The 56,956-nt window shown below is 67.8% G+C and carries 50 protein-coding genes (1 of these 50 cut by a window edge); 32 read left to right on the top strand and 18 right to left on the bottom strand.

Going from position 1 to position 56,956, the window contains the following annotated elements; all coding sequences use genetic code 11:
• Window positions 1–601 precede the first annotated feature (601 nt).
• Window positions 602–2,638: a M23 family metallopeptidase gene (locus tag IEV99_RS20815; RefSeq protein ID WP_188519777.1), complete on the top strand. Its 2,037-nt coding sequence runs from the start codon at window positions 602–604 to the stop codon at window positions 2,636–2,638.
• A gap of 73 nt (window positions 2,639–2,711) precedes the next feature.
• Window positions 2,712–3,632 carry an AEC family transporter gene (locus tag IEV99_RS20820; RefSeq protein WP_188519778.1) on the top strand — a complete coding sequence of 307 codons (921 nt, stop codon included), beginning with the start codon at window positions 2,712–2,714 and terminating at the stop codon, window positions 3,630–3,632.
• Here the strand turns inward: IEV99_RS20820 and gluQRS are convergent.
• Window positions 3,616–4,509, bottom strand: a complete 894-nt coding sequence (gene gluQRS, locus IEV99_RS20825) for a tRNA glutamyl-Q(34) synthetase GluQRS (RefSeq protein ID WP_371875825.1) — start codon at window positions 4,507–4,509, stop codon at window positions 3,616–3,618. The two genes, IEV99_RS20820 and gluQRS, sit on opposite strands and share 17 nt — an antisense overlap.
• Before the next feature lie 68 nt (window positions 4,510–4,577).
• Between gluQRS and IEV99_RS20830 the strand changes: the two genes are divergently transcribed.
• The 4 genes from IEV99_RS20830 to IEV99_RS20845 all read left to right on the top strand — a co-directional run bounded on the left by IEV99_RS20830 (window position 4,578) and on the right by IEV99_RS20845 (window position 7,648).
• Window positions 4,578–5,240 carry a DNA-3-methyladenine glycosylase family protein gene (locus IEV99_RS20830; protein ID WP_188519779.1) on the top strand — a complete coding sequence of 221 codons (663 nt, stop codon included), beginning with the start codon at window positions 4,578–4,580 and terminating at the stop codon, window positions 5,238–5,240.
• Between the two features lie 51 nt (window positions 5,241–5,291).
• Window positions 5,292–5,960 carry an alpha/beta hydrolase gene (locus IEV99_RS20835; RefSeq protein ID WP_188519780.1) on the top strand — a complete coding sequence of 223 codons (669 nt, stop codon included), beginning with the start codon at window positions 5,292–5,294 and terminating at the stop codon, window positions 5,958–5,960.
• 66 nt (window positions 5,961–6,026) lie between these two features.
• The gene (locus IEV99_RS20840) at window positions 6,027–7,208 is read left to right on the top strand and encodes an iron-containing alcohol dehydrogenase (RefSeq protein ID WP_188519781.1); all 1,182 of its coding nucleotides are present in this window, start codon (window positions 6,027–6,029) and stop codon (window positions 7,206–7,208) included.
• Window positions 7,208–7,648 carry an acyl-CoA thioesterase gene (locus IEV99_RS20845; RefSeq protein WP_188519782.1) on the top strand — a complete coding sequence of 147 codons (441 nt, stop codon included), beginning with the start codon at window positions 7,208–7,210 and terminating at the stop codon, window positions 7,646–7,648. Before IEV99_RS20840 ends, IEV99_RS20845 begins: the two co-directional genes overlap by 1 nt.
• Window positions 7,649–7,851: 203 nt before the next feature.
• Here IEV99_RS20845 and IEV99_RS20850 read toward each other — a convergent pair whose 3' ends face one another.
• The 5 genes from IEV99_RS20850 to argH form a co-directional block, all read right to left on the bottom strand.
• The gene (locus IEV99_RS20850; protein WP_188519783.1) at window positions 7,852–8,748 is read right to left on the bottom strand and encodes a DMT family transporter; all 897 of its coding nucleotides are present in this window, start codon (window positions 8,746–8,748) and stop codon (window positions 7,852–7,854) included.
• Window position 8,749: 1 nt separating this feature from the next.
• Entirely contained in the window at window positions 8,750–9,154 is a 405-nt protein-coding gene (locus tag IEV99_RS20855) for a (deoxy)nucleoside triphosphate pyrophosphohydrolase (protein ID WP_188519784.1), read from the bottom strand.
• Between the two features lie 118 nt (window positions 9,155–9,272).
• Complete coding sequence (lysA, locus tag IEV99_RS20860) at window positions 9,273–10,541, bottom strand: diaminopimelate decarboxylase (RefSeq protein WP_188519785.1); 1,269 nt, start codon at window positions 10,539–10,541, stop codon at window positions 9,273–9,275.
• 44 nt (window positions 10,542–10,585) lie between these two features.
• The gene (gene lptM, locus IEV99_RS20865; protein ID WP_188519786.1) at window positions 10,586–10,867 is read right to left on the bottom strand and encodes an LPS translocon maturation chaperone LptM; all 282 of its coding nucleotides are present in this window, start codon (window positions 10,865–10,867) and stop codon (window positions 10,586–10,588) included.
• Window positions 10,868–10,950: 83 nt separating this feature from the next.
• Window positions 10,951–12,354, bottom strand: coding sequence for an argininosuccinate lyase (gene argH, locus IEV99_RS20870; RefSeq protein ID WP_188519787.1), 1,404 nt, complete (start codon window positions 12,352–12,354; stop codon window positions 10,951–10,953).
• 30 nt (window positions 12,355–12,384) lie between these two features.
• On the opposite strand from argH, the gene tlpA reads away from it, so the two are divergent.
• Window positions 12,385–13,038, top strand: a complete 654-nt coding sequence (gene tlpA, locus IEV99_RS20875; RefSeq protein ID WP_188519788.1) for a thiol:disulfide interchange protein TlpA — start codon at window positions 12,385–12,387, stop codon at window positions 13,036–13,038.
• A gap of 10 nt (window positions 13,039–13,048) precedes the next feature.
• On the opposite strand, the gene IEV99_RS20880 is transcribed toward tlpA, so the two are convergent.
• Window positions 13,049–14,479, bottom strand: a complete 1,431-nt coding sequence (locus IEV99_RS20880) for an amidase (RefSeq protein ID WP_188519789.1) — start codon at window positions 14,477–14,479, stop codon at window positions 13,049–13,051.
• 401 nt (window positions 14,480–14,880) lie between these two features.
• Between IEV99_RS20880 and IEV99_RS20885 the strand changes: the two genes are divergently transcribed.
• The 9 genes from IEV99_RS20885 (at window position 14,881) to IEV99_RS20925 (ending at window position 23,507) form a co-directional block, all read left to right on the top strand.
• Entirely contained in the window at window positions 14,881–17,670 is a 2,790-nt protein-coding gene (locus IEV99_RS20885; RefSeq protein ID WP_188519790.1) for a TIGR02302 family protein, read from the top strand.
• A gap of 250 nt (window positions 17,671–17,920) precedes the next feature.
• Window positions 17,921–18,109, top strand: coding sequence for a twin transmembrane helix small protein (locus tag IEV99_RS20890; protein WP_188519791.1), 189 nt, complete (start codon window positions 17,921–17,923; stop codon window positions 18,107–18,109).
• 331 nt (window positions 18,110–18,440) lie between these two features.
• Entirely contained in the window at window positions 18,441–18,839 is a 399-nt protein-coding gene (locus IEV99_RS20895) for an acyloxyacyl hydrolase (protein WP_244643999.1), read from the top strand.
• A gap of 45 nt (window positions 18,840–18,884) precedes the next feature.
• Window positions 18,885–19,466: a cob(I)yrinic acid a,c-diamide adenosyltransferase gene (locus IEV99_RS20900; RefSeq protein ID WP_188519793.1), complete on the top strand. Its 582-nt coding sequence runs from the start codon at window positions 18,885–18,887 to the stop codon at window positions 19,464–19,466.
• 230 nt (window positions 19,467–19,696) lie between these two features.
• Window positions 19,697–20,446 carry an electron transfer flavoprotein subunit beta/FixA family protein gene (locus IEV99_RS20905; protein WP_188519794.1) on the top strand — a complete coding sequence of 250 codons (750 nt, stop codon included), beginning with the start codon at window positions 19,697–19,699 and terminating at the stop codon, window positions 20,444–20,446.
• Window positions 20,446–21,381 (top strand): electron transfer flavoprotein subunit alpha/FixB family protein, encoded by a 936-nt coding sequence (locus IEV99_RS20910; protein ID WP_188519795.1) that lies wholly within the window; start codon window positions 20,446–20,448, stop codon window positions 21,379–21,381. Before IEV99_RS20905 ends, IEV99_RS20910 begins: the two co-directional genes overlap by 1 nt.
• 159 nt (window positions 21,382–21,540) lie before the next feature.
• A complete protein-coding gene (locus IEV99_RS20915) occupies window positions 21,541–22,422 on the top strand; it encodes a 3-hydroxybutyryl-CoA dehydrogenase (protein WP_188519796.1) in 882 nt (293 codons plus the stop codon).
• A gap of 182 nt (window positions 22,423–22,604) precedes the next feature.
• Window positions 22,605–22,808: a putative motility protein gene (locus IEV99_RS20920; RefSeq protein WP_244644000.1), complete on the top strand. Its 204-nt coding sequence runs from the start codon at window positions 22,605–22,607 to the stop codon at window positions 22,806–22,808.
• 141 nt (window positions 22,809–22,949) lie between these two features.
• Entirely contained in the window at window positions 22,950–23,507 is a 558-nt protein-coding gene (locus IEV99_RS20925) for an HNH endonuclease (RefSeq protein ID WP_188520281.1), read from the top strand.
• 132 nt (window positions 23,508–23,639) lie between these two features.
• On the opposite strand, the gene IEV99_RS20930 is transcribed toward IEV99_RS20925, so the two are convergent.
• Together IEV99_RS20930 and secA are read right to left on the bottom strand one after the other, a co-directional pair.
• On the bottom strand, window positions 23,640–24,563 hold the full coding sequence (locus IEV99_RS20930; RefSeq protein ID WP_188519797.1) for a manganese catalase family protein: 924 nt from the start codon (window positions 24,561–24,563) through the stop codon (window positions 23,640–23,642).
• 200 nt (window positions 24,564–24,763) lie between these two features.
• A complete protein-coding gene (gene secA, locus IEV99_RS20935) occupies window positions 24,764–27,571 on the bottom strand; it encodes a preprotein translocase subunit SecA (RefSeq protein WP_188519798.1) in 2,808 nt (935 codons plus the stop codon).
• 328 nt (window positions 27,572–27,899) lie between these two features.
• On the opposite strand from secA, the gene IEV99_RS20940 reads away from it, so the two are divergent.
• The 3 genes from IEV99_RS20940 (at window position 27,900) to IEV99_RS20950 (ending at window position 30,779) form a co-directional block, all read left to right on the top strand.
• Window positions 27,900–28,802 (top strand): peptidylprolyl isomerase, encoded by a 903-nt coding sequence (locus tag IEV99_RS20940; RefSeq protein WP_188519799.1) that lies wholly within the window; start codon window positions 27,900–27,902, stop codon window positions 28,800–28,802.
• 119 nt (window positions 28,803–28,921) lie between these two features.
• Window positions 28,922–30,163, top strand: coding sequence for a bifunctional glutamate N-acetyltransferase/amino-acid acetyltransferase ArgJ (argJ, locus tag IEV99_RS20945; protein ID WP_188519800.1), 1,242 nt, complete (start codon window positions 28,922–28,924; stop codon window positions 30,161–30,163).
• Between the two features lie 97 nt (window positions 30,164–30,260).
• On the top strand, window positions 30,261–30,779 hold the full coding sequence (locus IEV99_RS20950; RefSeq protein WP_188519801.1) for a carboxypeptidase regulatory-like domain-containing protein: 519 nt from the start codon (window positions 30,261–30,263) through the stop codon (window positions 30,777–30,779).
• A gap of 26 nt (window positions 30,780–30,805) precedes the next feature.
• On the opposite strand, the gene IEV99_RS20955 is transcribed toward IEV99_RS20950, so the two are convergent.
• Window positions 30,806–33,316 (bottom strand): methyl-accepting chemotaxis protein, encoded by a 2,511-nt coding sequence (locus IEV99_RS20955; protein ID WP_188519802.1) that lies wholly within the window; start codon window positions 33,314–33,316, stop codon window positions 30,806–30,808.
• Window positions 33,317–33,565: 249 nt separating this feature from the next.
• Between IEV99_RS20955 and zapE the strand changes: the two genes are divergently transcribed.
• Window positions 33,566–34,741: a cell division protein ZapE gene (gene zapE, locus IEV99_RS20960; RefSeq protein ID WP_244644001.1), complete on the top strand. Its 1,176-nt coding sequence runs from the start codon at window positions 33,566–33,568 to the stop codon at window positions 34,739–34,741.
• 24 nt (window positions 34,742–34,765) lie between these two features.
• Here the strand turns inward: zapE and IEV99_RS20965 are convergent, their stop codons facing one another.
• Window positions 34,766–36,055 carry an Nramp family divalent metal transporter gene (locus IEV99_RS20965; protein ID WP_188519803.1) on the bottom strand — a complete coding sequence of 430 codons (1,290 nt, stop codon included), beginning with the start codon at window positions 36,053–36,055 and terminating at the stop codon, window positions 34,766–34,768.
• A gap of 89 nt (window positions 36,056–36,144) precedes the next feature.
• On the opposite strand from IEV99_RS20965, the gene IEV99_RS20970 reads away from it, so the two are divergent.
• The 10 genes from IEV99_RS20970 to IEV99_RS21015 all read left to right on the top strand — a co-directional run bounded on the left by IEV99_RS20970 (window position 36,145) and on the right by IEV99_RS21015 (window position 47,496).
• Complete coding sequence (locus IEV99_RS20970; RefSeq protein WP_188519804.1) at window positions 36,145–36,759, top strand: TetR/AcrR family transcriptional regulator; 615 nt, start codon at window positions 36,145–36,147, stop codon at window positions 36,757–36,759.
• A 277-nt stretch (window positions 36,760–37,036) separates the two neighbouring features.
• Window positions 37,037–37,999 (top strand): malate dehydrogenase, encoded by a 963-nt coding sequence (gene mdh, locus IEV99_RS20975; protein ID WP_188519805.1) that lies wholly within the window; start codon window positions 37,037–37,039, stop codon window positions 37,997–37,999.
• 105 nt (window positions 38,000–38,104) lie between these two features.
• The gene (sucC, locus tag IEV99_RS20980) at window positions 38,105–39,298 is read left to right on the top strand and encodes an ADP-forming succinate--CoA ligase subunit beta (protein WP_188519806.1); all 1,194 of its coding nucleotides are present in this window, start codon (window positions 38,105–38,107) and stop codon (window positions 39,296–39,298) included.
• Window positions 39,299–39,309: 11 nt separating this feature from the next.
• A complete protein-coding gene (locus tag IEV99_RS20985) occupies window positions 39,310–39,507 on the top strand; it encodes a tautomerase family protein (RefSeq protein WP_210318691.1) in 198 nt (65 codons plus the stop codon).
• A complete protein-coding gene (gene sucD / locus IEV99_RS20990) occupies window positions 39,507–40,391 on the top strand; it encodes a succinate--CoA ligase subunit alpha (protein ID WP_188519808.1) in 885 nt (294 codons plus the stop codon). The genes IEV99_RS20985 and sucD overlap by 1 nt, the downstream gene beginning before the upstream one ends.
• 165 nt (window positions 40,392–40,556) lie before the next feature.
• A complete protein-coding gene (locus IEV99_RS20995) occupies window positions 40,557–43,529 on the top strand; it encodes a 2-oxoglutarate dehydrogenase E1 component (protein WP_188519809.1) in 2,973 nt (990 codons plus the stop codon).
• A gap of 69 nt (window positions 43,530–43,598) precedes the next feature.
• Window positions 43,599–44,864: a 2-oxoglutarate dehydrogenase complex dihydrolipoyllysine-residue succinyltransferase gene (gene odhB, locus IEV99_RS21000; protein ID WP_188519810.1), complete on the top strand. Its 1,266-nt coding sequence runs from the start codon at window positions 43,599–43,601 to the stop codon at window positions 44,862–44,864.
• Between the two features lie 101 nt (window positions 44,865–44,965).
• Complete coding sequence (gene lpdA, locus IEV99_RS21005) at window positions 44,966–46,363, top strand: dihydrolipoyl dehydrogenase (protein ID WP_188519811.1); 1,398 nt, start codon at window positions 44,966–44,968, stop codon at window positions 46,361–46,363.
• 78 nt (window positions 46,364–46,441) lie between these two features.
• Window positions 46,442–47,095 (top strand): hypothetical protein, encoded by a 654-nt coding sequence (locus tag IEV99_RS21010; protein WP_188519812.1) that lies wholly within the window; start codon window positions 46,442–46,444, stop codon window positions 47,093–47,095.
• Window positions 47,096–47,166: 71 nt separating this feature from the next.
• Complete coding sequence (locus IEV99_RS21015; RefSeq protein WP_188519813.1) at window positions 47,167–47,496, top strand: YciI family protein; 330 nt, start codon at window positions 47,167–47,169, stop codon at window positions 47,494–47,496.
• A 169-nt stretch (window positions 47,497–47,665) separates the two neighbouring features.
• On the opposite strand, the gene IEV99_RS21020 is transcribed toward IEV99_RS21015, so the two are convergent.
• Together IEV99_RS21020 and IEV99_RS21025 are read right to left on the bottom strand one after the other, a co-directional pair.
• On the bottom strand, window positions 47,666–48,232 hold the full coding sequence (locus tag IEV99_RS21020; RefSeq protein ID WP_188519814.1) for a DUF4337 domain-containing protein: 567 nt from the start codon (window positions 48,230–48,232) through the stop codon (window positions 47,666–47,668).
• 143 nt (window positions 48,233–48,375) lie between these two features.
• Window positions 48,376–49,371, bottom strand: coding sequence for a TerC family protein (locus IEV99_RS21025; protein WP_188520283.1), 996 nt, complete (start codon window positions 49,369–49,371; stop codon window positions 48,376–48,378).
• 271 nt (window positions 49,372–49,642) lie between these two features.
• Between IEV99_RS21025 and IEV99_RS21030 the strand changes: the two genes are divergently transcribed.
• Complete coding sequence (locus tag IEV99_RS21030) at window positions 49,643–50,674, top strand: ABC transporter substrate-binding protein (protein ID WP_244644002.1); 1,032 nt, start codon at window positions 49,643–49,645, stop codon at window positions 50,672–50,674.
• A 26-nt stretch (window positions 50,675–50,700) separates the two neighbouring features.
• Here the strand turns inward: IEV99_RS21030 and IEV99_RS21035 are convergent, their stop codons facing one another.
• The 4 genes from IEV99_RS21035 to IEV99_RS21050 all read right to left on the bottom strand — a co-directional run bounded on the left by IEV99_RS21035 (window position 50,701) and on the right by IEV99_RS21050 (window position 55,432).
• A complete protein-coding gene (locus tag IEV99_RS21035; protein WP_188519815.1) occupies window positions 50,701–51,732 on the bottom strand; it encodes an esterase-like activity of phytase family protein in 1,032 nt (343 codons plus the stop codon).
• Window positions 51,729–53,633 (bottom strand): cobaltochelatase subunit CobT, encoded by a 1,905-nt coding sequence (gene cobT / locus IEV99_RS21040; RefSeq protein WP_188519816.1) that lies wholly within the window; start codon window positions 53,631–53,633, stop codon window positions 51,729–51,731. The genes IEV99_RS21035 and cobT overlap by 4 nt, the downstream gene beginning before the upstream one ends.
• Before the next feature lie 13 nt (window positions 53,634–53,646).
• Complete coding sequence (gene cobS / locus IEV99_RS21045) at window positions 53,647–54,633, bottom strand: cobaltochelatase subunit CobS (RefSeq protein ID WP_188519817.1); 987 nt, start codon at window positions 54,631–54,633, stop codon at window positions 53,647–53,649.
• Window positions 54,634–54,799: 166 nt separating this feature from the next.
• Window positions 54,800–55,432 (bottom strand): J domain-containing protein, encoded by a 633-nt coding sequence (locus tag IEV99_RS21050; RefSeq protein WP_188519818.1) that lies wholly within the window; start codon window positions 55,430–55,432, stop codon window positions 54,800–54,802.
• A gap of 135 nt (window positions 55,433–55,567) precedes the next feature.
• On the opposite strand from IEV99_RS21050, the gene IEV99_RS21055 reads away from it, so the two are divergent.
• Window positions 55,568–55,834, top strand: coding sequence for a BolA family protein (locus tag IEV99_RS21055; protein ID WP_188519819.1), 267 nt, complete (start codon window positions 55,568–55,570; stop codon window positions 55,832–55,834).
• A 21-nt stretch (window positions 55,835–55,855) separates the two neighbouring features.
• On the opposite strand, the gene IEV99_RS21060 is transcribed toward IEV99_RS21055, so the two are convergent.
• Window positions 55,856–56,956 carry the 3' portion of an acetyl-CoA acetyltransferase gene (locus IEV99_RS21060; RefSeq protein WP_188519820.1) on the bottom strand. The gene runs 66 nt beyond the window's last position, so 1,101 of the gene's 1,167 nt are visible here — the last part of the coding sequence; its start codon lies beyond the right edge, outside the window; it ends in the stop codon at window positions 55,856–55,858.

A 56,956-nucleotide genomic window follows, 5' to 3' on the forward strand; every position in this document is an offset into this window, starting at 1 on the left:
ATCCATTTCGACCCCTACCAAAAACTCATCGCTGAGCCTCTTCGGGATCCGCAAGGACACGGCCGTCCGCGTTTCTCTTTCTTCCATCCTGATTGTCAAAGAGCGGCATCGAGATGATGCGAACGGCATTCCAACAAAAACGGCGTCTGCCCCGACCGAGGTCGGGCGGCTTAGGCCCGTGCTGCAGAGAAGTAGTTGCCGGTGCGCCGTCGTTGCCGGCGGCGTCGCCGTGTGTGAGGGGCTTATAGAGCCGCCCGTTCCCCCCTGTCAACGGCGTCTTGCAAAAAAATGCGACAGGCGGGTGACGGCAAATGCGCCAGCGTGGCGCTTTCCGGGGCGGGGCCTCGCGTTCGGCCGCGTCGTGCCGTCCGCGCCCGACTGCAGGGCGAAGCCGGCAGGCGGCTTCGCCCCATTGGCGCCACGGTGATGGCTCCTTAAGGCGTGCACAGGCGGCGTCGCCTGCGTCGATTGACGGTCCTGACCGGGATCGTCAATGTGCGCCGAGGCTTCGGGCCTGCGTCGCGTCGCCCGCTTCCCTGTGTACCCGACCCGGCGCCGAGAGCGCCGGTTCCGATCGCCGCCAAAGGTTTTCCGACAGCCCATGTCCGCAATCCCCATGACGCAGGGATCCCGCCTGACCCGATCGACGCGCCGCGTCCGGTTCACGGGCCCCGGCATGCCGCATGTCGAACTCGGGCATGAGCCCGCGCTTTCGCGCGACGGCGACCAGCCACGGCACGACCGGCGCGGCGTCAGCCTGCGCTGGCTCTCGGGCATCATCCTCACCGGGCTGTTCGGCGCGACCCTGATCGGCTCCGCTATCTATATTTCGCTCGACGGCGAGATGACGTTTGCGGAGCGCGGCGAACTCGCGGTCACGCCGGCCCAGCGGAGCGCGACCGCGGGCGATCGTTCGCCGCGGCGTGGCGACAAGCTGTTTGTCGCCAGCGACGTGGTGTCGGCCAAGCAAGCCTTCCGCACGCCCACGACCATCAAGGTGGGTGACCGCGAGGTCATCAAGATCAAGCCTTTCGTGCGGGTCGCCACCAACCTGGCGCTTGGCTCGCTCGGTTTCTCGGACGATGTGCCGCCCTTTAATCCGATGAAGCTCTATGGCGGCGCGGATATCGCGGCCGAAAAGGCCGCACCCGAGCTCGAGCTGACAGATGGCGACGCCGAGGTTTCGGTGCAGCGCCGGCCGCTCGCAGGCTATGACGGCCCCGCCGAGCCCGGCGCGGAACTGACGGCCGAGCAGGCCGCCGCGCAGGTGGCCGAGGAACAGAAGGCCGTGCGCGACGCCGGCCAGCGCGCGCCCCTGGCGCTCGCCTCCCAGCGCATGCTCACCATGGCGCTCACCGCCCCGCGGCTGCAGCCGGACCCGTCCACGGCGCCGGCGCCCGGCATCGCGTTCTCGACCATGCAGGTGACGTTCGTGCCCGAGAACGTGACCAACCGCCCGAAAACGCCCGCGGCCGCGCGCGAGGCCGCGCCGCCGCAGGACGAGCGCATGGTGACGGTGAAGCGCGGCGAAACCTTCGAGCAGGTGCTGAAGAACAACGGCGCTTCGGCGGCGGAGATCAAGTCCCTCGCATCCGCGCTGGCGGTGCGGCTCAAGGAAGCCCCGGTCCGCGAAGGCCAGCGCCTGAAGCTGCTGTTTGGCCCCGCCGCCAAGGGCGCGCCTCCGCTGCTGCTGCGCGCCATGATCTATGACGGCGAAACCATCACGGCCATCGGGGCGCTGTCCGACCGCAACGACTTCGTCTCGGTCGCGCCTCCGCAGGCCGACACGCCCGTGTCCAGCGAGGACGACGAGGAAGCTGACGACAAGCCAGGCGGCATCCGCCTCTACGACAGCATCTACGAAACCGGGTTCAAGCACGACATCCCGCGCCCTGTGCTCGACCAGCTGATCAAGATCAGCTTCTACGATTTCGACCTGCAGCGGCGCGTCTCAGGCGGCGACAGCTTCGAGGTGTTCTACTCGGAAGACGAGGAAAACGAGGGCCGGCCCGACGTGCTCTTCGCCTCGCTGTCGGTGGCTGGCCAGCAGAAGCGCTACTACCGCTTCCAGCTCGGCGACGAGAACGTGGTCGACTTCTTCGACGAGCTCGGCAAGTCCAACCGCAAGTTCCTGATCCGCAAGCCCATAGCGGAGGGCACGCTGCGCTCCACCTTCGGCATGCGCTACCACCCCATCCTGCGCTACTCGCGCATGCACAACGGCGTCGACTGGGCCAACAAGGTGGGCACGCCCATCATCGCGGCGGGCGACGGCCGGGTGCGGCTGGCGGGCTGGGAGTCGGGCTATGGGCGGCGAGTCGAGCTCGAGCATTCCTACGGGTTCGTGACCACCTACAACCACATGTCGGCCTTCGGGAAAGGCATCAAGGAAGGCTCCCGCGTCCGTCAGGGCCAGGTAATCGGCTATCTGGGCAGCTCGGGCCTCTCCACCGGGCCGCATCTGCACTACGAGGTCATGATCAACGAGAACCTCGTGGATCCGCTCACCATCAAGCTGCCGCGCAACCGTGAGCTGGACGCACAGCAGGTCAGCGCTTTTCAACGCGAACGCGACCGGATAGACGAACTCATGCGCAAGGCCCCGACCGCCACCCGGATGGCCGAGCGCGCCAAGTAGCCGGGCCGGAGCGGCCGGACCGGATCGCCGCCTCCCCTCCTTCGCCCCTGCGGGGCGGCAGAAGCGCCCCGCCATGCTGCATGTCCTCACCGTCGTCCTGCCCGTGTTCGGCCTGATGGGGCTGGGCTATGCGGCGCGCGCGGTCGGCTACGTGACGGACCGGACCGGAGAGGGCCTGTCGGATTTCGTGTTCGCGGTCGCGATCCCGGCGCTGATCTTCAAGACTCTGACGGCCGCCGACCTGCCCACATCCCAGCCCTGGGGCTACTGGTTCTCGTATTTCGGCGGCGTGCTGGTCACCTGGACGCTCGCCACTGTGGTGGCGCGCAAGTTTTTCGCCGTTTCGCACGTGGAAGGCGTGGTGGCGGGCTTTACGGCCGGGCAATCCAACACCGTGCTGGTCGGCATCCCGCTGATCCTCGAGGCTTTCGGGCCGGAAGGCGCGGTGCCGCTGTTTCTGCTGATCGCCATCCACCTGCCCATCACAATGACCACCGCGACCGTGCTGGCGGAAGGGCGCGGCGTGCCGGTCCGGCGCATCCTGCGGCAGCTGGTCACCAATCCGCTGCTGATCGCCATTGCGGTCGCGGTGCTGGCCCGCGAGGCGGCGCCGACCGGGCTGCCCGGAGCGGCGAAAACCATCGTCGACATGCTGGGCGCGGCCGCCAGCCCCTGCGCGCTGTTTGCGATGGGCATCGCGCTGCGCCGCTACGGCATGGGCGACCAGCCGGTCCTGGCCGTGATCCTGTCGAGCCTGAAGCTCGTCGTGCACCCGCTGATCGTGCTCATGCTGGCCCGCTACGTGTTCACGGTGCCGCCGACCTGGACGGGCGTGGCCGTGATGTTCGCCGCCATGCCGTGCGGCGTGAACGCCTACCTGTTCGCCGAGCGCTACCGGACCGGCGTCGCGATCTCGTCCGGCGCCATCGCGATCTCGACGGCGGTGTGCGTCGCCACCTCGGCGATCTGGCTCGCCATCATGGGCGTGCGCTGAACCCCAGCCTCGCGCGGACCTCCTCCGGCGAGACGCCCTCGGCGCGCAGAGTGCGCAACGCCGTGGAGCCCAGCGACTTGGAAAGCTTGCGCCCGTCCGGGTCCAGCACCAGGCCGTGGTGGTGGTAGACGGGCGTCGGAAGCCCGAACAGAGCCTGCAGCAGCACGTGGACGTGGGTCGCCTCGCGCAAGTCCTCGCCCCGCACCACGTGGGTGACGCCCTGCAAGGCGTCGTCGAGCACCACCGCGAGGTGGTAGCTCGCCCGCACGTCCTTGCGGCCGACCACGACGTCGCCCCAGCGGGCCGGATCGCCCAAAACGGGGGTCAGGACGCCCTCAGCCGCGTTCCAGGCGGTCCAGCCAAGCGGTGATTCGGCGATGGCCGCCAGGGCCGCCGCCATGTCGAGGCGCATCGCATGCGCCTCGCCGGCGGCGATGCGCGCCTCACGATCGCCGGCCGGCAGCGCCTTGCACCGGCAGGCCCCCAGAGGGGCGCCGTCGGGATCGCGCCGCAGCGGCGCGCCGGTCGCCTCGGCCTCGGCCACGCGCCGCGCCGTGAGCCCCCTCGTGCAGAAGCACGGATAACTCAGCCCGCGCCCGGCGAGCCGGTCCAGTGCGCCCGCATAGTCGGCGAGGTGCTCGGACTGGCGTCGCACCGGCCCGGCGAAGCGCAGCCCCAGCCAGGCGAGATCCTCCCGGATCGCCTGCTCGAACTCCGGCCGCGAGCGGCCGGGATCGATATCCTCGATACGCAACAGCAGGCGCCCGCCCAGCCGCGCCGCGATCTCGGCGTTCAGCAGCGCCGACGCCGCATGGCCGAGATGCAGCAGGCCGTTGGGGCTCGGGGCGAAGCGGAAAACGGGTTGCGCGGCGGCCAGTTCGGCCCTCCCATGCGGGGCATGATCGACCCGCCTGTTGTTCCCCATCGCGCCCGGTTGGCGCAACCATGATCCGCACCGAAGCCGACCTCTCCGCCGCCCTGTCGGCTCTCGTCGCGCTGGACCCGTCACTTGCGCCGCTGCGCGCCGCCGTCGGGACGGTCGCGCCCCGCCGCCGGCCGCCGGGCTTTCCGGGGCTTTGCGCCATCATGATCGGCCAGCAGGTCTCCACCGCCAGCGCGGCCGCGATCTGGACGCGCTTTTCCGCCCGGTTCGACCCGCCGACGCCGGCCGCCATTCTGGCCGCAACGGACGACGACCTGCGCGCCTGCGGGTTCTCGGCCAACAAGATCCGCGCCGCCAAGGCCATCGCGGACGCGATCGTGAGCGGGCACCTGCCGTTGGATGACCTCGGCGCCATGCCGGCCGACGACGCCCATGCGCGGCTTTGCGCCGTGAAGGGGATCGGACCCTGGACGGCGGACGTCTACCTGCTGTTCTGCCTCGGCCACCCGGACGCCTTTCCGGCCGGCGACCTCGCCTTGCAGGAAGCCGCGCGCCTGGGCTTCGGCCTCCCCGAGCGCCCCTCCCCCAAGGCGTTCACCGCCATGGCGGAGCGCTGGCGGCCATGGCGCGGCGCGGCCGCGACGCTGCTCTGGGCCTTTTACCGCGTAGCCAAGGGCCGTGACGTGGTTCCGCCCGGCGACCAGGACCGGCTCGGCGTCGGTTGATCCGGCGCGCGCGGCGGGCCACAACGGAGCCGCGAAACCCCGGAGAACACCATGGCGGCTCCCCTCGACGGACCCAGGCTCCCGCCCATCGCGGGCGTGGCGAAGCAGCTCGTCGTGTTTCTGCACGGCTACGGGGCCGACGGGCGCGACCTGATCGACATCGGCGAGGAATGGCGCGCGTGGCTGCCCGACGCCGCCTTCGTGGCCCCGCATGCGCCGGACCCGTGCGACGGCGCGCCCATGGGGCGGCAATGGTTTCCGCTCACCATGCGCGACCCGCATGAGCGCTGGACCGGCGTGGTGGGCGCGCGCCCGGCGCTGGACGCATTCCTGGACGCCGAACTCGCCCGCTGGGGCCTCGACGACAGCAAGCTCGCGCTGGTCGGCTTCAGCCAGGGAACCATGATGGCGCTGCACACGGGCCTGCGCCGGCCGCGCGCGCCCGGCGCCATCGTGGGCTTCTCGGGCATGCTGGTCAGCCCCGAGCACCTGGCCGCCGAGGCCACTGGCGCGCCGCCCGTGTTGCTGGTGCACGGCGACCAGGACCCGGTGATCCCCGTGCAGGCGCTGTTCATGGGCGCGGTCGGGCTCGCCAAGGCGCAGCTCTCCTGCCAGTGGCACCTCTCCTTCGGGGTGGAGCATGGCATCGACGGCGAGGGGCTGCGCCACGCCGGGCAGTTTGTCGTCCAGTCCCTCACCGGGCGCACGCCCGGGTTCTGATCTCGGCCTTTCCGCCCGCGCGCCGCCCCGCTACCGTGTGGTGAACCACCGGGGAAGCGCGCGCCCATGAGTCCGACACCGAGTTCCGCCACCAGCCCGTTCACGTTCAACACGGCGAAATCCATCGTCTTCGGGGCGGGCTCCATCGCGGGCCTGGGCGAGATCGCGCGCCCGATGGCCGGGACCCGCATTGCGCTTGTCACTGACCGGGGCGTGATCACGTCCGGCCTGGTGGAGCCCGCCCTCGCGTCGCTGCGAGCGGCCGGGATCGAGGTCGCGGTCTTCGACGCCGTTGTGGCGGACCCACCCGAGGCAGTGGTGATGGCGGCCGTGGAAGCCGCGACGGCGGCCGGCGCGCAGGGCGTGATCGGGCTCGGCGGCGGCTCCTCGATGGACGTCGCCAAGCTGGTCGCCCTGTTGGCGGCCGGGCGCGAGAGCCTCGCAGACATTTATGGCGTCGGCTTCGCCAGGGGCCCTCGCCTGCCGCTCATTCTCGTTCCAACCACCTCCGGCACCGGCTCCGAGGTGACGCCAATCTCCATCGTCACCACGGGCGAGAACGAGAAAAAGGGCGTTGTCTCGCCCGTGATCCTTCCCGACGTCGCGCTGCTGGATCCCGATCTCACGCTCGGCCTGCCCCCGCATGTCACGGCCGGCACCGGCATCGACGCCATGGTGCACGCCATCGAGGCCTATGCGTCGGCCTCGCCCAACAACAACCCGCTGTCGCGCATGCTCGCCCGCCAAGCCCTGCAACTGCTTGGCGGCGCGCTGCTGCGGGCCGTCCGGGACGGGAGCGACGCGGCGGCGCGCGGCGACATGCTGCTCGGCGCCATGCTGGCCGGACAGGCCTTCGGCAACTCGCCGGTCGCCGCCGTGCATGCCCTCGCCTACCCGATCGGCGGGCGCTACCACGTCCCGCACGGCCTCTCCAACGCCCTCGTGCTCCCGCACGTGATCCGCTTCAACGCACCGGCCGCGGCCGGCGTCTACGCCGAAATCGCCGCCGACCTCTTTCCGGATCTGGCCGAGGTCGGGACGCCCATGCGCGCCGACGCCTTCGCGGAAGCGCTCGCCGGCCTCGCGCCCGCGTGCCAGCTGGAAAGCCGCCTGCGCGACGTTGGGATTCCGCAGGAGGCCCTGCCCACCCTGGCGGCCGACGCCATGAAGCAGACGCGCCTCCTGGTGAACAATCCGCGCCCGCTCACCGAGGCGGACGCGCTCGAAATCTACAGGCAGGCCTGGTGATGAGCGACCGCGAGCCCCGCCGCACCCGCGCCGACTACCGCCGCTTCTCGCCCATCCAGACCCGCTGGGGCGACAACGACGCCTACGGCCACGTCAACAACACGGTCTACTACACGTGGTTCGACACGACAGTGAATGCCTGGCTGATCGAAGGCGGCTTCCTCGACATCGAGAAGGGCCAGTCCATCAACCTCGTGGTGGAAACCAACTGCCGCTACTTCGCCAGCCTGGCCTACCCGGAGCCGATCGAGATCGGCCTTGCGGTGGAGAAACTCGGCACGAGCTCGGTCACCTACGCGGTCGGGGTGTTCCGTCCCGGCGACAACGAAGCCGCCGCCCAGGGCCGCTTCGTCCACGTCGCGGTCGACCGCGCCACCCAGCGCCCCGTCCCTATCGCGCCCGCCATGCGACAAGCCCTGGAAGGGATCCTGCGCCGCTAGGGCCCGCGTTCGCGAGAAATGCCGCGGCGCCCGCCCTCCCCTTGAGGGGAGGGTCGCCGCGCAGCGGCGGGGTGGGGTGACGTTGGGCGTTAGCCTGTTCAGTAACGATGCGCCCGTCCCCGGCGTCACCGCACCCCGCCGGGTTTCGCCCGTCGACCCTCCCCCTCAAGGGGAGGGTGGGCTGCGGCGTCGCGACAAAGACCCTACCCAACCTCGGCCTTCGGCGCGGTGGAGACGATCCATACGCCGAGCAGGATGATCGCCGCGCCCGCGACGTCGCGCGGGCTCACGGTTTCGCCCAGCACGACCACGGCCATCAGTGTGGCCCAGACGGGCAAGAGGTAGCCGATCATCGCCGCCTTGGTGGGGCCGGCGGTCCGGATCAACGTCATGAAGATCGTGATCGGCACGGCCGTGGCCACCAGCCCCAGCGCGGCCAGAACCGGCAGGTTGGCGGCGATCTGCCCCGGGGCTTCGGCGCGCACGAACAGGAGCGTCAGCGTCACGGACGCCAGCGCCGAGATGCTTTGCTGGCCCAGGGCCATCCGGGCCGGCTCCACGTGCCGCACCGTCTTGGCGTAGATGTTGCCGACCGCGTAGCTGAACGACACCGCCACCATGGCGAGAACGCCCAGCGCCCCGCCGCTTACGTCCAGAAACGCCGCGGGCCCGACCAGCACCGCCATACCGACGAACCCGACCGCGACGCCCAGCACGCGCCGGCCGGTCAGCCGCTCGTCCACGAAGGCGAAATGAGCCAGCACGGCCACCATCAGCGGCCCGGACGCCTGGATCATCGCGCTCAGCCCGGCCGTGATCTGAGACAGCGCATAGGCCGTGAGCACATTGGGCAGCCAGCCGTTCAGCGTGCCAAGCAGGAGCCAGGGCGCGGCCTCGTCGCGGCGCGGCAGCGGGTTCTGCCCACGCAGCAGGAACCACGCCGCCAGCGCGACCGCCGCCACCGACGCCCGGCTCGCCGCCGTCACGAAGGGGTGCACGGTTCCGGCGAGCTTCATGAACAGGAAGCCCGACGCCCACAGCAGCGAGCAGATCAGCAGGCGGGCGATGACGACGCCGTTGGACGGCTGCGCGGCGATCACCTCAACCGCCGAGAAGGTCGATCAGCGGCGGGATCAGCGGCTCGTCGGCCGGCGGCATCGGGTAGTCGCGCAGCTTGTTTGGCCGCACCCATTTCAGCGCCTGATGCTCTTTCTGGATCACCAGCCCCTCCCAGCGCTTGCAGATCCACAGCGGCATCAGCAGCTGGAACGTCTCGTAGGTGTGGCTCGCGAAGCTGAGCGGCGCCAGGCAGTTCTCCTTCACGGTGATGCCGAGTTCCTCGTGCAACTCCCGGATCAGCGCGTCCTCGGGCCTCTCCCCGGCCTCCACCTTGCCGCCCGGAAACTCCCACAACCCGGCCAACTGCTTGCCCTCCGGCCGCTGCGCGATCAGCACACGGCGATCGGCGTCCACGAGGGCGCATGCGGCGACGAGAACGAGCTTCACGGGGCTACTCCGGCGGCGAGGGCCGGCTGCTTATAGCAAGCCTCGCAGCCGAATAAACAGGCGCCGGCCCTGTCGCGCACTCACGGCGCGCGGCGGAAGGATGAAGGCGGAGGCGGCCTCAGCCGGCTAGCCACGCCGGCAGGCGGTCGAGGCCGATCAGCTCTTCGTAGGTCTGGCGCGGGCGAACCACCGCGTAATCCGCGCCGGAGACCAGAACCTCCGGGATGAGGCGGCGGGAATTGTACGTGCCAGCCTGGGCCGCCCCATAGGCGCCGGCCGTCATCACGGCCAGGAGGTCGCCCGGGCGGGGCTCGGCCATCTCGCGGTCGAGCGCCAGGTAGTCGCCGCTTTCGCACACGGGCCCGACGACGTCGGCGGTGATGCGGGGCGCGTCCGGATCCGGGACCACCGGCTTGATGTCGTGGTGGGCCTCGTAGAGCGTCGGCCGGATCAGGTCGTTCATGGCCGCGTCCGCGATCACGAAGGTCTTTCCGTCGCCCTGCTTCACGTAGATCACAGACGTCACCAGGATGCCCGCGTTGCCGACGATCAGCCGGCCGGGCTCGAACACGAGCGTGCAATCGAGATCGCGCGTGTGGCGCTTCACGATGGCGGCGTAGTCCAGCGGCAAGGGCGGAGGATTGTTGTTCTCGCGATACGGAATGCCGAGGCCGCCGCCGAGGTCGACGTGGTCGATGGCGTGGCCGTCGGCGCGCAGCCCACGCACGAAGTCGGCCAGCAACGCGAAGGCGTCGTCGAAGGGCTGCATGTCGGTGATCTGTGACCCGATATGCATGTCGACGCCCGAGACCTTCAGGCCGGGCAGCTTCGCGGCGCGGGCATAGACCTCCCGGGCGCGCGAGATCGGAATGCCGAACTTGTCGCCCGACTTGCCGGTCGAGATCTTGTGGTGGGTCTTGGCGTCAACGTCCGGGTTCACGCGCAGGGCGATATGGGCGGTCTTGCCCAATTGCGTGGCGACCGCCGACAGGGCCTCGAGCTCGGGCTCGGACTCGACGTTGAAGCAGAGAATTTCCTGTTCGAGCCCATACGCCATCTCGCGCGGCGTCTTGCCGACCCCCGAGAAGGTGATGCGCGAGCCCGGCACGCCGGCAGCCCGGGCCCGGCGCAACTCGCCCTCGGACACCACGTCCATTCCCGCGCCAAGCCGCGCCAGCGTCTTCAGGACCGCCTGGTTGGAATTCGCCTTCATGGCGTAGCAGACGAGCGAGGGCGCATCCGCGAAGGCCTCGGCGAACACCCTGTAGTGCCGCTCCAGCGTGGCGGTGGAATAGCAATAAAACGGCGTGCCGACCTCGTCGGCGATGCGGCGAAGGTCCACGCCCTCGGCGTGCATGACGCCGTCGCGGTAATCGAAATGATGCATGACGCATGCCCTGCTGCGGGCCGACGCGGCGGCCCGGGGACGACCTAGAGAAGCGGGTCGAGGATAAATGGCTCCTTGGGCGCCGTGATCGGTTTGCCCTTGGCTTTCTGGTTGCCGGACGCGACCGGTGAAATGGACGGCGCGATGGTGCGCGCGGCGTTCGGATCGGCCTCCGGCTGCTCCAGCGGATCCGGCTTGGGATTCACCGCGCCGGGCGGCGGCTCCAGGGGGCCCTTGCGCCCGCAGGCGCCGAGCGAAACCAGCAGAACGGCGCCCAGAACCAGCGCGAGCGATCGCGACGAAAGCGAAACTGTGGAGGCGGGCAAGGGCGAAACTCCGAGAAGCTGCGGCACTATAGCGAAAGCCCGGCCGCGCGAAAGCGCAGCCGGGAGACAGTGGGGCGCGATTGTCAGCGCGCCGGCGCGGCCGCCTCCTGGGCGAGCTTCGCGAGCCAGCGGCGGGCCTGCTTCTTCACCTCGACCGGGGCCGTGCCGCCGTAGCTGACGCGGCTGCGCACCGAGCGCTCGACGCCCAGCACCGCGAACACGTCCTGCGTGATGGCGGGCTCCACGGCCTGCATCTCGGCCAGGGACAGCTTCTCCAGGCCCACGCCGTTGTCGGACGCGAGCCCGACGATGCGGCCGGTGACGTGGTGCGCCTGGCGGAAGGGCATCTTGAGGGTGCGGACCAGCCAGTCGGCCAGGTCTGTGGCGGTGGCGTAGCCGAGGCCTGCGGCCTTTTTCATGGTCTTCAGCTCGGGCTCCATGTCGCGCACCATGCCGGCCATCGCGGCGATGCACAGCGACAGGGTCTGCAGGGCGTCGAAGACGCCTTCCTTGTCCTCCTGCATGTCCTTCGCGTAGCTCATCGGCAGGCCCTTGATAACGACCAGGAGCGCCGTGAGCGCGCCGATCACACGGCCCGTCTTGCCGCGCACCAACTCGGCCGCATCCGGGTTACGCTTCTGCGGCATGATCGAGGAGCCGCTGGTGAACTTGTCCGACAGCCGCACCAGCCCGAATTGGGGCGTGGTCCAGAGCACGATCTCCTCCGCGAAGCGCGACAGGTGCACGGCGCAGATGGACGCCGCCGCGAGCGCCTCGAGCGCAAAATCGCGGTCGGACACGCTGTCGAGCGAGTTGGCGGTGGGCCGGTCGAAACCCAGCGCCTCGGCGGTCGTGCGCCGGTCGATCGGAAAGGAGGTCCCAGCGAGCGCCGCGGCCCCGAGCGGGCATTCGTTCATGCGCCGGCGCGCGTCCGCGAAGCGGCCCCGGTCGCGTCCCAACATCTCCACATAGGCCAGCAGATGGTGCCCGAAGGTGGTGGGCTGCGCCGACTGCAGATGCGTGAAGCCGGGCATCACCGCGCCCGCGTGCGCGAGCGCCTTCTCGGCGAGCGCGCCCTGCAGGTCGGCGAGCTGCGCGTCCAGCGCGTCCACGGTGTCGCGCACCCACAGGCGCATGTCGGTGGCCACCTGGTCGTTGCGCGAGCGCGCCGTGTGCAGCCGCCCGGCCGCGGGACCGACGATCTCGGCCAGCCGCGACTCCACGTTCATATGGATGTCCTCGAGGGACCGCGAGAATGTGAATTCTCCCGCCTCGATTTCGGCATGCACGGCGGATAAACCGTCCGTGATGGCTTTTGCGTCCGCGCTGGTGACGATCCCCTGCTTCGCCAGCATGGCCACATGGGCCTTCGACCCGCGGATGTCCTGGCGCCAGAGGGCCTTGTCAAAATCGATGGAGGCGTTGATCTCCTCCATGATGGCGTCGGGGCCGCTGTTGAAGCGCCCGCCCCACATCGTGTTGCTCATGCTATCTCGGTTCCCAACGCAGGACGGCTCATGACGGACCAGGCATCTTCAACGGCGCGGCGCCGGCGCCTTCCGGCGGTGGCGGCGATCGCGGCCGCGGCGGCGCTCGGGCTGGCGGTGCTATACGGGACGAACCGGGGTTGGGGCAACGCCGCCGACGCCGATTGCGGGCCTGCGGCCACGGTCGCGCAGGCGATGCAGCCGCTGGCGCGCGGCGAAGTTGCGGCTGTGCAGGTGAGCAAGGCGCCGAAGCTCCTGCCCGCCCTCGCCTTCAACGACGCGGCCGGCAAGCCGATGACGCTCGCGGACCTGCGCGGCAAGACCGTGCTGCTCAACCTCTGGGCCACCTGGTGCGCACCCTGCCGGCACGAGATGCCGGCGCTGGACGCCCTGCAGGGCAGGCTCGGCGGCGACGATTTTCAGGTCGTGGCCGTGAACATCGACACCCGCAACCTCGACAAGCCCCGGCAGTGGCTGGACGAGAACAAGATCACGCGGCTGAGCTACCACGCCGATCCCAGCGCCAAGATCTTCCAGGAGCTGAAATCCATCGGCAAGGCCTTCGGCATGCCCACCACCGTGATCGTGGACCGCAAGGGCTGCGAGCTCGCCAGCCTGGCGGGCCCGGCCGAATGGGCGAGCGAGGACGCCTTGAAGCTGTTGCAGGCGGCGGCCGGAAAGTAGGCGGAACCGGCTAAACCGGCCACCGCATCTCTCCGCCCCGCATTTCCTCCCAGACCCTGCCCATGGCGAGCACGCCGCGGTCGTCGAAGCGGCGGCCGACGATCTGGAGGCCGATGGGCAAGCCGGCGGCCGTGAAGCCGGCGTTGACCGAAACGGCCGGGTTCTCGGCCATGTTCCACACCACCGTGTAGCCGATGTGCTCGAAGGGGCGGGAAGGGTCGTGCAGCGGGGAGGCCCATTCGGCCGGGTAGGCCGGCACGGGTGCGGTGGGCGACAGCACGAAATCGTGGTCGGCGAATAGCGCCGCCGCGCCCTTGCGCATCTCCATGGTGCGGTTGTAGCCGCGGATCACGTCGAGGCCGCTGCGGTGGGCGCCGGTTTCGGCCCAGTCGCGTATGTAGGGCAGCACGCGGTCCCGCCGCTCGTCGGAGAGGCGGGAGAGGTCGTCCCAGGCGCGCACGCGCCAGAAATCGTCGAGGCCGTCCAGCATGTCGCGCGAAAGAATCGGCATTACGGGGCGAACCTGGGCGCCCGCCTGCTCGAACAGGCTGGCGGCGCGCTCCACCGCGGTCGCGACCTCGGGGTCAAGCGGCAGCCCCGCGCCGATGTCCAGCATCAGGCCGATCCGGAGCCCCCTCAACGCGATGGAGAGGTCCGCCCAGTTGATCGCCTGCTCGGGCAAGCTGGTTCCGTCGCGCCCGTCGGGGCGGCTGAGCACGCTCATCATCAAGGCGGCGTCCGCGATCGTGCGGGTCATCGGGCCGGCGACGCGGCCCAGAAAGGGCGGGTCGATCGGCACGCGCCCGGCGCTCGGCTTCAGCCCGACGAGGCCGCACCAGCCGGCCGGCAGGCGCACCGAGCCGCCGATGTCGGTGCCAAGATGCAGCGGGCCAAAGCCGGCCGCGCCAGCCGCCGCCGCGCCCGCGCTGGAGCCGCCGGGGTTGAGGCGCGGGTTCCATGGGTTGCGGGCGAGCTTGTGGAAACTCGAGAGGCCGGAAGAAAGCATGCCGTAGTCCGGCATGGTTGTCTTGGCGAGCAGGATGGCGCCCGTCTCGCGCAGCCGCGCGGCCGGCGGCGCGTCAACGGCGGCCGGCGCCAGTTCGGTCGCGGCGGTGCCGAGAGGAACCGGGACGCCCGCCGTGGCGATGTTCTCCTTGATGGTCACCGGGACGCCGTCCAGCGGACCGAGCGGCTCGCCGCGCATCCAGCGGTCGGTCGATTCGCGCGAGGCCCGTCGGGCCGCCTCCGGGTCGAAGGCGTAAAGCGCGCACAGGTCCGGTTCGCGACGCTCGATCTGCGCCACGATGGCGTCCACGGCCTCGGTGGGGCTCAGCGAGCGGGCGCGGTAGCGGTCGAGCAAATCGCAAGCGGACAGAAGCGGGATGGCGGTCACGAGGCGGTCACCGGTGTTGAGCGCGGGTTTTTGCGCAGCTTGGGCCATCCGCGCCGCCATTGCGAGCCGGAGGCGGCGCCATCGAGCCGAAAAGGCCGGCGTTAGGCTGGATTGCTTCGCTGCGCTCGCAATGACGGGAGGAAGCCGGAAGTGTCGCGTCCACTCCACCGTCATCCCCGGGCTTGTCTTGGGAATCCACGCGTGGGGGCGTCGGCATGGATGGCCGGGACAAGCCCGGCCATGACGGGACTATGGCGCGAGTAATACCGAGGCGCGCCGCATCAACCCGCGCCGAAGCAGCTGCGCATTAACCCGCGCTGAAGCGCATCAACAACCGCCCGCGGGATCGTGACCGGACGGACCGGCCTGCGCGCGGCGGTCGCGGTTGCGGGGGGTAGCGCCTTTCCGGTCGCATGTTAGGCTGTGCGACTGGGGCCAGTGGAGCCGCGATGAGCGAAGACGCGCCGGGCCAAGCGCCCGCCTCCAACGTCGACCGAGCCCGTGTGGCGTCGGACCGGATCGGCAGATTGGCCCGACGGGCCTCGCTGACGCTCGTCTGGGAGCGGACATGGCCATGGCTGGCCGGCGCCCTCACGGTCGCGGCGCTGTTCGTGACGTTGTCGTGGCTGGGGCTGTGGCTGGCTGTTCCGATCTGGGCCCGCATGGCGGGCGTCGCCGTGACGGCCCTGTTGCTTCTGGGCGCGCTGGCGGGCGCCGTGCGAGCGCCGCGGCCAAGCTGGCGCGAGAGTCTGTCGCGGCTCGATCGCGATTCCGACCTCGCCCACCGGCCCGCCACAGCGCTCACCGACGAACTCGCCATCAACACAAATGACCCCGGCACCCGCGCGCTGTGGGAGGCCCACCGGGCCCGCGTGCTGGACGCGGCAGCGCGCATTCGCGTCGGCGCCCCGGCCCCCCGCCTGGCCGAGCGCGATCCGTGGGCGATCCGCTTCGCGGGCGCGCTGGCGCTGATCGCGGCGTTTTTTTTCGCCGGCCCGGAGCGCGAGGCGCGGCTGCTGGCGGCTTTCGACTGGTCGGGCGAGACCGCGCCCGGCCAAGCCTTCCGGCTCGACGGCTGGATCGACCCGCCGCCCTACACCCAGTTTCCGCCGGTGCTGCTGGAACTGAAAACCGCCGACGGCTCGGCGGCCGCGCCACGCGTGCGGGCGCCGGTGGGGTCCGCGGTGGTGATCCGCGCCTCGCAGGCGAAAGGGCTCACGGTGACGCCGTCCGGCGGCCTCGCGCCCCCCAAGGCGCCGGACGAGGCTGGCGGCAAGCCGGCCGAAGCCAAAGCGTCTGACGGCAAGCCGGCCGCCGGCAAACAGACTGCGGGCGCCAAGCCAACGGCCGCGACCAGGACGGCCGCCGCTGCCGCTTCGGCCGAACCGCCGCTGGAGAGCCGCTGGACGGTGAGCCGCGACGGTTCGCTGACGGTGACGCGCGGCGCAGCAACGCTGGCGACGATCGCGGTGAGCGCCATCCCGGACCGGGCGCCGACCATTGAGCTCACGGCCGAGCCGCAGCCGGCCGAGCGCGGCGGGCTGACGCTCGCCTATGAGGTGAAGGACGACTACGGGGTGGTTTCGGCCGAGGCGCGCTTTGGCCGGCTGATCCGCAACGGCCAGCCGGTGGACGCCCGGCGTGCGCCGCTGGTTCCAGCCCCGCAGGCTGCGCTCGGCCTGCCGGGCGGCGACAACCGCGAGGGCGAGGCCCGCACCACGGTGGACCTCTCGGACAGCCCCTGGGCGGGCGCGCGGGTGGAAATGACGCTCGTGGCGCGCGACGAGATCGGCCAGGAAGGGCAAAGCACCACCATCCAGGTGACGTTGCCGCAGCGGCCCTTCTCCAAGCCGCTCGCCAAGGCGCTGGTGGAGCAGCGGCGCGACCTGATCCTCGACCCGGCCAGCCGCCGGCGTGTGAACGAGGCGCTGTACGCGCTGATGATCGCCCCGCAGGTCTTCACGCCGGACACGTCGGTGTATCTGGGCCTGCGCGCGGCAGCGACGCGGCTGCGCGGCGCCCGGGCCGACCAGGACCTTGTCAGCGTCGCCGACATGCTGTGGGAAATGGCGCTGAAGATCGAGGACGGCGACCTCAGCGACGCCGAGAAGGCGCTGCAACAGGCGCAGCAGAACCTGAAGGACGCGCTGGAGCGCGGAACCACCGACCAGGAACTGAAGCGCCTGACGCAGGAGTTGAAGCAGGCGCTGGACCGCTACCTGCGCGAATACGCCGAGCAGATGCTCAAGAACCGCGATCCGAACCAGCAGCAGAGCCGGATGGATCCCAACACCCGCATGGTGACGCCGCGCGACCTGCAAAAGATGCTGGACCGCATGGAGGAGATGGCCCGCAAGGGCGACACCGAGAGCGCCCAGCGCATGCTGGAGCAGCTCAAGAACATGCTCAACAACCTGAAGACCGCGCGCCCCGGCCAGCGCCAGATGGACGGTGGCCAGCAGCAGATGGAGCAGGCGCTTGACGACCTCGACAAGATGACGCGGGAGCAGCAGGAGCTGCGCGACAAGACGTTCCGCGAGGGGCAACGCCAGCGCCAGCAGGGCCAGCGCGGGCAGCAGCAGCGCCCGCAACAGGGGCAGCAGCAGGGCCAGAGGGGCCAGAAGGGGCAGCGCGGCCAGCAGGGCCAGCAAGGGCAACAGGGCGAGCCCGGCGATCCGGGCGACGGCCAGGAGATGGGGCAGGGCGAGGGCGGCGAGCAGGAAGGCATGCAGGGCCTCGGACAGCGCCAGCAGGCGCTACGCGAGCGGCTGCGCGAGCTGCAGCGGCAGATGCGCGAGAACGGCATGAACGGCGAGCAGGGCCTCTCGGAAGCAGAGGACGCCATGCGGCAGGCCGAGGGCGCGCTGGGGCAAGGCGAGGACGGCCAGGCCGTGGACCAGCAGGGCCGGGCCCTGGAAGGGCTGCGGCGCGGCGCGCAGGGCCTTGCCCAGCAGATGCAGCAGGGCGACGGAAACCAGCAGGCGGAAGGCGACCCCAACGGCCCCGGCCAGCCCGGCAATCGGCGGGCGCAATCCTCCGAGCCCAACGACGACCCGCTCGGCAGGCCGACGCCCACCACCGAGGCGGGAGACCGCTCCAAGTTCCGCCAGGGCGGCAAGCGCGGCACGCTGGAAGAGCGCGCCCGCGAGGTGACCGAGGAACTGCGCCGTCGGCTGGGCGACCCCAACCGGCCGCAGGAGGAGCTGGATTACCTGCAACGGCTGCTGCCGGTGAACTGAGGGGCGCTACTGCCCGAAATCGAGCATCGCTGAGGAAGCGTGCAATCCCTCCAGCGTCATCCCCGGGCTTGACCCGGGGATCCACGCGCTCGGCGCCCGCGTGGATGGCCGGACCAGCCCGGCCGTGACGGAGAGGCGGCGCGAGACTTGGAGGCGGGCGGCGAAACGCCGCCCTTGGCTGGGGCGGCCGTCAGGCTTAAATCACAAGCGAGCCGCGTCGAACGCGGCGGCGCCAGCGCAGGAGCATTCCGTGGCAGCCCTTCTCAACAACGCCGTGCCGTTCGCGATGGGCGGCGTCGTCCTCGTGCTGCTGATGGGCCTCATCAACATGTTCCGGGGCGGCAGCCCGAACACTTCGCAACGCCTGATGCGCTGGCGCGTGGGGCTGCAATTCGTCACGGTCGTGCTGGTGCTGGCTGTTATCTGGATGCGCGGCTGAGCATAAGCCGCAGGCGTGGCGCCAAAGTCATTGATTGCCTCGCCGATTCTCTTCCACCATAAGCGGAGTACGTTGGCCCCGGTTGTTTTTAACCGGTCGTTAAACATGGCAATGCTCCTGCTGGCGGCAGGGAGACAAGATGCGTCACGTTCGATCCACCCTTGCCGCAGCGCTTTTCGGTAGTTCGATGATCGTCTCGCCTTGGGCGCAGGCCGCAGATTTGGCGCAGCCGCAACCTGCCGGGGCGACCCAGAAAGTTTCGTTTCTATCCGAGTTGCGCCTGGGCGTTTTCGCGCATGATCCCTGGAGCCCCGAGCGCGGGAGCGTTGACGTGAACGCCGAAGCGCTGTTCGCCAAGCCGTTCGACTTTTCCGACCAGCTGGCCTCGGCCTTCGTGCCGCGCCCGCATATCGGCGCGACCTTTAACACGCGTGGCGACACGAGCCACGCCTATGTGGGGCTGGCCTGGACCTTTTCGCTCACCGAGCGGATCTTTCTGGAAGGCGCTCTCGGCGGCGCGCTGAACAACGGGGTCGCCGGGCCCGTGACGCCGGTGGGTCGCTCGGCGATGGGCTGCCACCTGGGTTTCCGCGAGGCGGCCTCGCTGGGCTACCGGTTCACGGACGCGATCAGCCTGATGGCGACCGTGGAGCACATCTCCAATGCGGGCGCCTGCAGCGACAATCGCGGGCTAACGAATGTCGGCATGAGGCTGGGCTACAGCTTCTAGGCCGCTATAACGCTTCCCGAAGACTGCGCTGACGGGAGGCCCGCAATGGTCCGGCTCAACAAGATCTACACCCGCACGGGCGACGACGGCACGACCGGGCTCGGCACCGGCGAGCGCGTGCCGAAGTTCAGCCTGCGGGTGGACGCCTACGGCACCGTGGACGAGACCAACGCGGCCGTCGGCATGGCGCGCATGCATACCGGCGGCGCGCATCCGCTCGTCGACGAGATGCTGGCGCGCATCCAGAATGACCTGTTCGACCTCGGCGCCGACCTTTGCGCGCCCGACGGAGGCAAGCCCCTGCCCTACGAGCCGTTGCGCATCGTCGACGCGCAGGTGGAGCGGCTGGAGGCCGAGATCGATCAGTTGAACGAGTCGCTGTCGCCGCTGCGCTCCTTCGTGCTGCCGGGCGGATCGCCGGCCGCGGCGGCGCTCCATCTCGCCCGCACGGTGAGCCGGCGCGCCGAGCGGCTGATGGTGCAGCTCGCGCAGACGCCCGGGGAGCCTGTGGGCGCGCCGGCCCTTCGCTACGTGAACCGGCTGTCGGATTTCTTTTTCGTCGCCTCCCGCTACGTCAACGACAAGGGCGAGGGCGACGTGCTGTGGATTCCGGGCAAGAACCGCTAGGCCGGCGTCGTTCGCATGAGAACGATACTCGCCGAATGACGGAGACGCTCCGCGTTTCGGCGCGTTGACAAGGCTTCCGGCCCGCCTTTACGGTCCCGGCCTTGCAACGGAACGGCGCCAGCCGGGCTGATTGGTCGCTGCAGCGCATCTCTTGTGGCGCGGGGCGGCGTGATAGTATTCGCGGCTTTCGAACGAGCGGGATGCGGCCGGCGCTCCCCGGAGGAGAAACGATGAAGATCCTCGTGCCCGTGAAGCGGGTGGTCGATTACAACGTGAAGATCCGCGTCAAGGCGGACGGGTCGGGCGTCGAGCTCGCCAACGTCAAGATGTCGATGAACCCGTTCGACGAGATCGCCGTGGAAGAGGCGCTGCGCCTCAAGGAAGCCGGCAAGGCGACCGAGGTCGTGGTGGTGTCGATCGGGCCCGCGCAGGCCTCCGAGACGATCCGCACCGGCCTCGCGATGGGCGCGGACCGCGGCATCCTCGTGAAGGTGGACGGGATCGTGGAGCCGCTGGCGGTGGCCAAAATCCTGAAGGGCGTGGTGGAAGCTGAGCAGCCCGGCCTCGTGATCCTCGGCAAGCAGGCCATCGACGACGATTGCAACCAGACCGGCCAGATGCTGGCCGCCCTGCTGGGCTGGGCCCAGGGCACCTTCGCGAGCAAGGTCTCGGTCGGCGGCGACGCCATCGAGGTGACGCGCGAGATCGACGGTGGTCTGCAGACCGTGGAGCTGAAGCTCCCCGCGATCGTGACCACCGACCTGCGCCTCAACGAGCCGCGCTACGCGTCGCTGCCCAACATCATGAAGGCCAAGAAGAAGCCCATCGACGAGAAGACCGCCGCCGATTTCGGCGTCGACACCGCCCCGCGCCTCAAGGTGCTCACCACGGCCGAGCCGGCGGGCCGCAAGGCCGGCGTCAAGGTGGCGTCGGTGGAAGACCTCGTGGCCAAGCTCCGTAACGAAGCGGGAGTGATCTGATGCCGACCCTGCTCCTCGCAGACCACGACAACGCGTCACTCAAGGACGTCACCGCCAAGGCGCTTACGGCCGCCAAGGCGCTTGGCGGCCCGGTCCACGTGCTGGTGGCCGGCTCCGGCGCGCAGGCCGCCGCTGACGCGGCCGCCAAGCTCGACGGCGTCGAGAAGGTGCTGCTCGCCGATTCGCCCAGCTACGCCAACGGCCTCGCTGAGCCGCTCGCGGCGCTGATCGTCAGCCTCGCGGGCTCGTATGACGCCATCGTGGGCTCGTCGACGTCGACCGCCAAGAACGTGCTGCCGCGCGTCGCCGCGCTTCTGGACGTCATGCAGGTGTCGGACGTCATCAAGGTGGTGTCGGCCGACACGTTTGAGCGGCCGATCTACGCCGGCAATGCGCTGCAGACCGTGCAGGCGACCGACGCCAAGAAGGTTCTCACGGTGCGCACCGCGTCGTTCGGGGCGACTGGCGCCGGCGGCTCGGCTCCGGTCGAGAGCGTGGCGGCCGCGGCCGACCCGGCGCTGTCGACCCACAAGGGCGAGAGCCTGTCGAAGTCCGACCGGCCGGAACTGACCTCCGCCAAGATCATCATCTCGGGCGGTCGCGCCATGCAGAACGCCGAGAACTTCAAGACCTACATCGAGCCGATCGCCGACAAGCTCGGGGCCGCCATGGGGGCGTCGCGCGCGGCTGTGGACGCCGGCTACGCGCCCAACGACTGGCAGGTCGGCCAAACCGGCAAGGTGGTCGCGCCGGACCTCTATATTGCGGTCGGCATCTCGGGCGCGATCCAGCATCTCGCCGGCATGAAGGACTCCAAGGTCATCGTCGCCATCAACAAGGACGAGGAGGCGCCGATCTTCCAGGTGGCCGACTACGGGCTCGTGGGCGATCTGTTCCAGCTCCTGCCGGCGCTGAAGGACGAATTGTCCAAGTAAGGACGCCGCACGCCCGCGCGCCGCCGGCTTTTGGCTTGCGGCGCGCGGGCGTCATAGACCATTGTCCGCCTCCACGCTGGCGTGCGGTGGTCTAGATTGGACCCGGCCGCGCGCGGCGGGTTTCGCACGGTAGAGGACGGCCCCGGCCGCACAGCAATCATGTCGATCGAAATTCGCAAGGTGGGCATCATCGGCGCCGGCCAGATGGGCAACGGCATCGCGCAGGTCTGCGTGCAGGCCGGTATCGACGTGATGTTGAACGACCTCAGCGAAGACCGGATCACGGCCGGCATCGCGGCGATCGACTCAAATCTCGGCAAGCTGGTGCAGAAAGGCTCGATGGACGACGCCGAGCACCGCACCGCGCTGCAGCGCGTGCAGCCTGCCCGAAGCTTCGACGATCTCGGCGCCTGCGACCTCGTGATCGAGGCCGCCACCGAGAACGAGGAAGTGAAGCGCAAGATCTTCGCGCAGCTCTGCGCCTCGCTGAAGCCGGACGCCATGGTGGCGTCCAACACGTCCTCGATCTCGATCACGCGGCTGGCCTCCGTGACGGACCGGCCCGAGCGCTTCATCGGCATCCACTTCATGAACCCGGTCCCGCGCATGCAGCTCGTGGAGCTGATCCGTGGCATTGCGACCGAGGACCCGACCTTCGAGGCCGCCAAGGACCTGATCGCCAAGCTCGGCAAGACAGTGACGGTGGCGGAGGATTTCCCGGCCTTCATCGTCAACCGCATCCTGCTGCCGATGATCAACGAGGCGATCTACACGCTCTACGAGGGCGTCGGCTCGGTGGACGCCATCGACACCGCCATGCGGCTCGGCGCCAATCACCCGATGGGCCCGCTGCAGCTCGCCGATTTCATCGGTCTCGACACTTGCCTGTCGGTGATGCAGGTGCTGCACGAGGGCCTGGCGGACTCAAAGTACCGGCCCTGCCCGCTGCTGGTGAAATACGTCGAGGCCGGCTGGCTCGGCCGCAAGACCCGCCGCGGCTTTTACGACTATCGCGGCGAAAAGCCGATGCCGACCCGCTAATCGGATTGGCTCTCCGCAAAACCTGACTGGAACGCCCCAGCCACACCCTTTCCCTCGATGGGAGGGTGGGCGCTTCGCCCCTGCGCGTCATCGCCGAAATTGGCGTGGGCGGTCACAATCGTGCGGTTTCTGGCCTATCGGCTTAAACCTCCGCAAAGGGTTGGGCGCTAGTCTCGCGCCCCATGAGCACCATTGGCCCCGTGGATCCCCTGTCGAGCATCATGACCATGCAGCAGGACGCCCTGCAGCAGCAGGTCGGCATCGCGGTGATGAAGCAACAGATCACCGCCGAGCGGTCCCTGCTTTCGATGCTCGACTCGGCCTCGCAGGCCGTGGAGGCCGCGCCGGCCCCAGGAACCGGAACCAAGGTCGACGTTCGGGCCTGAGCCCGCGACCGCGCGTCACGCGACGTCCGCCGCACTTCACAAGACCGTCACGACAGGCATAGACTATTCGGCAGAGTGGATTCGGTTCGCTCTGCGGAGTAGGAGGCGCTTTCGGTGACGATCCACGTTCACCAGCCCCACATCCATCATCCCGTGTCGCCGGAGGCGTGTCCGGCGCTGGTGCTCAATGCGGACTACCGGCCTCTAAGCTACTACCCGCTGTCGTTGTGGAGTTGGCAGGACGCCATAAAGGCGGTGTTCCTGGACCGGGTGAACATCATCTCGCATTATGACAAAACGGTTCGAAGTCCCACCTTCGAGATGCAACTGCCCTCGGTCGTGTGCCTCAAGACCTACGTCAAGCCTTCCCGGCATCCAGCCTTCACCCGCTTCAACGTTTTCCTGCGCGACCGCTTCACCTGCCAATATTGCGGCTCTCGGGACGACCTGACTTTCGATCACGTGATTCCCCGCTCCAAGGGCGGGCAGACGACCTGGGAGAACGTGGTAGCGGCCTGTTCCCCCTGCAATCTGCGCAAGGGCGACCGCATGCCCCGGCAGGTCGGCATGATCCCGCACCAGGCCCCCTACGCCCCCTCGGTCAGCGATCTGCACCAGAACGGCCGGCTCTTCCCGCCGAACTACCTGCACGAGAGCTGGATGGATTACCTGTACTGGGATTCGGAGCTGGAGCCGTAAGGACCGGGCTGGATGGCGGCTGGTTGCCCCTCCGTCATGGCCGGGCCTGACCCGGCCATCCACGTTGCTGGCCGACGGGCAAATGCCCGGGACAAGCCCGGGCATGAGTTCAAAGCGGCCCCGGAGCTGCGATCAGCGCGACTTCTTGTAGAGCTTCTGGGCGATCTCAAACATTTCCTCGGGCGCGTAGTCGGGCGTGAAGGCCGACGGAACGCCCGTCAGTTGGTGGATCTTGCCGCCTTCAGGCATGCCTTCCACGACTTCCAATTCGCCTGGCGGGTCGTTCGGGAGCGCGACTTCGCCGTTGCCCCAGATGCCCGACATCTCTTTGTAGTCGCCGGGGCTGAAGCTGTAGAGGCGGCGGTGCGAGCCTTCCTGCAGGTATTTTTGACACTCGGGAATGTTGCCGAGCGGGATGTTGGGCGTCGGGAGCATCTTCTCGATCTCGACGCCGGTGATCTTCTTCAGAGCCAACGCATAGGCGTGGGCGTGAACAGAACCACGAACAAGGAGGTAGCCGCAGACCTCGCGGCCGGTCGGGTCGGTCAGGGTCTCGTAGACGCGGAGCTTGTGCAGGCGCGCGCCGCATTCGAGGTGAAAGTTGTGCAGCAGGTCCAGCACCACATTGCCCGTCGTGGTGATGAAGTCGTTGTTCCAGGATTGGCCATTGCTGTTGACCGGCGTGACCCCGCCGCCATTCGACAGAAAGGCGGCCGCGAGGCGGATGTCCTTCATGTCCTCGAACGGCGCGCCCGAGATGTCGCCCCCGTCCTGCTCGTCGCCGTCGTTGTCGGGACCATTGTTCAGCATGGCGACGCCATTGCTGACGAGTTCGACATGGCCGAGCTCCTCGGCCGTGATCGCGGCGACGAGGCTGTAGAACGGCCGCAGCTTGGCCTTGCTGCGAAAATTGAAGCTCTGGAACATGTAGTTCCCGAGCGTGCTCATCTCGCCGTACTTTCCGCCCAGCAGTTCCTGTAGCGCGGCGGCGGCGTTGGGATCCTTGCGCTTGGGCGCCGGCAGTTCGGCTTGCAGCTTGTCGACTCGCATGAACATGGGTGCGCTCCTGGCTGCCATACTCAAGCAGTCGCACAGGTGCGATCAGCAACGAGCTGGCGAATAATGGTGGAGATCAGGGTGTTCCAGCGTGGCCGCCAGACCTGACCCAACCGAACATCCGCTGGCAGGTTCCGAATTCTTCCCAGAGCGCAAAGACGTAGACGGTTGCGCACCCCCGCGGTGGCGGGGGTTGCGCTTCAGGCGAACTGCCCGTGGCAGTGCTTGAACTTCTTGCCCGAGCCGCACGGGCAAGGCTCGTTGCGGCCGACGCGGCCCCATGTGGAGGGATCATTGGGGTCGCGCTGCGCGGCCGGCACGACCTCCTCGGCCGAGAAGCCCAGCTGCGCGGCCGCGCGGGTGGTTGGATCGCCCGCCATCGCCATCTCGTTCTCGCCCGTGAGCGGATCGATGTGCGTGGCGTGCATGGGCGGCAGCTGCGGCTGTTCGGGCTCCTGGAACATCACCTCGACGCGCATCAGCTGGGCGGTCACCTGCTCGCGCAGCTGGCCGATGAGGCCGTCGAAGAGCTCGAAAGCTTCCTGCTTGTACTCGTTCAGCGGGTCGCGCTGCGCCATGGAGCGCCAGCCCACCACTTGCCGCAGGTGGTCGAGCGTCACCAGGTGCTCGCGCCAGAGGTGGTCCAGCATCTGGAGAAGCACCTGCTTCTCCACATACGTCATCACGTCCGGCGTGTTCTTCTCGATGCGCTCCGCATAGGCCTCATCGGCCGCCGTCTTGATGCGCTCGCGGATTTCGTCGTCCGCGATGCCCTCTTCCTTCGCCCAATCGGCGACGGGCAGCTCGAGGTTGAGGAGGCGCAGCACTTCCTCGTCCAGGCCCGCGATGTCCCACTGCTCCGGATAGGCGCCCTCGGGGATATGCTTGGCGACGAGGTCGTCGACCACGCCGTGGCGCATGTCGTCGATGGTGGCGCGTACGCTCTCCTCGCCCATGAAATCGCGACGCTGCTCGAACACCACTTTGCGCTGGTCGTTCATGACGTCGTCGTATTTCAGGATGTTCTTGCGCATGTCGAAGTTGCGGGCTTCGACCTTCTGCTGCGCCTTCTCGATCGCCCGGTTGATCCAGGGATGGATGATCGCCTCGTCCTCCTTGAGGCCGAGTTTCTGCAGCATGCCGTCCATGCGCTCGGACCCGAAGATGCGCATCAGGTCGTCCTGCAGGGACAGATAGAACTTGGAGCGGCCTGGGTCGCCCTGGCGGCCTGAGCGGCCGCGCAACTGGTTGTCGATGCGCCGGCTCTCGTGGCGCTCGGTGCCGACCACGTAGAGGCCGCCGGCCGCCAACGCCTTCTGCTTCAGTTCGGCCACCTCGGCCTTGATGGCGGCGATCTGGGCGTCGCGCTCGGGGCCTTCGGGGATGTCGGCGAGCTCGTGGCGTACGCGCATGTCGACGTTGCCGCCGAGCTGGATGTCGGTGCCGCGGCCGGCCATGTTGGTGGCGATCGTCACAGCGCCGGGCACGCCCGCCTGCGCGACGATAAACGCTTCCTGCTCATGGAAGCGGGCGTTCAGAACCGCGAAGGTCTTGGAAGGCACGCCAGTCTTGGCGGCGCGGTAGAGCGGCTCCAGCGCCTTGGGGCTGGTGAAATCGATCAGCGTGTAGCCTTGCTCGACCATGAAGTCGGCGAGCTGCTCGGACTTCTCGATCGAAGTTGTGCCGACCAGGATGGGCTGGCTCTTCTCGGCCGCCTCCTCGATCTCGCGCACGATGCCCTTCAGCTTCTCGGCCTGCGTGCGGTAGACCTCGTCGTCCTCGTCGATGCGGGTGACGCCGATATTGGTCGGGATCTCGACCACCTCGAGCTTGTAGATGTCCAGGAACTCGTCCGCTTCGGTGGCGGCCGTGCCGGTCATGCCGGCGAGCTTGCCATAGAGCCGGAAATAATTCTGGAACGTGATCGACGCGAGCGTCTGGTTCTCGGGCTGGACCTGGACGTGCTCCTTGGCCTCCAGCGCCTGGTGCAGGCCTTCCGAATAGCGGCGGCCCGGCATCATTCGGCCGGTGAACTCGTCGATGATCACCACTTCGTCGTTGCGGACGATGTAGTCCTTGTCGCGCTGGAACAGCGTGTGGGCGCGCAGCGCCTGGTTGACGTGGTGCACCAGCGTGGCGTTCACGCCGTCATAGAGCGAGCCTTCCTTGAGGAGGCCGGCCTCCGCGAGCAGCTCCTCGATGTGCTCGTTGCCCTGCTCGGTGAGCGACACGGCTCGCTGCTTCTCGTCCACCTCGTAGTCGCCCTTGGCAAGCTTGGGCAGCAGCAGGTCGATGGAGTTGTAGAGGTCGGAGCGGTCGTCCAGCGGGCCCGAGATGATGAGCGGGGTGCGCGCCTCGTCGACCAGGATGGAGTCGACCTCGTCCACGATCGCGAAGTTGTGTCCGCGCTGGACCATCTGGCCGAGCTCGTACTTCATGTTGTCGCGCAGGTAGTCGAAGCCGTACTCGTTGTTGGTGCCGTAGGTGATGTCGCACGCATAGGCTTCGGCGCGCTGAACGTCGTCCAGGCCGTGCACGATGATGCCGACCGAAAGGCCGAGGAAGCGGTAGACCTGCCCCATCCACTCGGCGTCGCGGCGGGCAAGGTAGTCGTTCACCGTCACCACATGCACGCCCTTGCCGGCGAGCGCGTTCAGGTAGGTCGGCAGCGTGGCGACGAGGGTCTTGCCTTCGCCGGTCTTCATCTCCGCGATGGAGCCTTCGTGCAGCACCATGCCGCCGATGAGCTGCACGTCGAAATGGCGTTGGCCGAGCACGCGCTTGGCGGCCTCGCGCACGGTCGCGAAGGCGGCCGGCAGGATGTCGTCGAGCGTCTTGCCGGCTGCGAGCTCCTGTCGGAACTGGTCGGTGCGGGCGCGCAGCTGATCGTCCGTAAGGGCCGAGACTTCCGGCTCCAGGGCGTTGATGGCCGCGATCTTGGGCTTGTACGTCTTGAGCCGGCGATCGTTGGCCGAACCGAACACCTTCTTGGCAAGTGCGCCGAACATCGAGAACCCTTCTCACGTCGAAAGGCGGCGCGGCAGGCCGAGGCCAGGCGCCGTAGAGGTTTTGTCGGAGGGGCTTATAGCGCCATCCGCGTCGGGACGCACGGCTGTTGTGGGCCTTGCGCGAGAGGAACCGCGACCCTGCCCACCCGGGGGCGTTCGCCCAAACGGGGCCGCGCCCTCGTCAAGATGGTGTCACGATCGGCTTTTTCAAAGGGAGGGCTGCACTGCGCGCCAAAGACGTCTTGCGCGCGGATGCGCGTTGCTCCACTTGTTCGCGCGACACCGCGCTTAGCCCTTGCGCTCCCGGGCGCCGACACGGATCTCGAGAATGACCATCGCTCACGCGTCCAACCTCCGTCCCGCCGCCATTCTGGCGGCCGCCGCCCTGGCGCTCGGCCTCTCTTTCGGCGCGGCCTCGGCCCAGACGGCCGCGGCCGGCGACAAGGTCGTCGCCACTGTGGACGGCATGAAGATCACCGAAAAGGACCTCGACCTCGCGGCCGACGATCTCGGCGCCAACATGCCGCAGATGCCGGAGCCGGCGAAGCGCGACTACCTGGTGGGCTACCTCGCCGACCTGAAACTCGGCTCGCGCGCCGCCGCCACCGCCAAGGTGGACGCCAGCCCGGACTTCGCGGCACGCGCCGCCTACCAGCGCGACAAGCTGCTGCTGGACGAGTATCTCAGCCAGGAAGCCAAGAAGGCCGTCACGGACGAGAAGATGAAGGCGCTCTACGCCGACACCGTGAAGGACCTGAAGCCCGAGGAAGAGGTGCACGCCCGCCACATCCTGGTGGAGCAGGAAGCCGACGCGAAGGCCGCGGCCGAGCGGGTGAAAAAGGGCGAGGACTTCGCTAAGGTGGCGGCCGAGCTCTCCAAGGATCCCGGTTCGGGCAAGGAGGGCGGCGACCTCGGCTGGTTCTCCAAGGAGCGCATGGTGCCGGAATTCGCCGACGCGGCGTTCAAGCTGCAGCCTGGTCAGGTCTCCGAGCCGGTGAAGAGCCAGTTCGGCTGGCACGTCATCAAGCTCGAGGAGAAGCGGACGAAGCCCGTGCCTCCCTACGACGAGGTCAAGGAGCAGATCAGCCAGTACCTGACCCGCAAGGCCCAGACCGACGTCGTGCTGGCGCTGCGCTCCAAGGGCAAGGTCGAGCGGCTGGACAAGCCGGCCGACGCCGGCGCCGCGGCGGCGGCGGGCGCCACTCCGGCGGCCGAGCCCAAGAAGCCCTGATCCACAGGTCATCCACAGCCGGGGGCGGTTTTCTCCCCCGGCTTTTTCTTGTCCTTTCCACAGCCGCAGGCCGATCCGGCCGAAGCTCTCCCGTCTCGATCGAACCGTCGAGGATCGCCATGGCGACCGCCGTTTCCCCGCTCGCGCCCGCCTCGTTTCCAGACTTGCCGCCCATCGCGGGCGTAAGCTTCGCGACCGCCGCGGCCGGCATCCGCTACAAGGGGCGCACGGACGTGCTGCTGCTGCGGCTCGCCGAAGGAACCACTGCGGCCGGCGTGTTCACGCGTTCCCGCTGCCCCTCGGCCCCGGTGGATTGGTGCCGCAAGGCGCTGCCGGGCGGAACCGCGCGCGGGCTGGTGGTGAATTCCGGCAACGCCAACGCGTTCACGGGCAAGACCGGCGCCGACGCGGTGCGGCTCACGGCCGACATCGCCGCCAAGGCCCTGGGCTGCCGGCCGGGCGAGATCTTCCTGGCCTCGACGGGCGTGATCGGCGAGCCGCTGGACGCCACGAAGTTCGAGGGCGTGCTGGCGGACTGCGCCAAGCGCGCCTCCGAGGGGCCGTGGATTGAGCCCGCCAAGGCGATCATGACCACCGACACCTACCCGAAGGGAGCCACCGCCAAGGCGACCATCGGGGGCGTCCAGGTGACCATCAACGGTATCGCCAAGGGGGCCGGCATGATCGCGCCCGACATGGCGACCATGCTGTCCTTCGTGTTCACGGATGCGCCGATCGCCGCCGAGGCGCTGCAGGCCATGCTGTCGCGCTCCGTAAAGGGGTCGTTCAACGCCATTACGGTGGACAGCGACACCTCCACGTCCGACACCCTGATGCTGTTTGCCACGGGCGCGGCCGAGGCGCGGGGCTGCCCGCGCATCACGGAGGCTTCGGACCGCCGGCTCGCCGGCTTCCGCAAGGCGCTGGACGCCGTGCTGCTGGATCTAGCCCACCAGGTGGTGAAGGACGGCGAGGGCGCCCGCCACTTCATTGGCGTGACCGTGGAGGGCGCGGTGAGCGCGACCTCGGCAAAGCGCATCGCCAAGTCTATCGCGGACTCGCCGCTGGTGAAAACCGCCATCGCGGGCCAGGACGCCAACTGGGGCCGCGTCGTGATGGCGGTCGGCAAGGCGGGAGAACCCGCCGACCGGGACAGGCTGGCGATCTCTTTCGGCCCGCACCGCGTCGCCGTGAAGGGCGCGCGGGACGGGAGCTACGACGAGAAGACCGTCTCCGACTACATGAAAGGGCAGGACATCGACATTCGGGTCGATCTCGGCCTTGGCAACGGCAAGGCGACCGTGTGGACGTGTGATCTCACCAAGGAATACGTGGAGATCAACGGGGATTACCGGAGCTGACCAAAAACTTGCGTGCGGCAGGTTGCGCGCGCGGCGGTCGGTTTCCGGGTTCCGGGAGGGCTTCTAAGCTCCGGTCTTTCAGGCCGGAGCATTTTTCATGATCGGTTGGCGAGCGGGCGTTTGCGCCCTTGCGATGGCGGGCCTCACGGCCTGCGTGCAGCAGCAGAAGATCGAGACCTCGTTCGACGACGCCATGGCGGCGCACGCCAAGGCGCAGCTCGAAACCGGCGAGGCGACCATCAAGGGCAGCGCCTTTCTGCGCAAACCCTCGGGCAACTTCGCCACGGCGGGCGGCGAGTGGGTGTACCTGATCCCGGCGACGCCCTACGCGGAGGAGCGGTTCAGGAAGCTGTTCTCGGACGGCCGCTACAACAGCGCCGTATTCGGCAACGGCGTCGCTCCCGCGGACCCGCGCTACAGCGATGCAATGCGCAAGCTGAAGGCGCACAAGGACGGCTCGTTCCGGTTCGAGAACGTGAAGCCAGGGCGCTACTTCGTCTCGACAACGCTCACCTGGCTGCCGAAGGACGAGTACCTCCCCCACGGCGGCGCCATCTTCGACGAAGTCACCGTGAAAGGCGACGAGACCGCCGAGGTTATCTTGTCGGGCAAATAGCCGTTCCGAATTCCCCTGAATGGCGATCAGGCCGCGCGGCGGCGGCCGCCGCTGGGACGCTCGGCCTCGATGCGGAAGCCAGAGACGAGGTGTTCCAGGTCCTGGATCTGCGTCGTCAGCGAGGCCGCCGAAGCGGCGCTTTCTTCCGCCAAGGCGGCGTTCTGCTGGGTCGCGGAGTCGAGCGTCGAGATCGCAGAAGCGATTTCGTCGATGCCGGTGGCCTGCTCGGCCGTCGAGGACGAAATCTCCGCGATGGTGTCGGCGACCTCGCGCGACGCCAAGACGATCTGCTCCAGCGCGTCGCCGGCGGACTTCACGAGCTTCACACCGGTCACCACCTCGTTGGTGGAGGACGTGATCAGCCCGGTGATGTCCTTGGCGGCCTCGGACGAGCGCTGCGCCAGGGTGCGGACCTCGGACGCCACGACCGCAAAGCCCTTGCCGGCCTCGCCGGCCCGGGCGGCTTCCACGGCGGCGTTCAGCGCCAGCAGGTTGGTCTGGAACGCGATGTCGTCGATCACCGACGTGATGTCGGCGATCCGGCGCGAGGACTCCTCGATCCGCGAAATGGCCGAAACCGCCTGAACCACGATCGCGCCGCCATCGGACGCGCTCTGCTTGGCCTTCTCGGCCATGGTTGCGGCCAGTCGCGCGGACTGGGCGCTCGCCTTGACGGAGGCGGCCAGCTCCTCGGTGGTGGCGGCGTTTTCCTCCAGGCTTGCGGCCTGGTCCTCGGTGCGTTGTGCGAGATCAGTGGAGCCCATCTGGATCTCGGTCGCCGCTGTGGCGACCTCCGCGGCGGTGCGCTGGATGGTGCCCAGCGTCTCGGCCAGGCGCTCGATCGTGTGGTTGATCGATTCCTGCAGGCGCCCAAACACGCCGTCATATTGATTGGCGACCGGGCGCGTGAGGTCGCCGGCCGCGAGGGCCGTCAGCGACGCCGCAAAATCCGTCGTGGCGTTCTCGACCAGGTCCGCAAAGGCGTTCAGCCCCAGCGCGATTTCGCGCGCCGTGCTTTTCTTGCCCTCCAGGGCGACGCGGCGCGAGAAGTCGCCGTGGCCGGCCGAGCCGACGATCTCGGCAATCTCGCGCTCGGCGGCAAGCTCGGCTGTGATGTCCGTCCATGCGAGCACGCTGCCGACGCGGCGGCCGTTGGCGTCCTGCACGTTGCTCATGTCGACGTCGATCACGTGACCGCCGACCTCGTAACGCACGCGCCGCCGGCGCCCGTCGTCCGAGATGAGTTCGCGCTTCAGATTTGCGTTCGCGCCGTAGTAATCGATGTGCTCGCCATACATGGCGTTCACCGAAAAGTTCTCCTTGGCGGCGCGGAAGTAGGGCTCCAGCTCCATGAACAGCTGCGTCAGGCCGTTGCTGAGGAACATGATTCGGTCGTCGGAATCCGTGATCATCAGCATCATGCCGGAGCCGTTGATGCCGGCCGTGGTCAGCGCCTGCTCACCGCTCATGCCCTGCAGCTTGCGCAACGCGCGGGCGATCTCGCCGAATTCGTTGTTGAGGTCCGCGTGTGGAACGGCGGATAGAAAGTCGCCCGCCTGGAAGCGCCCGATTGCGCCCAGAACGCCCGTGAGCGGCTTGCGGATCGAGCCGATCACCAGCACGAGCACCAAAGCGGCGAGCGCCAGAGCGGCGCCGACGATCGCCATTTTCTGCCAGCGGTCCGCCGCGAATCCGTCGATGCGGGCCTGCAGCAGGCGCACGAGTTCGGACTCCGATCGCGTCCACAAGCCCCGCGTGGCGTTGGTCACGGATGTCAGCGCCCGCTCGAGATCCGCGGCGGGCGCGCGTTCGGCGGATTCAGCCTTCAGCAACGTCGTGTCGATCAGCGTGTCCGCGTCCGCTGTCGCCTGTTCGAACGTCGCCGTGGATGCTTTAAGGGCAGTGCGGACGGTTCCATCCGGATTGCCGTCCTGGGCGGCGGACAGGGATGACACAGCGGCCGCGCGGGCTGCCTGATAACGGGTGGCGGCTGCCACGAGGGCGCGCAGCGCCTTGCCGTTCGGCTTGGCTCCGGCGGCGCCGTAGGGCTTCAGCGCGTCCTTGAGAACGAAGATGGAGGTCGCCAATTCGGGCAGGCGCACCGTGCTGGCGTCCATCAGGTAGTAGGAATCGAGATCGGGATCGAGCGTCAGGTTGGAGCCGTCCGCCACCTTGGAGATGGCGGTCCGGCCAGCTTCAGCCACCTCGATGGCGGACTGGCCGGCCTTTCCGGCCGCAGCCGCGAAGGCGTCCACGGCTTCCTTGCTCTTGAACGCCTCGTCGGCCGAGGCTGGCCGGCGCCGCAGCTCCGTGCTGCGCGAGGCCTGGTCGCTTTCGGCATCGACGAGCATGGGCCAAAGCGTCTCGATGTAACGCGATCCGTCCAGCTCGAGCTGCGCGAAGGCGATATCCTTGCCGATCTGGTTCAAATAAAGCTTCGTCATGAGCGCGAACGGCGCCGCCAAGATCATGATGATCAGAATGATCTTGTTGCCGACCGTAACCTTGGTCCGGCGCAGGAGCGCGAGCGGGTTCATTGAGCCGATCCTTGTCATACATGGCGCGTGACCCCGGTCGTGCTTAAGCAACGAACCGCCGCGCCAGGAGTGATATAGATCAAGCCGAGGACCTTAAATTTCAGATAATACCCCCGGTTGTTTCGACGTCTTTCACACTTTTTCGTTCAAATTCGTCATGTGCCTGAAGGCGCTCTCCCGTGCGACGTTGCTCCAGGGCCGCTCTGGGGCTAAACGCTGCCGTCCCGTCCCGCCAGGAGCCTCCCACTTTTGTCCGCGACCCTCGCAGAGCGCTACGCGGCCCTGCTGTCCTCCGGCGTGATCGAGGCGGACGGGGCCCAGAAGGCCGTCGTCGCCAAACTCGATCGCCTCGCGGCCGCGTTGGCGGAGCGTCACCTGGCTCGCAAGAGCAGCGCGCTGGGCTGGCTCTTCGGCAAGGCGAGTTCGGCCGAGCCGCTGCGCGGCCTCTATGTCTGGGGCTCGGTCGGGCGCGGCAAGACCATGCTGATGGATCTCTTCTACGAGGTCGCTCCCGTGCGGGCCAAGCGCCGGGCGCATTTCCTGTCCTTCATGGCGGACGTGCATGAACGCATCCACGCGTTTCGCCAGCGCGTGAAGCGAGGCGAAGTGAAGGACGGCGACCCGATCCCGCCCGTGGCCGCCTCCATCGCAGCCGAGGCCTCGCTGCTGTGCTTCGACGAATTCACGGTCACAGACATCGCCGACGCGATGATCCTCGGCCGGCTGTTCACGGCGCTGTTTGCCGAGGGCGTCACCGTGGTGGCGACCTCCAACGTGGAGCCGGACCGGCTCTACGAAGGCGGCCTGAACAGGGCCCTGTTCCTGCCCTTCATCGGGCTCCTGCAGGAGCGGATGGAGGTCGTGCGGCTGGACGCCCGGACGGACTACCGGCTCGAAAAGCTCGCCGGCGCCGAGGTCTGGCACGTGCCCGCCGACGACGAGAGCCGGCGTTGGCTGGACCGGACCTTCGCGAGCCTGTCGGGCGTGCCCAAGGCGGGCGGCATGCGGCTCACCGTGAAAGGGCATCCCCTGGAGGTGCCGGCGGCCGCGCACGGCGTGGCGCGGTTCGGCTTTGAGGATCTCTGCGCCAAGCCGCTGGGCGGCGCCGATTATCTCGCCATCGCGGAGCGGTTCCACACCGTGCTGATCGACGGCGTGCCCGTGATGGGCATCGAGCAGCGCAACGAGGCGAAGCGCTTCATCATGCTGGTCGACGCGCTATACGACAGCTCCGTGAAGCTGGTGGCGAGCGCACAAGCTCCCGCGCAGGAGCTCTACACGGCCCGGGAGGGCCGCGAAGCCTTCGAGTTCGACCGCACGGTGTCGCGGCTGATCGAGATGCGATCCGAGCAATATCTGGCGGCCCCGCACGGACGCGGCGACCGCAACGTCAGCGGTAACACGACTGGCCTCGTCGAAACCTGACCGGCCGGGGCGCTCCGAGCGACTTCAGCCGGCCGCCCAGGCGGCCAGCATGGCGACCACCACGATCGCCATCACGGCAGTGGCCGCCCAGCCGCCTATTTTCAGCGCCGGGCCGGCCGCGCCGTCGCCGAGCGCCTTGCGGCTCGACACGATGCGCATCATCACGGCCATCACGGGCACGGCCACGACGCCGTTGATCACCGCCGTCCAGAACAGCATCTTGATGGGATCGAGCGGCGACAGCGCGACCAGGGCGCCGATCAACGTCGAGCCTGCCACGATGGCGTAGAAGCCGCGCGCCTCCAGAGGCTTCAATTCCAGCGACGAGCGCCAGCCGAAAGCCTCCGCGACCGCATAGGCGGCCGAGCCCGCCAGCACCGGCACGGCAAGCAGGCCGGTGCCCAGGATTCCAAGCGCGAACAGCAGAAACGCGAACTCGCCCGCCAGCGGCCGCAGCGCCTCGGCGGCCTGCGCGGAGGTTTGGATGTCAACGATGCCGCGCTGATGGAGGGTCGCGGCCGTGGTGATCATGATGCAGGCCGCGATCGCGATCGAGAACCCCATGCCGAGGGCCGTATCGATGCCGATGCGCCGGAGAACCGGGGCCGTGTGGGCGTGGTAGTCTCGCAAAGCCCGCATGTGCGGCGTCTGCTTCATCTCCTCGACCTCTTCGGCCGCCTGCCAGAAGAAGACGTACGGGCTGATGGTGGTGCCGAACACCGCCACCACGGTCACGATCGCGTCGGCGTTGAGCGCGAACTGCGGGAGCAGGGCTCCCCGAACGACCTCGCCCCACGACAGATGGATGCTCAGCACCGTGCCGACGTAGAAGAACAGCACCATCGTGAGCCCCTTCAGGAAAGGAGCATAGCGCCGGTAAGGGACCATTACCTCCAGCGCCGCGCAGAACGCGCCGAGCGCCACCGCGTAGAGGGCCGCGTGCCCGCCGGCGACCAGCTTCAGCGCCGCCCCCATGGCGGCGAGGTCGGCCGCGATGTTGATCGTGTTGGCGGCAAGCACCAGGAGGACGATCCACGCCATCGCCCAGCGTGGAAACACCTGGCGCATGTTCGCCACGATGCCAGCCCCGGTCGCGCGCCCGATACGTGCGCTGACCACCTGGATGGCCACCATGAACGGATAGGTGAGCACCACCGTCCAAAGGAGGCCGTAGCCGAACTGCGCGCCGGCCTGCGAATAGGTCGCGATGCCTGACGGATCGTCGTCCGCCGCGCCGGCCACGAGGCCGGGGCCGAGCAGCCGCAGAAGCGTGCGGCGGGGACGAGGCAGGCGCGCCTTGGCGTGGATCGACATTTGACGGCTCCGCTGAAGGCCGGGACGCTAGGCCTTTGCGCCGCGCCGGGCAATGACGCCGCGACCCCGCCGCGCTATGGGTGAAGGCCATGCACGCCGCCTCCGCACCGCCTGCCGACAGCGTCGACGCCCGCATCCTGGCGATCGCGGCCGACCATGTGCGCCGCTACGGCATGGCGCGCACCACAGTGACCGCAGTGGCGAAGGAAGCCGGCATGACGCATGCCAACGTCTACCGCTACTACGCTTCCAAGGTGGCGCTGGCGGACGCCATCACGGCCGCATGGCTGCGTCCCATCGAGCAGCTCCTCGCCGAGGTCGTGGACGCACCAGACCCGGCTGACGACAAGCTCGAGCGCATGATCCTGGCGCTCGCCGGCGCGCTGCGTGACAAGCTGGAGGCCGATCCCAACCTGTTCGAGCTCTATGTGGAGGCCTACGAGGCCGCCCGTGGCGTCGCCCGCAAACACCGCAGCCGCGTCCGCATGCTCATCGACCGGGTGGTCGAGGAGGGGATCGGCTCAGGCGTGTTCAACATCCGTCGGCCCGAAAAAGCAGTCACGCTGCTGTTGGACGTTGTATTTCGTTTCATCCATCCGGTGGCAATCCGGCTGGACTGTGAGGCGCCGCGACGCATGCTGGATGATCGCGTCGGGATTGCGGTCCGGGTTGCGCTCCGGGCTTTCGGCAGCGGAATGACGTGATCCTGAAGCCGAAAAACATGTAACAAATAACATTTTTTGTCATTTGTAACGCTCGAAATTCAGGCATTAACCTTTGGTGGGACCTGCCCTGATGAACCGACAATGCGTTGTGAACACTGAATAAATAGATCGCCGAGCCGAACCCTTGGCATAGGCTTTGAAGCTCATTCTGAGCCTTTCTGTTGACTTGATGCCGCCACGGGATGGGGCTATGGCCAACCCGTTCCCGGGCGGCTCTCGGCGGCCCGTGGCCCCAACCTTGTTCAAGGAACCCACCATGGCGCGCAAGAAGATCGCTCTGATCGGCTCCGGGCAGATCGGCGGCACCCTCGCCCATCTCGTCGGATTGAAGGAACTTGGCGACGTCGTCCTGTTCGACATCGCCGAAGGCGTCCCCCAGGGCAAGGGCCTGGACATCGCCGAATCCTCCCCGGTCGACGGCTTCGACGCCAAGTACACGGGCGCGAACTCCTATGAGGCGATCGCCGGCGCCGACGTCGTGATCGTCACGGCTGGCGTGCCGCGCAAGCCCGGCATGAGCCGCGACGACCTCCTGGGCATCAACCTCAAGGTGATGTCGCAGGTCGGCGAGGGCCTGAAGCAGTATGCCCCCGACGCCTTCGTGATCTGCATCACGAACCCGCTCGACGCCATGGTGTGGGCGTTGCAGAAGGCCTCCGGCCTGCCGAAGAACAAGGTCGTCGGCATGGCCGGCGTGCTCGACTCGGCCCGCTTCCGCTACTTCCTGGCCGAGGAGCTCGGCGTGTCCGTCAAGGACGTGCACGCCATGACGCTGGGCGGCCACGGCGACGACATGGTGCCGCTGATCCGCTACTCCACGGTTGGCGGCGTGCCGCTCCCCGACCTGGTCAAGATGGGCTGGCTCACGCAGGACAAGCTCGACAGCATCGTCAAGCGCACCCGCGGCGGCGGCGGCGAGATCGTCGCCCTGCTGAAGACCGGTTCGGCCTTCTACGCCCCGGCCGCCTCCGCGATCGCGATGGCGGAGAGCTACCTGCGCGACCAGAAGCGCGTGCTGCCCTGCGCGGCCTATCTCGATGGCCAGTACGGCGTCTCCGACATGTATGTCGGCGTGCCGGTGTTGATCGGCGAAAACGGCGTCGAGAAGATCGTCGAGATCGCGTTCGACGAGACCGAGAAGGAGATGTTCTCCAAGTCGGTCGCGGCCGTGAAGGGCCTCGTCGACGCCTGCAAGACCATCAACCCCGCCTTTGCGTAATCGGCGAGTGGCGAATGGGGACGAGCGAAGGGGGCGCCAGCCTCTCCAGCCGCGCCCCCTTCACCGCTCACCGCTCGTCATTCGCTACTCGCTCTCGAGGTTCCCATGAACATCCATGAATACCAGGCCAAGGCGGTGCTGAAGGAATTCGGCGTGCCGGTCTCCAACGGACGGCCCGTGTTCAAGGCCGAGGAGGCGGAAGCCGCCGCCAAGGAGCTCGGGGGCCCGCTCTGGGTCGTGAAGTCGCAGATCCACGCCGGCGGGCGCGGCAAGGGCAAGTTCAAGGAAGCTGAGGCCGGCGAAAAGGGCGGCGTCCGCCTCGCCAAGTCGGTCGACGAGGTGAAGCAGTTCGTCGGCGAGATGCTCGGCAAGACGCTGGTCACCATCCAGACCGGCCCGGCCGGCAAGCAGGTCAACCGGCTCTACATCGAGGACGGCTCCGACATCGAGAAGGAGTTCTACCTGTCGATGCTGGTGGACCGCGAAACCTCCCGCATCGCCTTCGTGGTCTCCACCGAGGGCGGCATGAACATCGAGGACGTGGCGCACGATACCCCCGAGAAGATCGTCACCTTCTCGGTCGATCCCGCCACCGGCGTGATGGGCCACCACGGCCGCCGTGTCGCCAAGGCGCTGGGGCTTTCGGGCGACCTGGCCAAGCAGGCCGAGAAGGTCGTCTCGCAGCTCTATGCGGCGTTCGTCGCCAAGGACATGGAGATGCTGGAGATCAACCCGCTGATCGTCGGCAAGGACGGCAAGATCAAGGCCCTGGACGCCAAGATCTCGTTCGACGGCAACGCGATGTACCGTCACCCGGACATCTTCGCCCTGCGCGACGAGACCGAAGAAGACGCCAAGGAGATCGAGGCGTCCAAGTACGATCTCAACTACATCACGCTGGACGGCACGATCGGCTGCATGGTCAACGGCGCCGGCCTCGCGATGGCGACGATGGACATCATCAAGCTCTACGGCGAGAGCCCGGCGAACTTCCTGGATGTCGGCGGCGGCGCCACCAAGGAAAAGGTCACGGCGGCGTTCAAGATCATCACGGCCGATCCGAACGTGCAGGGCATCCTGATCAACATCTTCGGCGGCATCATGCGTTGCGACGTCATCGCCGAGGGCGTGATCGCGGCCGTGAAGGAAGTCGGCCTCAAGGTTCCGCTGGTGGTTCGCCTCGAGGGCACCAACGTGGAACTCGGCAAGGACATCATCGCCAAGTCCGGCTTGAACGTGATCTCGGCCGACGACCTCGACGATGCCGCCCAGAAGATCGTCAAGGCCGTGCGGGGCTGAGAATGCCCTTCGTGAACCTGAAGACCACGACCACCAACCTGACCCGGGAGACGAAAGCCCAGGTCGTACGCGAGTTCAGCGAAACGCTCGTGCGCGTCCTGGGAAAGAAGCCGGAGAGCATCCATATCGTCATCGACGTCGTCGAGGACGAGAACTGGGGGCATGCCGGATCGCTCGTCGCCGACACCCGAAAACTTGCGAGGGACTGATGTCCGTTCTCATCGACGCCAACACGAAGGTCATCACCCAGGGTTTCACGGGCAAGAACGGCACCTTCCATTCCGAGCAGGCGATCGCCTACGGGACGAAGATGGTCGGCGGCACGTCGCCCGGTAAGGGCGGATCCACCCATCTCGGCCTGCCGGTGTTCGACACCGTCGTGGAGGCCCGCGAGGCCACCGGGGCCGACGCGAGCGTGATCTACGTGCCGCCTCCCGGCGCCGCGGACGCGATCTGCGAGGCCATCGCGGCCGAGATTCCGCTCATCGTCTGCATCACCGAGGGAATCCCGGTGCTCGACATGGTGAAGGTGAAGCGGGCCCTGCAGGGCTCGAAGTCACGTCTCGTGGGCCCGAACTGCCCCGGCGTGATGACGGCCGGCGAATGCAAGATCGGCATCATGCCGGGCAATATCTTCAAGAAGGGCAATGTCGGCATTGTGTCGCGGTCCGGAACCCTCACCTATGAGGCGGTGTTCCAGACCACCCGCGAAGGGCTGGGCCAGACCACCGCGGTCGGCATCGGCGGCGATCCTGTGAAAGGCACCGAGTTCATCGAGGTCCTGGAGCTCTTCCTGGCCGATCCCAAGACCGAGTCGATCATCATGATCGGCGAGATCGGCGGCTCGGCCGAGGAGGACGCGGCGCAGTTCCTGGCCGACGAGGCCAAGCGCGGCCGCCGCAAGCCCACCGTCGGCTTCATCGCCGGCCGCACGGCCCCTCCGGGCCGCCGCATGGGCCATGCAGGCGCGATCATCTCGGGCGGCAAGGGCGGCGCCGAGGACAAGATCGCCGCCATGGAAGCGGCGGGCATCCGCGTGTCGCCGTCGCCGGCCCGCCTCGGCAAGACGCTGGTTGAAGTGCTGAAGGGCTGAGCGGAACCCTTCTCCCCAACAGGGGAGAAGGTGGCGCGCAGCGCCGGATGAGGGGAGCGGCTGAGCCACCCTCACCCCAGCCCTCTCCCCACCTCGGGGAGAGGGGGTAGATGGCGGGCCCCCGCCAAAGAATTCGACGGCGCCACGGCGGCGCGGGAGAGAAGCATGGCACGGCAGGACCAGAACGACGCCCTTCTGCAGACCTCGTTCCTGTATGGCGGCAACGCCGCCTATATCGAGGACTTGTACGCGAAGTACGAGCAGGACCCGAACTCGGTGGACGCCGAGTGGCAGGCCTTCTTTGGCGCGCTGCAGGACGACAAGGCGTCGGTGGAAAAGAGCGCCAAGGGCGCGTCCTGGAAAAAGGCGAACTGGCCGATTGCCGCCAATGGCGAGTTGGTGTCCGCGCTGGACGGCAACTGGGGCCAGGTCGAGAAGATCGTCGGCGACAAGCTCAAGGGCAAGGCCGAGAAGGTCGCGGCCGCCAAGGGCGGCGAGGTTTCGCAGGCCGATCTCATGCAGGCGACGCGCGATTCGGTTCGCGCCCTCATGATGATCCGCGCCTACCGGATGCGCGGCCACCTCCATGCCGAGCTCGATCCGCTCGCGATTGCGACCCGCACCGACCACGAAGAGCTCGATCCCTCCTCGTACGGCTTCACGGAGGCCGATTGGGATCGCCGGATCTTCATCGACCACGTGCTCGGGCTGGAGTTCGCGACGATCCGCGAGATGCTCGCGATCCTGAAGCGGACCTATTGCTCCACCATCGGCTACGAGTTCATGCACATCTCCAATCCGGCCGAAAAGGCCTGGATCCAGGAGCGCATCGAGGGCCAGAACAAGGAAATCGCGTTCACCCGCGAGGGTAAGCGCGCCATCCTGAACAAGCTGGTCGAGGCCGAGGGCTTCGAGAAGTTCATCGACGTCAAGTACACGGGCACGAAGCGCTTCGGCCTCGATGGCGGCGAGTCGCTGATCCCCGCGCTGGAGCAGATCATCAAGCGCGGCGGCGCGCTGGGCGTGCGCGACATCGTGTTCGGCATGGCGCATCGCGGCCGCCTGAACGTGCTCACGCAGGTGCTCGGCAAGCCGCACCGCGCCTTGTTCCACGAATTCAAGGGCGGCTCCTACGCGCCCGACGACGTGGAAGGCTCGGGCGACGTGAAATACCACTTGGGCGCGTCCTCGGACCGCACTTTCGACGGCAACAACGTCCACCTGTCGCTCACCGCCAACCCGTCGCATCTCGAGATCGTCGATCCGGTCGTGCTCGGCAAGGTCCGCGCCAAGCAGGACCAGATGAACGACGTGGTGGAGCGCGCCAAGGTGCTGCCGCTGCTGCTGCACGGCGACGCCGCCTTCGCGGGCCAGGGCGTGGTGGCCGAGTGCCTGGGCCTGTCGGGCCTGAAGGGCCACCGGACGGGCGGTTCGGTCCACTTCATCATCAACAACCAGATCGGCTTCACCACATACCCGCGCTATTCGCGGTCGTCGCCCTACCCGTCCGACGTGGCCAAGATGATCGAGGCGCCGATCTTCCACGTGAATGGCGACGATCCTGAAGCGGTGGTGTTCGCCGCCAAGGTGGCGATCGAATTCCGCCAGCAGTTTCACAAGCCGGTCGTGGTGGACATGTTCTGCTACCGCCGCTTCGGCCACAACGAGGGCGACGAGCCGGCCTTCACCCAGCCGCTGATGTACAAGAACATTCGGTCGCGCAAGTCGACGCTGGAGATCTACTCCGGCAAGCTGATCGCCGAGGGTGTCGTCACAGAGGGCGAGGTCGAGAAGATGCGCGCCGATTGGCGTGCGCGTCTCGAGGCCGAGTTCGAGGCCGGCCAGGCCTACAAGCCCAACAAGGCCGACTGGCTGGACGGGCGCTGGGCCGGCCTGAAGGCCGTGAAGGAAGAAGAAGAGGATCCGCGTCGCGGCCAGACCGGTCTGCCGATCGAGACGTTGAAGACCATCGGCGAGCGGATCACCACCGCGCCGGAGGGCTTCAACGTCCATAAGACCATTCAGCGCTTCCTCGACAACCGCCGCAAGGCGATCGACACCGGCGAAGGCATCGACTGGGCGACCGGCGAGGCGCTGGCCTTCGGGTCGCTCGTGCTGGAAGGCCATCCGGTTCGCCTCAGCGGCCAGGATTGCGAGCGCGGCACCTTCTCGCAGCGCCACTCGGTGCTGATCGACCAGGAAAACGAGAGCCGCTTCACGCCCCTGAACCACATCAAGGACGGCCAGGCGCGCTACGAGGTCATCAACTCGATGCTCTCCGAAGAGGCCGTGCTCGGCTTCGAATATGGCTACTCGCTGAGCGAGCCCAACGCCCTGACGCTATGGGAGGCGCAGTTCGGCGATTTCGCCAACGGCGCGCAGGTGGTGTTCGACCAGTTCATCTCGTCCGGCGAGCGCAAGTGGCTGCGTATGTCGGGCCTCGTCTGCCTCCTGCCGCATGGCTATGAAGGCCAGGGTCCGGAGCACTCCTCCGCCCGCCTGGAGCGCTTCCTGCAGATGTGCGCCGAGGACAACATGCAGGTCGCCAACTGCACCACGCCGGCGAACTACTTCCACATCCTGCGCCGGCAACTGAAGCGTGACTTCCGCAAGCCGCTGATCCTGATGACGCCGAAGTCGCTGCTCCGCCACAAGCGGGCCGTGTCGCGGCTCGACGAGATGGCGGCCGGCACGTCGTTTCACCGCCTTCTGTGGGACGACGCCCAGTACCTCAAGGGCGAGAAGATCAAGCTCGCGAAAGACGGCAAGATCCGCCGCGTCGTGCTGTGCTCCGGCAAGGTCTATTACGACCTTTACGAGGAGCGCGAGAAGCGCGGGATCGACGACGTGTACTTGCTGCGCGTGGAGCAGCTCTATCCGTTTCCGATCAAGGCGCTGGCGGCCGAGCTGTCGCGGTTCAAGAACGCCGACGTGGTGTGGTGCCAGGAAGAGCCCAAGAACATGGGGTCCTGGACTTTTGTGGAGCCGTACCTCAGCTGGGTGCTGGCGCGCGTCGGCATGAAGAACAAGGAGCCGCGCTACGCTGGCCGTCCGGCCTCCGCAGCCACCGCGACGGGTCTGATGTCCAAGCACCTGCACCAATTGCAGGCCTTCCTTGAGGAGGTCTTCGCGGCCTGATCGCCGCGCGGCCCCCTCGCCCACCATTCCGTGTCTTCAGGGCTCTCCGCCCGCATCCCAGTTGAGATCATGGCGACTGACATCCGCGTCCCGACCCTTGGCGAGTCGGTCACCGAGGCCACCATCGGCAAGTGGTTCAAAAAGCCGGGCGAGGCCGTGAAGGCCGACGAGCCCCTGGTTGAGCTCGAAACCGACAAGGTCACCCTGGAGGTGAATGCGCCGGCCTCCGGCGTGTTGGCGGAGATCGCCGCCAAGGAAGGCGAAACGGTCGGCGTCGGCGCCCTGCTAGGCTCCATCGGAGCCGGCTCCGGCGCGGCCGCGGCCCCGGCCGCCGCTCCGGTCGCCGCGAAGGCGGCGGAGCAGCCCAAGCCCCAGGACACCCCGAAGGAGGCTCCGGCCGCGCCGGCTCCTGCCGCCGCCCCCGCCAAGGTGCTGCCCGCCGGGACGCCCCAGGCTCCCTCCGTGCAGCGTCTGGCGGCCGAGAACGGCGTCGACCCGTCCGGCGTGCCTGGCACCGGCAAGGACGGCCGCGTCACCAAGGGCGATATGCTGGCCGCCATCGCGACCGGGGCCTCCGCGCCTGCGCCCGCCGCCGCTCCCGCGCAGGTCCGCGCGCCCTCGCCGGCCGACGACGCCTCGCGCGAAGAGCGCGTGCGCATGACCAAGCTGCGCCAGACCATCGCGCGCCGCCTCAAGGAAGCGCAGAACACCGCCGCCATGCTGACGACCTTCAACGAGGTCGACATGACCGAGGTCATGGCCCTGCGCGCCAAGTACAAGGACATCTTCGAGAAGAAGCACGGCAACAAGCTCGGCTTCATGGGCTTCTTCGTGAAGGCCTGCGTGCAGGCCCTGAAGGAGATCCCGGCCGTGAACGCCGAGATCGACGGCACGGACCTCGTCTACAAGAACTACTACCATGTCGGCATCGCGGTCGGCACCGACAAGGGCCTCGTTGTCCCGGTGGTGCGCGACGCCGACCAGCTCTCCATCTCGGGCGTCGAGAAGACCATCGCGGATTTCGGCAGGCGCGCCCGCGACGGTCAGCTCAAGATCAACGAGATGCAGGGCGGCACCTTCACGATCACCAATGGCGGCATCTACGGCTCGCTGATGTCGACCCCGATCCTGAACGCCCCGCAGTCCGGCATCCTGGGCATGCACAAGATCCAGGAACGCCCCATGGCGGTCGGCGGCAAGATCGAGATCCGCCCGATGATGTATCTGGCGCTCTCCTACGACCACCGCATCGTCGACGGCAAGGAAGCCGTTACCTTCCTGGTGCGCGTCAAGGAGGCCCTGGAAGACCCGGCGCGCCTCGTGCTGGATCTCTGAGACCCAACGTCATGCCCGGGCTCGCCCCGGGCATCCACGTCTAACCCGGCTGCGTGGATGGCCGGGGCAAGCCCGGCCATGACGGGCATGGAGCCAATCGCATGTCCTACGACCTCATCGTCATCGGCACCGGCCCCGGCGGCTACGTGTGCGCCATCCGGGCCGCGCAACTTGGCCTCAAGACCGCCGTGGTGGAGAAGCGCAAGACGCATGGCGGCACCTGCCTGAACATCGGCTGCATCCCCTCCAAGGCGCTGCTGCACGCCTCCGACATGTTCGAGGAGGTCGCGCACGACTTCCCGGCGCTGGGCGTCAAGGTGGCTGGGGTCGAGCTCGACCTGCCCTCGATGATGAAGCACAAGGACGACACCGTGGCGGCCAACGTCAACGGCGTCGGCTTCCTGCTGAAGAAGAACAAGGTCGACGCGTTCTTTGGCACAGGCGTCATCACGGCTCCCGGTCAGGTCAAGGTCACGGCCGAGGATGGCTCCGAGCAGACGCTGGAGACCAAGGCCATCGTGATCGCCACGGGCTCGGACGTCGCGCCGCTTCCGGGCGTCGCCATCGACGAGAAGGTGATCGTCTCCTCCACGGGCGCGATCGCGCTCGACAAGGTGCCCAACAAGCTGCTCGTGGTCGGCGGCGGCGTGATCGGCCTGGAGCTCGGCTCCGTCTGGCGCCGCCTTGGCGCCGAGGTCACCGTGGTGGAGTTCCTGGATCGCATCCTGCCCGGCATGGACAACGAGGTCGCCAAGCAGTTCCAGCGCATCCTCGAGAAGCAGGGCGTCTCCTTCACGCTCGGCCACAAGGTCACCAAGGTCGAGACCAACCAGGGCGGCGCCAGCGTCACCATCGAGCCCGCGCAGGGCGGCGAGGCCAAGACGATCGACGCTGACGTGGTGCTGGTCGCGATCGGCCGCCGGCCTTACACGGAAGGCCTCGGCCTCGACGCTGTCGGCGTCGCGCTGGAGCGCGGCCGCGTGGTGATCGACGAGCACTTCCAGACCAACGTTCCGGGCATCTTCGCCATCGGCGACGTGGTGCGCGGCCCGATGCTGGCCCACAAGGCCGAGGACGAGGGCGTCGCGGTGGCCGAGATCCTGGCCGGCAAGGCCGGGCACGTGAACTACAACGTCATCCCGGGCGTGGTCTACACCATGCCGGAGGTCGCCTCCGTCGGCCAGACCGAGGAAGAGGTGAAGGCCTCGGGCATCGCCTACTCCGTCGGCAAGTTCCCGTTCACCGCCAATGGCCGCGCCCGCGCGATGCGCCACTCGGACGGCTTCGTAAAGGTGATCGCGGACGCCAACACGGACCGCGTGCTGGGCGTCCACATCATCGGCGCCAGCGCCGGCGAACTGATCCACGAGGCGGCCGTGCTGATGGAGTTCGGCGGCTCCTCCGAGGACCTCGCCCGCACCTGCCACGCCCACCCGACCCTGAGCGAAGCCGTCAAGGAAGCCGCCATGGCGGTGGAGAAGCGCGCGATTCATATTTGAGCGATCTACCGGCGGTTGGTGGACCAACCCGCGCCGCAGACTTAAGAGGCCCGCCATACTTCAACGATGGCGGGCCTCATGATTCTCGGAAGTTTCTTCTCCCGCATCGTGCTGCCGTTTAGCTTCGCCGCGCTCGCCGCGGGTTGTCAGGTCGACGACAAGATCACCGCATCCCAGTTGATGGCCACCGACAAGGGAGTGGTCGTCTTCTACGCCGCCTTCGCGGATCAGGAGTGCTCGATCATCGACTTGAAGCTGGCCAAGCAGGAACCCGACTCTAAAGGTTGGGTCTTGAACCACGGCCTGCATCACGAGCAGAGGGTTTTCACGAAGGACACCGCCGGCGTCAATCCGCTACCGGCAGGCGAATGGGGCATCGTCGAGTTCGAATGCTCCGGCTATCGGCAGAAGACCCGGCTGACTGCGAAGCAACTCTCATGGGCGTTCCGCCACGTCGTGTATGAGCGTCCGATTGCGACCTTCAGCGTGCAGCCGGGCGAGGTCGTCAACATCGGCATGTTGAAGGCGATCAGGGCCGGGGGCGTGGGGATCAGCCAGGTGGCCGAAATCCCCGATGGGGTCCTCCGCGAATTTCGCGAGCGCTTTCCCACGCTGAACGAGCGCATGACCACACGCCTCATGAGCAAACCGGAGCTGCCGACACTTCCCGGCGCCCCGCTCGCAGCGCAGCCTCTGCGCTCGCCTGCGGCGCCCGCCGGACAGGTGCAGTAATCATCGAGACGTCGGCCACGCGCGGAACCACGGCCGGCCTTCCGGGCTTCCTCAACGTCGGAGGAGGTCCCATGCCCAAGTTCGTCACCATCGGCTACGGAGACCGGGCCGGCTACGACCGCACCGCCTCGCAGATCCGCGACGCCGCCCATGCGCATGACGAGACGCTGAAGCAGCTCGGCGCGCTAATGGGCATGGCGGGATCGCCGGTTCAGGTGCGAAACCCCGACGCGGCCGGCGTGAAGACCACGAACGGCCGCTTTACGGCTTCATCGCTCCCTGTCGCAGGCTTCGCCATCATCGAGGCTGCCGACGTGGCGGACGCGATTGCGCTGGTGTCGCGCTCGCCCTGCGCGGTCGCGCATGGGGTGGTCGAGGTGTGGCCGCTGATCGAAGCGTAACCAAGCAACGCTCGCCGTCCTTGCGAGGAGCGCAGCGACGCGGCAATCCAGGGCGCCGCACCTCCCTCACCGGGAGCGCGCGGATAATGAGCAACGCCGAGCTCAGCCGCGCGGTGGATTGCTTCGCTGCGCTCGCTATGACGGCGGCGTTGCGGTTGAGATTGGCCGGCTAAATGAGATGCACCGCCATCGGGGCGAACGCGGCGATGCCCATGAAGACGGCCCCGACCACGCCGAGCCCCGCAGCCACCCAGATCAGCGCCGCGATGCCGGTGATGATGGACGACGACGCGATCACGATGGCGAGCTGAAGGGCAGCTGACGACACCTCGTAGTGGTCATGCTTGCGGCCCTGCAGGTCGCGCTTGTCCTCGGCCGCCTTGGCGCGGGCGGCGAGTTCCTTGCGGCCTTCCTGAGTCTCGGGCTCGCTGTCCCAGCGCGCCTGCGTGGCCTTCCACGTGTCGATGCGCTTCTGGGCGGCGGCCTTGCGGGCCGGGTCCGGGATGGCGTCGAGCTCGAATTCGAGTTGCTCGGCGGCCGTGCGCACCACGGTGCCGCGAATCGTCTTGGCCTGGAAGAAGGCCCAGAGATTGGAGGCCTCCACGTTGGCGGCCAGCGAATTGGTCTGCGCCTCGTTGCCGCCCTGCTCCGAAAAGGCCAGGAACAGCGCCAGGATGCCGATCAGCAATGCGATCTTTTTGTTTCCGCCCTCGACCGGGCCGGCGTCGTGCGACATCGAACTCATTCCCCCAAAGGTCGGCTGGCGACCTGTCGGCGCGGAGTTGAATCGTGATTCGCGTCATCCGCAAGCGCGAACCCTCTCTCTCCGGCAGGAGAAAGAGGGTTCGCTCGACGCCGTCGGCAACGAGGTCCGGGCGCTTACTCCGCGCCTTCCCGCGCCAGCGCGGGCGGCGCATTGCGGGTCTTCCACAAGGACCACGCCACGCCGGCCCCCAGAATCGCGAAGGTGGCGCCAAGCGAGATGGCCGGCGGAACCTTGGCGATGCCGAGCATGTCGGCCACCACGATCTTGGAGCCGATGAAGATCAGCACGGCCGCGAGCGCGTATTTCAGGTAGGCGAAGCGGTCGACCATGGCGGCCAGCGCGAAGTAGAGCGCGCGAAGGCCCAGGATGGCGAAGATGTTGGAGGTGAACACCAGGTAGGTGTCGGTCGTGATCGCGAAGATCGCCGGCACTGAGTCCACCGCGAAGATCACGTCCGCGACATTCACCAGGATGAGAACCAGGAAAAGCGGCGTTAGCGCGGTCTCCATCCGGCCGGTGGCCGGGTTGGGCTCCTTCACGACGAAACGCTCGCCCCGCAGCTCGTCCGTTACCCGGAAGCGCTTGCGCATGAAGCGCAGGATGGGGTTGGACGCGACGTCGTACTCCTTGTCGGCGGCCCAGATCATCTTCACGCCGGTGATCACCAGGAAGGCGGCGAAGATGTAGAGCACCCAGCTGAACTGCTGCACCAGCGCCGCGCCGACGCCGATCATGAGGCCGCGCAACAGGATGACGGCAAGGATGCCCCAGAACAGCACCCGGTGCTGATAAGCGCGCGGGATGCCGAAATAGCCGAATATCATCGCGATGACGAAGATGTTGTCCATCGAGAGACTTTTCTCGATGACGTAGCCGGTGAGGTATTCGAGGCCGGCCTGGGGTGAGATCTGCCACCACACGACCGCCCCGAAGGCGACGCCCATGACGATGTAGAAGGCAGAGAGCAACAGGCTCTCGCGCACTGAGATCTCTTTCGATTCTTTGTGCAGAACGCCCAGATCGAAGGCGAGCAGCGCCACTACGATGATCGCGAAGCCAATCCACATCCAGAGCGGCTTGGCCAATACGGGTATGAGCAGGAATTCCAGCATGTCGGGCCCATGGTTGAATGATCAACGATGGCGCCGACATCACGAGAGGTTCGGACTCTCGCCAGAGGGGCCCGGTCGCCAGATTGCGAAGTGGGGACTGCGCATTTGCGTTTCAAGGCGCGGCGCCCGCTGAAATCTTCGTTTCCTGGTCACCAAGCTTCGCATCCCGACTGGCCTGTGGCGCCGATCGCCGTCATCATCACACCGAGATCATCGTTGACCATCCCGCAGCGGCGCGCCCCGGCTCGCCGCAACGGAGTTCGTCGTCATGTTCGTTTCCCCCCGCGGCCGCCTGGCCGTGCTTGCGCTTTCGATGCTGGCCCTGCTCGCCGCCCCCACAGCGGCCGGCGCGCAGACGGTCGTGCGCGTGCTGCTCGACTGGAAGCTCGACGCCATGGCGGCGCCGTTCCTGGTCGCGCAGGACAAGGGTTATTTTCGCGCAGAGGGGCTCGACGTCTCGATCGAGCCCGGGTCGGGCTCCCGCGACACCGTCGCAAAGCTGGCGACCGGCGGGTTCCAGTTTGGCGTCGGCGACGTCAATACGTTGATCCGATATCGGGACGAGAACCCGGGAACGGACCTCTCGGCCGTGCTGATGCTGCAGGATGCGCCACCCTTCGCGATCATCGGCCGACGCAGCCGCGGCATCACGGCCGAGCCCTCCAGTCTCGTCGGCAAGGCGATCGGCGCGTCGTCGGCCGATGGCGCCGCGGCGCAGTGGCCTGTTTTTCGAAAGCTCACCAAGCTGGAGGCCGGTGCGGCCCGGATCGAAACCGTTGGGCTCGCGGTGCGCGAGCCGATGCTCGCGTCGGGCGAGTTGGACGGCGTGTTCGGCTCGGCCGTGTCCACATTGGTGACGCTGAAAAGCCGTGGCGTGCCGGCGGATGATCTCATCGTGCTGGCGATGCGCGACTACGGCCTGGAGCTCTACGGCGACGCCGTGATCGTGCAGGGTGCGTTTGCAAAGAGCGATCCCGCTGCCGTGAAAGGGTTCCTCCGCGCGCTGACGCGGGGCATGCGCGACGTGGTGGCGGAGCCGGGCGCGGTGGTCGAGGCCGTCTTGCGGCGTAACGACCAGGCCCGCCGCGACGTAGAGTTCGAGCGGCTTGCTCTTTCGCTGGAGCGAATCCAGCTCACGCCATGGGTAAAGGAGCAGGGATGGGGCGGGATCGACCGCGCCCGCTTTGAACGCGCGATCGACCAGATCGGCTCGGCTTTCGCGTTTCGGACGAAGCCGGACGTAAAGGATATCTTCAACGACGCGTTTTTGCCGGCCGCCGAGGAGCGTCAGGTCGACTAAGTCGAGCCAGCTGCCGGCGATCGCCGCTATTCAACGAGGCGGAACTGCAGAAACGTGGTTCGCTGGATAAAGGAAAAGTTGTCGTCCGAGATCAGGCTCAGGATCACGGCCCCGTCCGGACCGCGGTGGATCGCGAGCCCTTCCATGTTGTCGATGTGCTGGCGCATGTCGAGATCCACCAGCACGGGCCCATCCAGCAGAGCGCCGGGGCGGATGGAGCCGCCCGGGACGCGGCGGATGCGCATGCCGACGCCGTCGAGCCAGTTGAACCGGCGCTCCAGCATCAGCATGTCGCCGTCCGGCAGGAAGGCGAGATCGGTGATGTCGAAATCGTCCCGGCGCACCACCCGGAACTCGCCTCGCTGCGGGCCGGTGAGGATCCAACCCTTGGTGGGCGCGTCCGCCCCGCGTGTGGCTCGTTCGGCAATCACCACGAGGCTGCCGGCCAGCGCGCCCGCGGTGGCGATGCCGATGGCCTCCAGGCTGCGGTTCTCCGGCAGGGTCTTCACCGCCGGCGGCACGGGGATGATCTGGCCCCGCGCCAGCAGGCCCTCGCGCCCGATGTCGAACCTGCGCACCTCGTGAACGCGCTCGAAGCCCACATACGCGACCCCGTCGTGCACGCAAAGGCTTTCGCTGTCCCACGCGCGCGTACGCCACAGCGGCGTTCCATCCGCGCCGAGCAAGGGAGCGATGGAGGCTTCCACAATCGCGGTGGGCGTCCGCTCCGTGTAGGCGACGCGGGCCGACAGCCAGCCTCCAACGTCGCTAACCGCCAGGATACGCTGTCCGTCGGCGCTGATCGACAGTCCCGACCAGCCGCCGAAATTTCGGTCGTCGCTGTCGAGGTCCAGCCCGCCGATGAACTCGAGCGCGCCGAAACGCCGGACGTCGCCGCCCAGAATCGGCAGGCGCTCCACCGGGCGCGCCTTGACGCGGATCGCGGTCGGGACCGCAAGGCCAACCTCCGGCCCTTGCGCAGCGGCGACCCGGCCGGCGGCGAAGCCGGCCGCCGCGGCGACGAGGCCGCGCCCGAAGGCGCGTCGAGAGAGCCTCATCCCCGGCCGCCGGCGCGGCGCGGCGGCGCAATGGTCTTGGGCGGCGTGGCGTTCTCGTCGAAGAGCTCCGCAAGCTTCTCGGTCATCGCGCCGCCAAGCTCCTCGGCGTCCACAATGGTGACGGCCCGGCGATAATAGCGGGTCACATCGTGCCCGATACCGATCGCGATCAGCTCCACGGGCGAGCGGGTCTCCACCTCCTCGATCACCCAGCGCAGGTGCTTCTCGAGGTAGTTGCCGGGATTCACCGACAGGGTGGAGTCGTCCACCGGAGCGCCGTCCGAGATCATCATCAGGATCTTGCGCTGTTCGGGGCGCGCCAGCAGGCGCTTGTGCGCCCAGTCCAGCGCCTCTCCGTCGATGTTCTCCTTGAGCAGCCCCTCGCGCATCATCAGGCCGAGGTTCTTGCGCGCACGCCGCCAAGGCGCATCCGCTGCCTTGTAGACGATATGGCGCAAGTCGTTCAAACGGCCGGGATTGGCCGGCTTGCCGGACTGCAGCCACGTCTCGCGCGATTGCCCGCCCTTCCAGGCGCGGGTCGTGAAACCGAGAATCTCTGTCTTGACGCCGCAACGCTCCAGCGTGCGCGCCAGGATGTCTGCGCAGGTCGCCGCCACGGTGATCGGCCGACCGCGCATGGAGCCGGAATTGTCGATCAGCAGGGTCACGACGGTGTCGCGGAAATTCGTGTCCTTCTCGCGCTTAAAGCTTAGCGGCTGGAAGGGGTCGATCACGATGCGGGTCAGCCGCGCCGGATCGAGCGCGCCTTCTTCCAGGTCGAACTCCCAGGCGCGGTTCTGCTGCGCCATCAGGCGGCGCTGCAGGCGGTTGGCCAGCCGGGCGACGACGCCCTGCAGGTGCCCGAGCTGCTTGTCCAGATAGCTGCGCAACCGAGCCAGCTCGTCCGCGTCGCAAAGCTCCTCGGCGGCGATCATTTCGTCAAATTTGGTGGTGAAGGCCTTGTAGTCCGGGCCGCGAGCCTCGCGGGTGCTCGACACCGGCGGACGCCAAGCCTCGGAGGGCTCGTCGCCGTCCGCTTCGTCGGAATCCTCCGGCATTTCCCCGGTAGGCCCTTCGGAGGTTTCGGACTGGCCGTCCTCCATCTCGTCCGTGGCCTCCTCGGAGCGCTCCATCTCGGCGCGCTCGGCGGCGGATTGCTCCTCGGACTCGCCGTCCTGCTGCTCCTGGTTCTGGTTCTGGTCGTCGGACTGCTCGTCGTCCTCCGAATCCTCCGGATCCATGCTGGAGTCTTCGGCCATGTCGAGGCTGGCCAGGAGCTCGCGCACCGAACGCGAAAATTGCCTCTGGTCCTCCACGTTGGAGACCAGCTTGTCCAGGTTCGAGCCGGCTTTTTCCTCGATCCAGGGCCGCCAGAGGTCCACCACCTTCTGGGCGGCGGGCGGCGGCTTCAGCCCGGTCAGGCGCTCGCGCACCATCATGGCGACCGCGTCTTCAAGCGGCGCATCGGCGCGGTCGGAAATCTCGTGATAGGCGCCGCGGTGGTAGCGGTCCTCCAGCATGGCCGTGATGTTGGAAGCGACGCCTGTCATGCGGTTCGAGCCGATGGACTCGACGCGCGACTGCTCCACCGCGTCATACACGGCGCGCGCCTGCTGGCCTTCGGGCGCGTGTCGACGATGCACCGCCTGGTCGTGGCAGGCGAGGCGCAGCGCCATGGAGTCGGCCTGGCCGCGCACGATGGCGGCGTCCGCGGCGCTCATCTTGCGCGGCGGCTCGGCCAGCCTGGCGCGCTCGCCCGTCAGAGCCGGCCGGTCGGACGCGAAGGTGACTTCCAACTCTGGCTGGCGCGCGATGGCGCGCAGGCACCCGGCCACCGAGCGCTTGAACGGCTCGATGGGCGCTTCATTGGGCTGTGCGGGCTTGCGGTTGGATGAGCTCACCCGGCGTTGCTCCTCAGCTCAGCGCGACGTTCACGGCGCTCTCGGGCAGTTCCTGGCCGAAGGCGCGCTGGTAGAACTCCGCCACCAGCGGCCGCTCGAGTTCGTCGCACTTGTTCAGGAAGGTGAGCCGGAACGCAAAGCCGATATCCTTGAAGATGTCGGCGTTCTCGGCCCAGGTGATCACCGTGCGCGGGCTCATCACGGTCGACAGGTCGCCGTTGATGAAGGCGTTGCGGGTGAGGTCCGCCACGCGCACCATCTTGTTGACGATGTCGCGGCCTTCCTTGCCGGTGTAGTGCTTGGCCTTGGCCAGCACGATGTCGACTTCCTTGTCGTGCGGCAGGTAGTTCAGCGTGGTGACGATCGACCACCGGTCCATCTGGCCCTGGTTGATCTGCTGCGTGCCGTGGTAAAGGCCCGACGTGTCGCCGAGCCCCACCGTGTTGGCGGTCGCGAACAGGCGGAAAGCCGGGTGCGGGCGGATCACGCGCTTCTGGTCCAGCAGCGTCAGCTTGCCCGAAATTTCCAAGATGCGCTGGATCACGAACATCACGTCCGGGCGGCCGGCGTCATACTCGTCGAACACCAGCGCGATGTTGTTCTGAAGAGCCCAGGGCAGGATGCCGTCCTGGAACTCGGTGATCTGCTTTCCGTCCTTCAGCACGATCGCGTCCTTGCCGACGAGGTCGACGCGGGAGACGTGGCTGTCGAGGTTAATGCGGATACAGGGCCAGTTCAGGCGCGCCGCAACCTGCTCGATGTGGGTCGACTTTCCGGTGCCGTGATAGCCCGTGACCATCACGCGCCGGTTGCGCGCGAAGCCGGCCAGGATCGCCAGCGTGGTGTCGCGGTCGAACAGGTAGTCCTGGTCGAGATCGGGGACGTGGGCGTCCGGCTCGGAATAGGCGGGGACCTGCATATCGAGGTCGATGCCGAACAGCTTGCGGACGGACACGGTCGTGTCCGGCAACCCCGGCGCCAAGGCAGTCGTGGCAGACATGGATCCTCACTGACGAACGACGGGGCGCGCCCCGGGGGCTCCGGCCTGTGGCCCGGAGCCCTGTGCTTGTTTAGTGGCTGGCGCGACGCGACGCAATTCGTGACGGGCGCATCCCGGATGGGCCTTCATGCGCGGCGCGCGGAGCGGGCCCGCATATCGAGGCCGTTCAGCCCCGGCCTGCGGCTTTCAGCGTGTTGTAGGCGGTAATGATCTCGCGCAGCCGATCTTCGTAGGAGCGGTCGCCGCCGTTGGCGTCCGGGTGGTTCTGCTTCACGAGTTCCTTGTAGCGGGCCTTCACGGTGGCTGCGTCAACGGTTTCGTCGAGTCCCAGCGCGTCATAGGCCTTCTTGGCGACGGGCCCGACGCCCGGCTTGCGTTGCTCCGGCTCGTGCCGGCCCGCAAAGCCGCCGGCCTTGAACACGCCCAGCGGATCCTCGAACACGAAGTCGGTGCCCGGCTCCGCCCCGGCCTGCGACTTCTGGCCGCCTTTCACGCCCATCGACCAGGTCGGCCGGTGACCCACCAACGCGTCCTTCTGGTACTTCTGCACGGCGTCGTCCGTCATGCCGGCGAAGTAATTGTAGGAGGCGTTGTACTCGCGCACGTGCTCCATGCAGAACTGGAAATACTGGCCTTCGTGCGTGCGGCCCTTGGGGGCGCGGAACTCCCCGCGCGCCTCGCATCCCGGATGGTCGCAACGCGGCCCGCTCACGGGCGCGCTCTGGGCTTTTGGCCGCGCTTGGGCCGCCCGACGGGGGCGGCTGCGAATCTTGTCGAAGATGGACGAGTTGAGATTCATGACCGGGTCATTATGAGGTGTCGGGCGGTCGGGGCAAGCCGGGTGCGACAAGGGAACGTCCGTCGCCGCACGCCGCGGCGCCGGGGCCACAGAAATCCGTCGACCGCCGGCGGACTGCAGCGGAGAGGCTGACCCATGAGCATTAAGGATGCGATAACCTCCAAGCTCACGCAGGCGCTGTCGCCTGTCGAGCTGACCGTCATCGACGAGTCGGACCACCATCGCGGGCACGGCGGCTGGCGCGAGGGCGGGGAAACTCACTTCAACGTCAAGGTGGTGTCGGACGCCTTCGCGGGCAAGAGCCGCGTCGAACGCCATCGCATGGTGAACGCGCTACTGGCCGACGAACTTGCCGGCCGCGTCCATGCCCTGGCGCTCAGCGCCAAGGCGCCGGGGGAGTAACCCCGGCGCAGGCTGCGTCGCCTACCGCAGCCGCTCCAGGATGCTCACATAATTGGCCACGGCCGCGCCGCCCATGTTGAAGATGCCGCCCAGCGTCGCCGCCGGTATCTGCATGTCGCCGGCTTCGCCAGCCAGTTGCATGGCAGTCATGGCGTGCATGGAGACGCCAGTCGCCCCGATCGGGTGACCCTTCGCCTTGAGGCCGCCCGACGGGTTTACGGGCAGCCGCCCGTCCTTCTGGGTCCAGCCTTCCTTGATCGCCACCGCGCCACGGCCTTCCGGCGTGAGCCCCATGGCCTCGTATTCGATCAGCTCCGCCACCGTGAAGCAGTCATGCGTCTCCACAAAGGAGAGGTGATCGAGGCTGACGCCCGCCTGCGCGAGCGCGCGCTTCCAGGCTTCGGCGCAGCCGTCGAACTTCAGGATGTCGCGCTTGGACATCGGCAGGAAGTCCTGCACGTGCGCGGCGGCCCGGAACGCGATGGCGCGCTTCATGCGCAGCGCCGTGTCCACGTCCGCGAGCACCAGCGCGGCTGCGCCGTCGGACACGAGCGAACAGTCGGTGCGCTTCAGCGGACCGGCCACGAAGGGGTTCTTCTCGCTCTCTTGCCGGCAGAACTCGACGCCCAGGTCCTTGCGCATCTGCGCATAGGGATTTGAGACGCCGTTCTTGTGGTTTTTGGCCGCGATCATCGCGAGCGCGTCGGACTGGTCGCCATGGCGCTGGAAATAGCCGGCCGCGATCTGGCCGAAGACGCCCGCGAAGCCGCCGGGCGTGTCGCCGTCCTCGGGCAGGTAGGAAGCCTTGAGCAGGTTCTTGCCGATGTCCGCGCCCGGCGTCTTGGTCATCTGCTCGACGCCGACCACGAGCACAATCTTGGCCTGTTTGGCGGCAATGCTCTTCAGGCCGCTATGCACGGCGGCCGAGCCCGTCGCGCAGGCGTTCTCGACGCGCGTGGTTGGCTTGAATCGGAGGTCGTCGTCGGCCTGCAGCACCAGCGAGGCGGTGAAATCCTGGGCCGAGAAGCCGGCGTTGTAATGGCCGAGCACGATTTCGTCGACCTCCGACGCCGCGATGCCAGCGTGATCCAGCGCCTCGTTGGTGACGCGGACGATGAGACT

The sequence above is a fragment of the Alsobacter metallidurans genome (genome assembly GCF_014636935.1).
In the GTDB taxonomy this organism is placed as follows: Bacteria; Pseudomonadota; Alphaproteobacteria; order Rhizobiales; family Beijerinckiaceae; genus Alsobacter; species Alsobacter metallidurans.

Excerpts from the sequence above, each read along its gene's own strand:
- IEV99_RS20930 (WP_188519797.1), bottom strand. The coding sequence starts at position 24,563 with ATGTTCATGCGAGTCGACAAGCTGCAAGCCGAACTGCCGGCGCCCAAG.
- IEV99_RS20885 (WP_188519790.1), top strand. The coding sequence starts at position 14,881 with ATGAGCGAAGACGCGCCGGGCCAAGCGCCCGCCTCCAACGTCGACCGA.
- tlpA (WP_188519788.1), top strand. The coding sequence starts at position 12,385 with ATGACGGACCAGGCATCTTCAACGGCGCGGCGCCGGCGCCTTCCGGCG.
- sucC (WP_188519806.1), top strand. The coding sequence starts at position 38,105 with ATGAACATCCATGAATACCAGGCCAAGGCGGTGCTGAAGGAATTCGGC.
- IEV99_RS20840 (WP_188519781.1), top strand. The coding sequence starts at position 6,027 with ATGAGTCCGACACCGAGTTCCGCCACCAGCCCGTTCACGTTCAACACG.
- IEV99_RS20910 (WP_188519795.1), top strand. The coding sequence starts at position 20,446 with ATGCCGACCCTGCTCCTCGCAGACCACGACAACGCGTCACTCAAGGAC.
- IEV99_RS21030 (WP_244644002.1), top strand. The coding sequence starts at position 49,643 with ATGTTCGTTTCCCCCCGCGGCCGCCTGGCCGTGCTTGCGCTTTCGATG.
- mdh (WP_188519805.1), top strand. The coding sequence starts at position 37,037 with ATGGCGCGCAAGAAGATCGCTCTGATCGGCTCCGGGCAGATCGGCGGC.
- IEV99_RS20835 (WP_188519780.1), top strand. The coding sequence starts at position 5,292 with ATGGCGGCTCCCCTCGACGGACCCAGGCTCCCGCCCATCGCGGGCGTG.
- IEV99_RS20970 (WP_188519804.1), top strand. The coding sequence starts at position 36,145 with ATGCACGCCGCCTCCGCACCGCCTGCCGACAGCGTCGACGCCCGCATC.
- IEV99_RS20920 (WP_244644000.1), top strand. The coding sequence starts at position 22,605 with ATGAGCACCATTGGCCCCGTGGATCCCCTGTCGAGCATCATGACCATG.
- IEV99_RS20940 (WP_188519799.1), top strand. The coding sequence starts at position 27,900 with ATGACCATCGCTCACGCGTCCAACCTCCGTCCCGCCGCCATTCTGGCG.
- IEV99_RS21035 (WP_188519815.1), bottom strand. The coding sequence starts at position 51,732 with ATGAGGCTCTCTCGACGCGCCTTCGGGCGCGGCCTCGTCGCCGCGGCG.
- IEV99_RS20830 (WP_188519779.1), top strand. The coding sequence starts at position 4,578 with ATGATCCGCACCGAAGCCGACCTCTCCGCCGCCCTGTCGGCTCTCGTC.
- IEV99_RS20880 (WP_188519789.1), bottom strand. The coding sequence starts at position 14,479 with ATGGCCCAAGCTGCGCAAAAACCCGCGCTCAACACCGGTGACCGCCTC.
- IEV99_RS20845 (WP_188519782.1), top strand. The coding sequence starts at position 7,208 with ATGAGCGACCGCGAGCCCCGCCGCACCCGCGCCGACTACCGCCGCTTC.
- IEV99_RS20815 (WP_188519777.1), top strand. The coding sequence starts at position 602 with ATGTCCGCAATCCCCATGACGCAGGGATCCCGCCTGACCCGATCGACG.
- IEV99_RS21015 (WP_188519813.1), top strand. The coding sequence starts at position 47,167 with ATGCCCAAGTTCGTCACCATCGGCTACGGAGACCGGGCCGGCTACGAC.
- argJ (WP_188519800.1), top strand. The coding sequence starts at position 28,922 with ATGGCGACCGCCGTTTCCCCGCTCGCGCCCGCCTCGTTTCCAGACTTG.
- IEV99_RS20900 (WP_188519793.1), top strand. The coding sequence starts at position 18,885 with ATGGTCCGGCTCAACAAGATCTACACCCGCACGGGCGACGACGGCACG.
- IEV99_RS20950 (WP_188519801.1), top strand. The coding sequence starts at position 30,261 with ATGATCGGTTGGCGAGCGGGCGTTTGCGCCCTTGCGATGGCGGGCCTC.
- cobS (WP_188519817.1), bottom strand. The coding sequence starts at position 54,633 with ATGTCTGCCACGACTGCCTTGGCGCCGGGGTTGCCGGACACGACCGTG.
- IEV99_RS20955 (WP_188519802.1), bottom strand. The coding sequence starts at position 33,316 with ATGAACCCGCTCGCGCTCCTGCGCCGGACCAAGGTTACGGTCGGCAAC.
- IEV99_RS21010 (WP_188519812.1), top strand. The coding sequence starts at position 46,442 with ATGATTCTCGGAAGTTTCTTCTCCCGCATCGTGCTGCCGTTTAGCTTC.
- argH (WP_188519787.1), bottom strand. The coding sequence starts at position 12,354 with ATGAGCAACACGATGTGGGGCGGGCGCTTCAACAGCGGCCCCGACGCC.
- IEV99_RS21020 (WP_188519814.1), bottom strand. The coding sequence starts at position 48,232 with ATGTCGCACGACGCCGGCCCGGTCGAGGGCGGAAACAAAAAGATCGCA.
- sucD (WP_188519808.1), top strand. The coding sequence starts at position 39,507 with ATGTCCGTTCTCATCGACGCCAACACGAAGGTCATCACCCAGGGTTTC.
- odhB (WP_188519810.1), top strand. The coding sequence starts at position 43,599 with ATGGCGACTGACATCCGCGTCCCGACCCTTGGCGAGTCGGTCACCGAG.
- lysA (WP_188519785.1), bottom strand. The coding sequence starts at position 10,541 with ATGCATCATTTCGATTACCGCGACGGCGTCATGCACGCCGAGGGCGTG.
- IEV99_RS20915 (WP_188519796.1), top strand. The coding sequence starts at position 21,541 with ATGTCGATCGAAATTCGCAAGGTGGGCATCATCGGCGCCGGCCAGATG.
- IEV99_RS20995 (WP_188519809.1), top strand. The coding sequence starts at position 40,557 with ATGGCACGGCAGGACCAGAACGACGCCCTTCTGCAGACCTCGTTCCTG.
- IEV99_RS20965 (WP_188519803.1), bottom strand. The coding sequence starts at position 36,055 with ATGTCGATCCACGCCAAGGCGCGCCTGCCTCGTCCCCGCCGCACGCTT.
- IEV99_RS21055 (WP_188519819.1), top strand. The coding sequence starts at position 55,568 with ATGAGCATTAAGGATGCGATAACCTCCAAGCTCACGCAGGCGCTGTCG.
- IEV99_RS20905 (WP_188519794.1), top strand. The coding sequence starts at position 19,697 with ATGAAGATCCTCGTGCCCGTGAAGCGGGTGGTCGATTACAACGTGAAG.
- secA (WP_188519798.1), bottom strand. The coding sequence starts at position 27,571 with ATGTTCGGCGCACTTGCCAAGAAGGTGTTCGGTTCGGCCAACGATCGC.
- IEV99_RS20820 (WP_188519778.1), top strand. The coding sequence starts at position 2,712 with ATGCTGCATGTCCTCACCGTCGTCCTGCCCGTGTTCGGCCTGATGGGG.
- lpdA (WP_188519811.1), top strand. The coding sequence starts at position 44,966 with ATGTCCTACGACCTCATCGTCATCGGCACCGGCCCCGGCGGCTACGTG.
- IEV99_RS21050 (WP_188519818.1), bottom strand. The coding sequence starts at position 55,432 with ATGAATCTCAACTCGTCCATCTTCGACAAGATTCGCAGCCGCCCCCGT.